42 protein-coding genes are annotated in these 43,396 nt (G+C 57.3%); 29 read left to right on the forward strand and 13 right to left on the reverse strand.

Annotated features, from left to right (window positions below):
• Nucleotides 1-67: 67 nt before the first annotated feature.
• From A3H92_12315 to A3H92_12345, 7 genes are all read right to left on the reverse strand, one after another.
• Nucleotides 68-775, reverse strand: coding sequence for a hypothetical protein (locus tag A3H92_12315; GenBank protein ID OHC73327.1), 708 nt, complete (start codon nucleotides 773-775; stop codon nucleotides 68-70).
• Nucleotides 776-805: 30 nt separating this feature from the next.
• Complete coding sequence (locus A3H92_12320; protein OHC73328.1) at nucleotides 806-1,540, reverse strand: hypothetical protein; 735 nt, start codon at nucleotides 1,538-1,540, stop codon at nucleotides 806-808.
• Between the two features lie 42 nt (nucleotides 1,541-1,582).
• Complete coding sequence (locus A3H92_12325) at nucleotides 1,583-1,975, reverse strand: two-component system response regulator (protein ID OHC73329.1); 393 nt, start codon at nucleotides 1,973-1,975, stop codon at nucleotides 1,583-1,585.
• Nucleotides 1,976-2,103: 128 nt separating this feature from the next.
• Nucleotides 2,104-2,793: a hypothetical protein gene (locus tag A3H92_12330; protein ID OHC73330.1), complete on the reverse strand. Its 690-nt coding sequence runs from the start codon at nucleotides 2,791-2,793 to the stop codon at nucleotides 2,104-2,106.
• Between the two features lie 15 nt (nucleotides 2,794-2,808).
• Nucleotides 2,809-3,297, reverse strand: coding sequence for a hypothetical protein (locus A3H92_12335; GenBank protein ID OHC73331.1), 489 nt, complete (start codon nucleotides 3,295-3,297; stop codon nucleotides 2,809-2,811).
• The gene (locus A3H92_12340; protein OHC73332.1) at nucleotides 3,294-4,454 is read right to left on the reverse strand and encodes a flagellar motor switch protein FliM; all 1,161 of its coding nucleotides are present in this window, start codon (nucleotides 4,452-4,454) and stop codon (nucleotides 3,294-3,296) included. The genes A3H92_12335 and A3H92_12340 overlap by 4 nt, the downstream gene beginning before the upstream one ends.
• Before the next feature lie 58 nt (nucleotides 4,455-4,512).
• Nucleotides 4,513-5,064 carry a flagellar basal body protein FliL gene (locus A3H92_12345; protein OHC73333.1) on the reverse strand — a complete coding sequence of 184 codons (552 nt, stop codon included), beginning with the start codon at nucleotides 5,062-5,064 and terminating at the stop codon, nucleotides 4,513-4,515.
• Nucleotides 5,065-5,402: 338 nt separating this feature from the next.
• On the opposite strand from A3H92_12345, the gene A3H92_12350 reads away from it, so the two are divergent.
• The 15 genes from A3H92_12350 to A3H92_12420 all read left to right on the forward strand — a co-directional run bounded on the left by A3H92_12350 (nucleotide 5,403) and on the right by A3H92_12420 (nucleotide 15,659).
• Complete coding sequence (locus A3H92_12350; GenBank protein ID OHC73334.1) at nucleotides 5,403-6,140, forward strand: flagellar basal-body rod protein FlgF; 738 nt, start codon at nucleotides 5,403-5,405, stop codon at nucleotides 6,138-6,140.
• Between the two features lie 35 nt (nucleotides 6,141-6,175).
• Entirely contained in the window at nucleotides 6,176-6,961 is a 786-nt protein-coding gene (locus A3H92_12355) for a flagellar basal-body rod protein FlgG (GenBank protein OHC73335.1), read from the forward strand.
• Between the two features lie 11 nt (nucleotides 6,962-6,972).
• Nucleotides 6,973-7,974 carry a flagella basal body P-ring formation protein FlgA gene (locus tag A3H92_12360; protein OHC73336.1) on the forward strand — a complete coding sequence of 334 codons (1,002 nt, stop codon included), beginning with the start codon at nucleotides 6,973-6,975 and terminating at the stop codon, nucleotides 7,972-7,974.
• A 10-nt stretch (nucleotides 7,975-7,984) separates the two neighbouring features.
• A complete protein-coding gene (locus A3H92_12365) occupies nucleotides 7,985-8,749 on the forward strand; it encodes a flagellar basal body L-ring protein (GenBank protein OHC73337.1) in 765 nt (254 codons plus the stop codon).
• Between the two features lie 320 nt (nucleotides 8,750-9,069).
• Nucleotides 9,070-9,357, forward strand: coding sequence for a hypothetical protein (locus A3H92_12370; protein ID OHC73385.1), 288 nt, complete (start codon nucleotides 9,070-9,072; stop codon nucleotides 9,355-9,357).
• Nucleotides 9,347-9,688 (forward strand): hypothetical protein, encoded by a 342-nt coding sequence (locus tag A3H92_12375; GenBank protein OHC73338.1) that lies wholly within the window; start codon nucleotides 9,347-9,349, stop codon nucleotides 9,686-9,688. The genes A3H92_12370 and A3H92_12375 overlap by 11 nt, the downstream gene beginning before the upstream one ends.
• A complete protein-coding gene (locus A3H92_12380) occupies nucleotides 9,689-10,300 on the forward strand; it encodes an rRNA methyltransferase (GenBank protein OHC73339.1) in 612 nt (203 codons plus the stop codon).
• An 11-nt stretch (nucleotides 10,301-10,311) separates the two neighbouring features.
• The gene (locus tag A3H92_12385) at nucleotides 10,312-10,815 is read left to right on the forward strand and encodes a hypothetical protein (protein ID OHC73340.1); all 504 of its coding nucleotides are present in this window, start codon (nucleotides 10,312-10,314) and stop codon (nucleotides 10,813-10,815) included.
• Nucleotides 10,816-10,823: 8 nt separating this feature from the next.
• On the forward strand, nucleotides 10,824-11,927 hold the full coding sequence (locus tag A3H92_12390) for a 23S rRNA (adenine(2503)-C(2))-methyltransferase (GenBank protein OHC73341.1): 1,104 nt from the start codon (nucleotides 10,824-10,826) through the stop codon (nucleotides 11,925-11,927).
• 219 nt (nucleotides 11,928-12,146) lie between these two features.
• The gene (locus tag A3H92_12395) at nucleotides 12,147-12,707 is read left to right on the forward strand and encodes a hypothetical protein (protein ID OHC73342.1); all 561 of its coding nucleotides are present in this window, start codon (nucleotides 12,147-12,149) and stop codon (nucleotides 12,705-12,707) included.
• Nucleotides 12,708-12,762: 55 nt separating this feature from the next.
• Nucleotides 12,763-13,572 (forward strand): hypothetical protein, encoded by an 810-nt coding sequence (locus tag A3H92_12400; protein ID OHC73343.1) that lies wholly within the window; start codon nucleotides 12,763-12,765, stop codon nucleotides 13,570-13,572.
• 138 nt (nucleotides 13,573-13,710) lie between these two features.
• Nucleotides 13,711-14,127 carry a hypothetical protein gene (locus tag A3H92_12405; protein OHC73344.1) on the forward strand — a complete coding sequence of 139 codons (417 nt, stop codon included), beginning with the start codon at nucleotides 13,711-13,713 and terminating at the stop codon, nucleotides 14,125-14,127.
• Between the two features lie 149 nt (nucleotides 14,128-14,276).
• Nucleotides 14,277-14,606, forward strand: coding sequence for a hypothetical protein (locus tag A3H92_12410; protein OHC73345.1), 330 nt, complete (start codon nucleotides 14,277-14,279; stop codon nucleotides 14,604-14,606).
• 6 nt (nucleotides 14,607-14,612) lie between these two features.
• Nucleotides 14,613-15,221, forward strand: a complete 609-nt coding sequence (locus tag A3H92_12415) for a hypothetical protein (protein OHC73346.1) — start codon at nucleotides 14,613-14,615, stop codon at nucleotides 15,219-15,221.
• 243 nt (nucleotides 15,222-15,464) lie between these two features.
• Nucleotides 15,465-15,659, forward strand: a complete 195-nt coding sequence (locus A3H92_12420; GenBank protein ID OHC73347.1) for a hypothetical protein — start codon at nucleotides 15,465-15,467, stop codon at nucleotides 15,657-15,659.
• Here the strand turns inward: A3H92_12420 and A3H92_12425 are convergent, their stop codons facing one another.
• Nucleotides 15,660-16,751 carry an S-methyl-5-thioribose-1-phosphate isomerase gene (locus tag A3H92_12425; protein OHC73348.1) on the reverse strand — a complete coding sequence of 364 codons (1,092 nt, stop codon included), beginning with the start codon at nucleotides 16,749-16,751 and terminating at the stop codon, nucleotides 15,660-15,662. It lies immediately after the preceding gene.
• A gap of 3 nt (nucleotides 16,752-16,754) precedes the next feature.
• A complete protein-coding gene (locus A3H92_12430; GenBank protein OHC73349.1) occupies nucleotides 16,755-17,654 on the reverse strand; it encodes a methylthioadenosine phosphorylase in 900 nt (299 codons plus the stop codon).
• Between the two features lie 125 nt (nucleotides 17,655-17,779).
• Here A3H92_12430 and A3H92_12435 point away from each other — a divergent pair, with 125 nt between their 5' ends.
• The 5 genes from A3H92_12435 to A3H92_12455 all read left to right on the forward strand — a co-directional run bounded on the left by A3H92_12435 (nucleotide 17,780) and on the right by A3H92_12455 (nucleotide 25,587).
• Entirely contained in the window at nucleotides 17,780-18,052 is a 273-nt protein-coding gene (locus A3H92_12435) for a hypothetical protein (GenBank protein OHC73350.1), read from the forward strand.
• Nucleotides 18,053-18,131: 79 nt separating this feature from the next.
• Nucleotides 18,132-18,992 (forward strand): glycine--tRNA ligase subunit alpha, encoded by an 861-nt coding sequence (locus A3H92_12440; protein ID OHC73351.1) that lies wholly within the window; start codon nucleotides 18,132-18,134, stop codon nucleotides 18,990-18,992.
• Complete coding sequence (locus tag A3H92_12445; GenBank protein ID OHC73352.1) at nucleotides 18,985-21,066, forward strand: glycine--tRNA ligase subunit beta; 2,082 nt, start codon at nucleotides 18,985-18,987, stop codon at nucleotides 21,064-21,066. The genes A3H92_12440 and A3H92_12445 overlap by 8 nt, the downstream gene beginning before the upstream one ends.
• On the forward strand, nucleotides 21,063-23,744 hold the full coding sequence (locus tag A3H92_12450) for a pyruvate, phosphate dikinase (GenBank protein ID OHC73353.1): 2,682 nt from the start codon (nucleotides 21,063-21,065) through the stop codon (nucleotides 23,742-23,744). The genes A3H92_12445 and A3H92_12450 overlap by 4 nt, the downstream gene beginning before the upstream one ends.
• Before the next feature lie 100 nt (nucleotides 23,745-23,844).
• Nucleotides 23,845-25,587, forward strand: coding sequence for an oxaloacetate decarboxylase subunit alpha (locus A3H92_12455; GenBank protein ID OHC73354.1), 1,743 nt, complete (start codon nucleotides 23,845-23,847; stop codon nucleotides 25,585-25,587).
• A 10-nt stretch (nucleotides 25,588-25,597) separates the two neighbouring features.
• Here A3H92_12455 and A3H92_12460 read toward each other — a convergent pair whose 3' ends face one another.
• Nucleotides 25,598-25,990: a hypothetical protein gene (locus A3H92_12460; GenBank protein ID OHC73355.1), complete on the reverse strand. Its 393-nt coding sequence runs from the start codon at nucleotides 25,988-25,990 to the stop codon at nucleotides 25,598-25,600.
• 485 nt (nucleotides 25,991-26,475) lie between these two features.
• On the opposite strand from A3H92_12460, the gene A3H92_12465 reads away from it, so the two are divergent.
• Both A3H92_12465 and A3H92_12470 read left to right on the forward strand, forming a co-directional pair.
• Entirely contained in the window at nucleotides 26,476-26,715 is a 240-nt protein-coding gene (locus A3H92_12465; GenBank protein OHC73356.1) for a hypothetical protein, read from the forward strand.
• A 56-nt stretch (nucleotides 26,716-26,771) separates the two neighbouring features.
• Nucleotides 26,772-28,025, forward strand: coding sequence for a hypothetical protein (locus A3H92_12470; GenBank protein ID OHC73357.1), 1,254 nt, complete (start codon nucleotides 26,772-26,774; stop codon nucleotides 28,023-28,025).
• A gap of 233 nt (nucleotides 28,026-28,258) precedes the next feature.
• Here the strand turns inward: A3H92_12470 and A3H92_12475 are convergent, their stop codons facing one another.
• On the reverse strand, nucleotides 28,259-29,581 hold the full coding sequence (locus tag A3H92_12475) for a hypothetical protein (GenBank protein OHC73358.1): 1,323 nt from the start codon (nucleotides 29,579-29,581) through the stop codon (nucleotides 28,259-28,261).
• A gap of 122 nt (nucleotides 29,582-29,703) precedes the next feature.
• On the opposite strand from A3H92_12475, the gene A3H92_12480 reads away from it, so the two are divergent.
• Entirely contained in the window at nucleotides 29,704-30,576 is an 873-nt protein-coding gene (locus tag A3H92_12480; GenBank protein ID OHC73359.1) for an ATP phosphoribosyltransferase, read from the forward strand.
• 134 nt (nucleotides 30,577-30,710) lie between these two features.
• Here the strand turns inward: A3H92_12480 and A3H92_12485 are convergent, their stop codons facing one another.
• A complete protein-coding gene (locus tag A3H92_12485) occupies nucleotides 30,711-32,792 on the reverse strand; it encodes a hypothetical protein (protein OHC73360.1) in 2,082 nt (693 codons plus the stop codon).
• A gap of 185 nt (nucleotides 32,793-32,977) precedes the next feature.
• Here A3H92_12485 and A3H92_12490 point away from each other — a divergent pair, with 185 nt between their 5' ends.
• Together A3H92_12490 and A3H92_12495 are read left to right on the forward strand one after the other, a co-directional pair.
• Nucleotides 32,978-34,441: a hypothetical protein gene (locus A3H92_12490; protein ID OHC73361.1), complete on the forward strand. Its 1,464-nt coding sequence runs from the start codon at nucleotides 32,978-32,980 to the stop codon at nucleotides 34,439-34,441.
• On the forward strand, nucleotides 34,438-35,391 hold the full coding sequence (locus tag A3H92_12495) for a hypothetical protein (protein OHC73362.1): 954 nt from the start codon (nucleotides 34,438-34,440) through the stop codon (nucleotides 35,389-35,391). Before A3H92_12490 ends, A3H92_12495 begins: the two co-directional genes overlap by 4 nt.
• 1 nt (nucleotide 35,392) lies before the next feature.
• Here A3H92_12495 and A3H92_12500 read toward each other — a convergent pair whose 3' ends face one another.
• Nucleotides 35,393-38,149 carry a DNA polymerase I gene (locus A3H92_12500; protein OHC73363.1) on the reverse strand — a complete coding sequence of 919 codons (2,757 nt, stop codon included), beginning with the start codon at nucleotides 38,147-38,149 and terminating at the stop codon, nucleotides 35,393-35,395.
• 312 nt (nucleotides 38,150-38,461) lie between these two features.
• On the opposite strand from A3H92_12500, the gene A3H92_12505 reads away from it, so the two are divergent.
• The 4 genes from A3H92_12505 to A3H92_12520 all read left to right on the forward strand — a co-directional run bounded on the left by A3H92_12505 (nucleotide 38,462) and on the right by A3H92_12520 (nucleotide 43,317).
• On the forward strand, nucleotides 38,462-40,123 hold the full coding sequence (locus tag A3H92_12505) for a hypothetical protein (protein OHC73364.1): 1,662 nt from the start codon (nucleotides 38,462-38,464) through the stop codon (nucleotides 40,121-40,123).
• A gap of 70 nt (nucleotides 40,124-40,193) precedes the next feature.
• Nucleotides 40,194-40,475 carry a hypothetical protein gene (locus A3H92_12510; protein ID OHC73386.1) on the forward strand — a complete coding sequence of 94 codons (282 nt, stop codon included), beginning with the start codon at nucleotides 40,194-40,196 and terminating at the stop codon, nucleotides 40,473-40,475.
• The gene (locus tag A3H92_12515; GenBank protein ID OHC73365.1) at nucleotides 40,472-40,981 is read left to right on the forward strand and encodes a hypothetical protein; all 510 of its coding nucleotides are present in this window, start codon (nucleotides 40,472-40,474) and stop codon (nucleotides 40,979-40,981) included. The genes A3H92_12510 and A3H92_12515 overlap by 4 nt, the downstream gene beginning before the upstream one ends.
• A 131-nt stretch (nucleotides 40,982-41,112) precedes the next feature.
• Entirely contained in the window at nucleotides 41,113-43,317 is a 2,205-nt protein-coding gene (locus A3H92_12520; protein ID OHC73387.1) for a cyclic nucleotide-binding protein, read from the forward strand.
• Nucleotides 43,318-43,396 lie beyond the last annotated feature (79 nt).

The following is a 43,396-nucleotide window of genomic DNA, read 5'->3' on the forward strand; positions in this document are numbered from 1 at the left end:
CCTTCGAAAGGGGGAGGATTAATTCTAAACCCGCCGACAATATAATGTTTCCCATCATCAAATGCCGTTAATTACCGACCGTCGGCATCACCACGATTTCTACCCGCCGGCCGAGAGATTGCCGCGTTTCCACAGGCATGTCGGACAGTTGGGAAAAATAACTGTCGGCATAGCCATAGGGAATGATCTCATCGGTATATCCCGAACGGCGTATAGTGTTGGCGACGGAGACGGCGCGGGCCAGCGACAGCTCCCAGTTGGAACTGTAATCTCCGCCGACGGGAGGCAGAGAGTCCGTATGACCGTTGACGCCGACCTGATTGCCGATATTGCGCAGGACGCCGCCGAGATTAAACAAGGCTTCCCGCGCCCCTTCCGAAAGGACGGCGCGACCCGGCTGGAAAAGCATATCGCCGGGCAAAGCGATGATCAGACGATCTTCAAGAAGCATGATATGACTTTTACCGAGAAACGGATCGCCTATAACCGCTTCTTCAAGCACTCCGTCCAGATAATCCAGATTAATCGCCTGTTTGCGGAAAAGTTTGGCGATATTGAACTCGGCCGTAGCCGCCGCCATCGGCCCCGAACCCGAAGGATTGAGGGCCTGGGAGAGGGCATCGGTCAATGATTTCCATTTATCGGGGTTGACGTCGGACATAGAGAACAACATGACGAAAAAGGTCAGCATCAGGGACACCATGTCCGTGAAAATGTACATCCATGCCATGCTGCCGACCGGCGGCTGCAGATAATCGGCGGGTTTTATTTCCATAACCCTTCTCGGCCAACTTTCATCAGGTTGTTACGGTACGCTTTTTCCGCTCTCGCTCTTATTAACGGCGTCGTCCTTGCTTGGAGCCGCCGTTTTGAACTTCAGGCGCGTTTCCTCAATGCTTCGGGTATAGAACCAGATATTTATTTCATCAGGATCGCCGGCCTTGATGCCGATTGAAATGCTGTCGGGGGGAGCGCCGCGCGCCGATAACTCACGGGCGACGACGCCGGCGCGCGCCATTTCAAGGGTTTGTCCGATAGGAAGGCTTTTGTCGCCGACGTAGGGGCTGCCGATTACAAACTCCATATCATGACGGAGGCCCGGCGGTCGTTGATTCAGCGAGGCGACGATCCGATCCAGCAGCGGACTCTGCGCCGGTCTGATCTCGGCTTTGCTGTCAAAGAATACGGCGTCGGTCGGGATTTGAACGTGCATCAACTGTCCCGGCTGAACAATCGCCACCTTGGCGATGCGCAGGGAGGTTGCGAACAAGCCGGTGATTTCTTCCTGAAAAGCCTGGCCCGTCAGTCCGCCGCCTTCTTCCGACGGGGAAGCGGTAATCTCGGTCGCCGGCGGCACTATATTGGCGAAGGTCGCCGTAACGCTGCCGATGGCGGCCTTTTGCTTGCTTTCCTCAAACGTGGAGATGCTTATCAAAAGAAGGAAAAAGGAAAGAATGAGGAGGTAAAGAGACAGATAGAGAAAAACCACGCCTCTGCCGCCTTCGGAGGAGGATTGCGGAGGGGAAACAAAATCTTCCATATCGCGTTAGTCTGAATTTACAGGCGGCGCGCCCCGCGCCATTCAGAAATTACCCAGCACGCTGACAAGCTTTGATTTCAGGGTTTCCGCGTTGAACGGCTTGACGATGTAGTTGGAAACCCCGGCCTCTTTGGCGGCAATGACGTTTTCCGACTTGCTTTCAGCCGTGATCATGATGAAGGGAAGCGACTTCAGCTTCGGATTCGGATCGGCGCGAACCTCCCTGAGGAGCTGAATTCCCGTCATCGGCTCCATGTTCCAATCGGAAATTATCAATCCGAAGTTACCCTGACGCAGCTTTGCCAACGCCATGGAGCCGTCGGTCGCTTCGTCAACGTTATTGAATTTTAACTGACCGAGTAAGTTACGCAGGATTCTCAGCATGGTTTTATAGTCATCCACCACCAAGACATTCATATTCATATCGACTGCCATTTAACGCTCCATATTCGGCTCGTCCCCGACTTAAGCACAGAAACCACGTCCGAGCTTTAAGCCTAATTCCTAAAGAATTAGTTGATATTAGTTAGATCAAGGAAATTATATTAGCAACCGTTTTCAGATTACCCGCCCGCGCTTGGACCGGATTTTGGAAGGTTTCTCAAGCGCGACAGTTCAACGGTAATTTCCGTCGCCCGCGCCGGATTCATCTTGGACATGATCGGCGCCAGCTTGTTTTCCTTCATGCGTTCCGCCACCAGAAGAAGCGTGTCCATGTCCAGTTCCTGGAAAATAAGGGCGGCGTCCTTCGGTTTCATCGCCTCGTAAATTTTTACCAGACTGGCCACCTTGGCGTTTTGTTGCTCGTTATAAGTCTTGATGAGCTTGGAAATAGTGTCCTGGAACAGTTTGAGTTCCTCGACCTTCTTGTCGATTCGCGACTCTGCGGCTTTAAGCAACCCCTGGCGCTGACTGATCTCTGTTTCCCGCCGGTCCAGAAGTTCGCGGCGCTCGGCAAGCTTTTGCAGCAACTCGATCTCTGTCTGCGTCAGCAGCGTCGGGTCTTCCACGGCGGGGGAAGGCGCGGGCGGAGTCGCCTGACCGTCTTGTTTGGCCGGGGCGGCCGGGGCAGCAGGGGGAGCGGCCGGAGGAGCGGCGGCAGCCTGTTGGGCCTTGGCCTCGGATACGGATATCGAGCCGTTCAGAACGCCGTCAAACCCGTCCCAGATATCCCCGACCTTTACCGTAAGCATAAGGGCCGCCGCAAAAATGGTTATCGGCAGGAAGCGCACTCTGGAGAAAAAATTAATCATGGTTGCACCATCATCTCAACGCGCCGCCTGGAGCGCTTTCAGAAGTTCACGCTCCGCTTCGGATCGAAGCTTGGGAGCGTTGTTTTCTTTATCAATGCCGCTTTTTGTTTTTTTCTCTTTATTTTGCGGCGGGGATTCGGCGCCGAGGTGATATTCGGGAACCGGGCGAGGTCCGAATCCGCCTTCATTTCTGGCTTCGCGCACCATTTCCTCCAGCCGGTCGGCGGCGGAACCGCCCCGGTCGATAAGAAACACCAGATCGTCCCGTAACGCCTGGGCCTTGTCGATGCGGTCCTGTAGGCCTCCGGCGGTATTTTTTAATTTGCCGATGCTGTCTCCGGCCCGCTCCATGGCTTCGCCGAATAATTTGGCCAGTTTTTCCAATTCCATTTTTTCATTGCGGAAACGACTGAGCTTCCGATTAAGCACCATGGCGTAACAAATGGTGACGATCAGAAGAACGGCGAGAAATACATCAAGGGCCAACGAAAAAAGCATGATCAGTCACTCCTTCTTTCAATCAGGCGATTCTCTATGCGGATAGCCATGTGATCGCCTTTCCTGCCCATTTTGCCGGAGTACAGCGAAACATCGCCGCACCTTAAATCAACCAGAGAATCAGGCGTAGCATCAAACATTATCCGCGAGCCGACCTTGAGGTTAAAGACCTGGCTGAGACGCATGATCTGTTTGTCAAGCACCGCTTCCAGGGGAACATCGGTCAGCCACAATTCCTCGGCCAGATGGGTTTCCCAGATGGAGTCACGCCCGAACTTTTCGCCCATGAACATTTGCAGGAGCAGTTCGCGAACCGGCTCCAGCGTGGCGTAGGGCAGCAACATCTCCAGACGTCCGCCACGGTCTTCCATGTCGATTCGCAGGCGGACGACGATAGCGGCGTTGCTGGGCCTTGAAATCGTGGCGAAACGCGGGTTGGTTTCCAGCCTTTCAAAGCGGAAAGTCACCGGACTCAAAGGCTCAAAAGCGGCGCTGAGATCATTGAGCATCACATGGATCATGCGTTCCACCAGGCTTCGCTCGATGGTGGTGTAGGGTCGGCCTTCAATCCGCATTGCCGCCGTGCCGCGCCGGCCTCCCAGCAGGACATCGACAATCGAATAAATCAGCGATGAATCAACGGTGATCAAGCCGAAGTTATCCCATTCCTCGGCTTTGAAAACGCTCAGCATGGCAGGCAGCGGAATAGAGTTCAGATAATCGCCGAAACGTGTTGACGCGATGTTATCCAGCGACACTTCGACGTTGTCGGACGTAAAGTTGCGCAGGGAAGTAGACATAAGGCGGACCAGCCGGTCAAACACCACCTCCAGCATCGGCAACCGCTCGTAGGAAACAAGCGCGCTGCTGAGAATGGCCTGGATGCCGGATTCGCCGACGGTGTCGGTGCCTTCGTCATCAAAGCCGAGAAGGCTGTCGATTTCATCCTGGTTGAGAACGCGGGTTGACGTGGCGCCGCCGGCGGCGGGAGCGGCGGCGGCGCCGCCGCCGCCCATTGACGCTTCCCACTCGGCGGCAAGGGCATCTTGTTCGCTGCCGCTGCCGCCGCCGGCGGCGGGAGCGGGAGCGCCGCCGCCGAGCGAAGCTTCCCATTCGGCGGCCAGGGCGTCTTGGTCCTCATCAGCTTCGGCGGAAACAGTCATGGCGCATTGTCTCGTTGATTAAAAACCGGTTCAAGCATAATCCCCGCAATTTCCGGGGCTACTGGACAAGCATTTCCTTGAATAACACATCGTTGACCTTGGCCGGGGCCGCCGCCGCGCTGACTCTCATAAGCAGTTCCTCGCGTAACCGGTACATGCCTTCCGACCCCTTGAGATCCTCAACCCTCAGCTCCCGCAGGTAAACCTGAAAGTTATCAATAACCCTCGGCATTACTCCCTCGATTTTCGGTATATCTTCCGCTTTCTCCAGCTCCAGACTGATGCGAATTTTCAAAAAAACAGATTTGCGTCCGCCCGTATTGAGATTAACCAGAAGTTCCGGCAATTCATGAAAGACGGCGGTTGCCGGGGCCGCCTCTTCCCCGCCATCCGCTTTCTTATGGCCGCCGCCCGCCACCATTTCAATCAACGGGTCCATCAGGCCGGTAAAGTAAGCGGCGGCGGCTCCGCCGACCACCAGGAGCAAGGCGACGCCGATGAGGATAAGGAGTTTCTTTTTGCCGCCTTTAGCGCCGCCTTCGCCTTCTTCTCCTTCTTCGGCGGCCTCTCCTTCGCCGCCTTCCTCCTGTTCATCATCATCATCGGCCATTTTTCACGCACCCGTAATAACGACAGACCCAATTCAATCAGCGCCGAACAGGGACAATATAAATCTTTCAGGTTAATAAGTGGTTGAAATCCGCCCGACTCGAACGGCTCAGCCGATATTACCCCGCCGACCACTATACAGTAACACCAATCTTCAAGCGCTAGGATATGCGGGCAATAAGTGCCGGGCAACCCATACCCGACATCTTGGATAAAATTGCTGATTCTCCGCCAAAAAACCACATAACATATTGTTTCTAAAGGATTCATGCGCTTGGCATGAGGTATGCAAGCCTACCCGTCTAACAGCAAAAACTTAGTTTACGGGAATCTGGTAAAATGGAAAACACATCAAGGGTAGCTCTTTCCAGTCAAGACAGTCTGCGCCGGCAGTTGACCGTTGTCGCCAACAACATCGCCAACATGAACACCACCGGCTTCAAGGGCGAGAAAATGATGTTCGTCCAACATTTGGTGCAAAGCAAGGGCGGAGAAAAGATTTTCGGCGATAAAATCGCCTATGTCCGCGATGTCGCAACCGTGCGCGATCTGTCCGAAGGCCCCATACAGACGACCGGGAATCCGTTAGATGTCGCGATAAGCGGCGAGGGATTCTTCGTTGTCAAAACCGCAGATGGAGAACGCTACACCCGCAACGGCAATTTTAAACTAGACGATACGGGACAACTGGTTACGCAGCGAAATGACCCGGTTCTCTCGGATAGCGGACAGCCGTTTGTCTTCAGCGCCAGGGACACGGAAATCAACATCTCCAGGGACGGCGTCGTCTCCACGGAGAACGGCGAGCTGGGCCGGATGCGCGTCGTTCGTTTTGACAACGAGCAGCAGTTGCGCGCGACCTCGTCCGGTCTTTACTCCGCCGGCGGCGGCGCGCCTCAGAACGTCGCCAAACCGGACATCATGCAGACCATGATCGAAGGCTCCAACGTTCAGCCCATTATCGAAATCACCAGAATGATTGAACTGAACCGGGCCTACGGCGCGGCGCAAAAGTTCATCGACCGTGAAGATGAGCGCATCCAGAAGATGGTTCAGGAATTCGCCAGAGTGGCATAAGAAAAACAAGATTAAGACAAGAAAGGAACGGGAAAATGAGATCTTTAAGCGTAGCGGCAACGGGAATGCTTGCCCAGCAGCGTAACGTGGAAGTTATTTCCAACAACCTCGCCAACATGAATACTACGGCGTTCATGCGTCGCCGGACGGAATTTCATGACCTGTTGTATCAGAACCTGCGCCGCGTCGGCTCCACCTCATCGGATGCCGGCACAATCGTGCCCTCGGGCGTTCAGTTGGGATTGGGAGTCAAGCTGGCGGCGGTTTATCGCATCCATGAACAGGGAAATCTGAGCGCGACCGACAACACGTTCGACATGGCCGTTCAAGGCAAAGGCTTCTTTCAAATCCTGCTGCCCAGCGGCGAGACCGGTTACACGCGGGATGGAACTTTTCAGTTGGACGCCAGCGGAACAATCGTCACTCATGACGGCTACACCCTGCAACCGGGAATCACGGTGCCCAACAACGCCGTCGATGTGACCGTCAACAGCAGCGGCCAGGTCCTGGTCAAAGAACAAGGCAAGGTCAGCCTGAAGAACGTAGGGCAGATCCAGATCGCCGTATTTCCCAACGAAACCGGCCTCCAGGCCATGGGCGATAACCTGTATCAGGAAAGCCCCGCCTCGGGAAAACCGACCACGGGCAATCCCGGCGACACCGGATTCGGCTCCCTGCTTCAGGGGTTCCTGGAAACCTCGAACGTTAATGCCGTCGAGGAGATATCCAACCTGATTTCGGCGCAAAGAGCCTATGAAATGAATTCGAAAGTCATTCAGACCTCAGACGAAATGATGAGCACCCTGAATCAGATGAAATAAGGAGTCTGATCATGAAAATCAGCATCTTGTCCTTTGTTTTCGCCGCCGTATTGCTGGCGGCCCCGGAAGCCCTCGCCGCCAAGGAGTCAAAGACCGTCGCCGAAGACCTGCCGGAGAAGAGCAAACAGGTTCTGCTCCACGAATCGGTAATTGTCGCCGGCAGGATGGTGCGGCTCGGCGACTTTTTCGCCAATGCCGGAGAAAATGCCGATATCCCCGTGGCTTATTCGCCCGAACCCGGAAAGCGGGCCACTTTCGACGCCAACTGGCTGTTTCGCGTGGCGCAGGCTTACAAAGTAAACTGGCGGCCCTTGAGCGTTCACGAAAAGACCGTTGTCGAGCGCGAAAGCATCGTCATCAGGCGCGAGGAAATCGAAGACCATATTCTGGCCGCGCTCGTCGACAAAAACACAGGCGTAACCGCAGACATGGTCGTGGAAGTGAGCAATCGCACGTTACGCCTTTACGTCCCCGGCGACGCCGAAGCCACCTTGTCCGTTGACGACATCGAATACGACCGGCAGTCCAATCGCTTTACGCTCAACATTGCCGCCCCGGCCGGCGACCCCGCCGCCAAGAGCGTTCGGGTCACCGGGAAGGTGTTCAAGGTAAACGACGTGCCTGTCCTTACGCGGCGGGTGCTGACCGGCGAGGTTATCGCCCTGAAGGACATAGAATGGATCAAATCACGCGACGGGCGGTTGCAGAGCGACACCATTCTCAGCGCCGAGGGTCTTGTCGGCAAGGCCCCGGTAAGGAGTCTGCGCCCCGGCGCCCCGGTGCGCGCCTCGGATGTCCGCCGACCGATCATGGTCACCAGGGGCGGCTTGGTAACTATGGTGCTCCGCTTGCCGGATATGGTGCTGACCGCCCAGGGCAAGGCCATGGACGATGGCAGCGACGGCGACGCCGTTCGCGTCACCAACACCCAAAGCAACACCGTGGTCGAAGCGGTGGTGACCGGGGCCGGCACGGTGACGGTCAGGTCCACAAGCTCCGTGGCCATAAACTAGGAGACATGTCATGAACCGCAAAATAATTCGTCATACGCTTCGCCTCGCCGCGACGGCCATGATTGCGTCGGCTCTGGTCGGCTGCAATACGTTGTCCCGTCTCGCCGATGTCAACGGCGGCCCCAAGGTGAGCAATATCACCAATCCCACGGTGCGGCCGGGCTATCAACCGGTCAGCATGCCCATGCCCGCCCCGGCGGTCGTTGAGGAAAACCCGAACTCCCTGTGGCGCGCCGGCGCCAGGGCGTTCTTCAAGGACCATCGCGCCAAAGAGGTGGGGGACATCATAACCGTTTCGCTCTCCCTGTCTGATTCGGCAAAGCTCACCAACGTAACGACGGGCGTGCGCGAAGATACCCAGAATTCGGATCTGACCGCTTTCCTGGGCTGGGAGGCTGAACTCGCCAAGAAGCTCCCCCAGGCCATCAACACCGCAGCCGACATTGTCAACCTCGGCACCAAAGGCAATACCAGCGGCGACGGCGCGATTGATCGAAAAGAAGACATCGCCCTGACTTTTGCCGCCGTGGTCACCCAGGTCCTGCCTAACGGCGCCCTTGTCGTCTTCGGCCGTCAGGAGATCAAGGTAAACAGCGAGATGCGCGAGCTGATGCTCACCGGGGTGATCCGTCCCGAAGATATCGCTTACGACAACACCATTGCTCATACCAAGATTGCCGAGATGCGCGTTACTTACGGCGGTCGCGGATCGCTCAGCGATCTCCAGCAACCGCGCTGGGGCACACAGCTTCTGGACATCATCTTCCCGTTCTAAGTTCAGCGACATAAACTGATCTGGAACAAACTCCAAGGCCGATGCTGAAAAGCATCGGCCTTTTTTTTGGATTGTTGCGAAAACAAAAAAGCAAAATTATGCTTATTGTTAAAACGGCATACTTTATTATATAATATGCCATATATGTTGTTTTGGAGTTTCCGGCGATGCCGACAACAAAACGTATCATCGTTCCTTTCTCCGACGACGACCTTGGAATGATTGAAGCCTTTCGGCGCGCCAACGCCATTTCCACCCGAGCCGGAGCCATCCGCCGCCTGATTCGTGACGGGGCGCGGGGAGGCGGAGCCGCCAGCGGGCTGGCCGGAGTTATTCAGACTCTTAGAGATCATCGTCGGGAACTCTCTGAATTGGGCATTCGCCATGCCGCCGTGTTCGGTTCGGTGGCGCGAGGCGAGGCCGGGCTTGAGTCAGACGTTGATATTCTGATTGAATTTGACAAACGGCGCTTTCCCGACCTTTTCAGCTATGCCGGAATTTGTCGGCGCATCGGCGAAATAATGCCCGGCGCCGATGTGGTGGAGACGGGTTCATTGGCGGAAAGCATCCACAACCGGATTGTCGGCGAGGCCGTCCGTGCCTTCTGAACGCGCCCGTGAGTGGTTGGAGGATATTTCCCGAAACATCCGGCTTATCAAGGACTTCATCGAGGGTCTGGATCAGGCCGGGTTCGCGGCGGACGCCAAAACCCGCTATGCCGTCCTTCATGCCCTGCTGACCATATCGGAAGCTTCACGGCGACTGCCCGACAATATCAAGGGCCGACATCCTGACATCCCCTGGCGGGACATGGCCGATGCCGGTAACATCTATCGTCACGAATACCACAGCCTCAGCGTACCCATTGTTTGGAAGACGGCAAGTGAAAGCCTCGGCCCCATTAAGAAGGTAGTGGAAATGGAACTGGCGAACTCATAAATGGAGACCTCTCTCATGCGCGGCTATTTCGGCATCGGCGTCGAGCGAATATCCAAGGCCGGGAATGTCGGCGCCTTGTTCCGCACGGCCCACGCCTTCGGCGCCGGTTTCGTGTTTACCGTAGCCGCCGTCTATGCGCAAAGCGAGGGGGGCAAAGCCGACACCTCGGATGCGCCTGGGCATGTGCCGTTCTACAGTTTTCCCGATGCGGCCTCGCTGTTGCTGCCCAAGGGCTGTGCGCTGGTCGGCGTCGAGTTGCTGGATGAAGCCGTGGATTTGCCGAGCTTCCGCCATCCCCGATGCGCGGCGTATGTCATGGGACCGGAGCGGGCCTCGCTGTCGGCAGAGATGACGGCGCGCTGCGATCATGTGATCAGGATACCGACCCGCTTTTGCGTCAACGTCGGCATCGCCGGAGCCATCGTCATGTATGACCGGCTTTTAAGCATGGGCAGCTTCGCCCGGCGTCCGGAGCGGTCGGGCGGTCCCGTCGGGCCGGTAAAGGAACATGTCTTCGGACAGCCCGTTTTCCGCAAAAAATCCGTCCTCGGCGAGAACGCCGACAAGTTTCTCGACCGGCCGCCTCTGGACGATAGGGCGAGGGAGGATTAAAACACCGGCCTATGAGACATCTCTTTCCTATTATGCCCCTGGCTATTGCGCTCGGTCTTCCGGCGCCGGCTTTTGCCGAGCTTATCGATAACTTCGGCGACTGGAGCGCCTTCGTCGAAACCGAGGCCGCCGGCACTACATGCTTTATCGCCTCCGAGCCGAAAAAATCCAAGGGCGAGTACGCCAAGCGCGGAGATGTCAATTTTATGGTGACTCACCGCCCGGCGGAAAAATCCCTGAATGTGATCAGCTTTGATTCCGGCTACACCTACCAGAGCGGCAGCGAAGCCGTCGTAGCCGTCGGCAAAAGTGAATTTCGCCTGTTCACCGACGGCGGCGTCGCCTGGGCCTATGACGCCGAGGCCGACAAGGCGTTGGTCGGCGCAATGCGCGCCGGTTCCACGATGACCATCACCGGCACGTCGAATCGCGAAACCCTTACCGTCGATACTTACTCGCTGACCGGCTTTGCCGCCGCCTACGCGGCCGTCAACAAGGCCTGCGGGATTAAATAAGGGACGCCATGACCGGGGAACGAATCAGTCTTTTGGGCCTGAGCCGCGACCAACTGGCGGCGGCGCTGGCGGAAGCGGGCGAGAAGCCGTTTCGCGCCAAGCAGGTCTGGCACTGGATATATCACCACGGCGAGACCGATTTCGCCCGCATGACCACGCTGTCGAAAACGGCGCGCGGCAAGCTGGCCGAGATGTTCACCGTGGAGCGCCCGCAAACGGTTACCCGACAGAACTCGACCGACGGTTCGATCAAGTGGCTGCTCAGGTTCGCCGACGGCAACGAGGTCGAGACCGTATTTTTGCCGGAAGAGGATCGGGGCGCGTTGTGTATCTCCACCCAGGTCGGATGTACGTTGAGGTGCGCTTTCTGCCATACCGGCACCCAGCTTTTGGTCCGCGACCTGACAGCGGGAGAGATCGTCGCCCAGGTTATGGCGGCGCGGGACGCCATTAACGAGTGGCCTCGCGCCAAGAAGGACAGGCTGCTCACCAACATCGTGGTCATGGGCATGGGCGAGCCTCTGTTCAACTATGAGCAGGTGGCGAAAGCGCTGATGATCATCATGGACGGCGAGGGCCTTTCCATCTCCAAGCGGCGCATTACCCTGTCTACGTCGGGCGTGGTTCCCATGTTCCGCCGCCTCGGCGAGGAAACAGGGGTCAATCTGGCGGTCAGCCTGCACGCCCCCAACGACGAGCTGCGCAACAAACTGGTCCCCATCAACAAAAAGTATCCGCTCAAGGAACTTATCGAGGCATGCCGCGAATATCCCGGCGCTCACAACGCCCGGCGCATCACCATTGAATACATCATGTTGAAGGACGTCAACGACACCCCCGAACATGCCCGCGAACTGGTGCGTCTGGTCAAAGGCCTGCCGGTAAAGTTCAACCTGTTGCCTTTTAACGAGTGGCCGGGAGCGCCTTTTAAATGCTCGACGCCTGAAACGATAACAAGCTTCGCCGAATTCCTCAACAATGCCGGCTATTCGGCGCCGATAAGAAACCCTCGCGGCCGCGACATCATGGCCGCCTGCGGCCAGCTTCGCTCCGTCAGCCGACGCGAAAGATTGAGCCGACACAAGGCGCGCCTCGCCGCCGGCATAGAATAGAATTGCGGAATTAAGAAGAATTATACCAATGGCCGTAAAGAATGGCCCTGAAAAATCCTCCCCCTTGCTTCAAGGGGGAGTTAGGGGGTCGTTGCAGCAACCTCCCCTGCCCCTCCTTGGTAAGGAGGGGAAAGCGCGGGAGCCGGCGGTTGATCGGCCAGGCAAGGAAATCTTAATTTTTTGGCGTTAGGATGGTCGTTATGCTATCATATTGACCCATTGGTTCCCCTCGATTTCGGGACCGACCGGCAGAAGCCGGGTCGAAAGGAGGATTTGATGAAGAAAGTCTCCGTCGTTACCTTATCGCTTATGGTCGCCGCCTGCGGCGGCTCCTTGGATGTCGGCGATCTTAAAAACGTGAGCAATGGCGAGGCTCTGGGAGCCGGTTTGGGCGCTATTGTCGGCGGCGTCGCCGGGTATCATTTAGGCAACGGAGTAGGCCAAATGTTATTCACCGCAGCCGGCGTCATCGTCGGCGGCAGTAGCGGGTATCTTGTGGGCCGTCGCCTCGGACCCTCGGATCAGGCGCGCTATAACAACACCGCCAGGAACGCCCTGGCCACCGTTTCCGACGGACAGGCCATGAGCTGGAGTAATCCGAAAACCGGCAGCAGCGGCGTCTTCAGGCCGACCAGCACCTTCCGTCCGGGGAACGACTACGCCGTTTGCCGCGACTACCGCGCCGTAGTCTCCGTCGACAAGGAAATGCTGAGAAACGACGGGACGGCGTGCCAGCTCTCGGACGGACAGTGGGTGGCCTTCGAAAACGGGACGGGCTGACCCCCCCGTTACTCTTCTGTGGCAAGGAGGCGCCGACGTGCGCATCGGGCGCCTTATGAGCGGGTTCATCACCGTTTTGGCGGCCTCCTATTTCTTGATGGTCGCCGCTCTGTTCCTGTTCCAGCGCAGCCTTCTGTACTTTCCCGATACTTCGGTTCCGTCGCCGACGGCGAGCGGCGTTGCCGAAATGCGGCCGGCGATCTTGCGGACTGCGGACGGCATTGACCTTCGCTCCTGGTACAGGGCGGCGCCGCCGGGAAGACCGACGATAATTTTCTTTCACGGCAATGCCGGAAATATCGGGAGTCGCAGCGACAAGGCGCGCCCTTACCTGGACGCCGGGTACGGTCTGCTGTTGCTCGAATATCGAGGGTATGGCGGGAATACGGGAAAACCGACGGAAGAAGGCCTTTACGCCGACGGCCGCGCCGCCCTCGCTTTCCTTGCCGGCGAAGGCGTCAAGCCGGAATTAACGGTGCTTTACGGCGAATCTCTCGGCTCCGGCGTCGCCGTCAGGATGGCCGCCGAGATGGCGCAGGAAACTCCCGCCGCCGCGCTGGCGCTGGAGGCGCCGTTTACCTCCGTCACCGACGTTGCCGCCCATCACTATCCCTATGCTCCGGTTCGTCTGCTGAACAGGGACAAGTTTGATTCCGCATCCCGCATCGCCGGCGTCAGATGTCCGCTGTTAATCATCCATGGCGAAAATGACGGCACGGTCCCCGTAAAATTCGGACAAAAGCTTTTTGCTCTGGCGCAACAACCCAAGGAAAGCCGTTGGCTCGCCGGAGTCGGACACAATGAAATATACGACTTCGGCGGGGCCGACGCCGTGCTTGATTTTTTGAAACGCTCTAATCTTTAGAATCTTGTTGATAAATTTATTAACTCCTTGACTTTCCACGATTTTACTATAGCATGGACGTTGGGTAAGTGTAGGTGTGGATCATTCCGCCTTGCGCTTGCCCGGGCGTGGGTTTTGTTAGTATAAATCGAGGCGCGGATGAGTCAGGTTTCCAACTTATCGACAACATCGGTCGTGCCGGGGAATCGTGCGCCCACCGGGCTGAGTTCCATTGCCTCTTTCGAGCGTCATCCGATAGAAGGGATAAGCGGCGGAGTCGGCGTCAGTTTTAATGACGCCTCGTTCAGATTCGAGAATGAAAAACAAGATGTTGATGACCGCAAGGCGCGGTCGGGCGGCAACTATGCGGGCGGCAGGTTCAACGCTCCCAGCCAAACATTCGCCGCCATGTTCGAGGTCGGCGATGCCTTTAGTCATGGCACCGGTTATGCGGCGGCGGGCGGACGGGGGTTCGTCGGGCATATCGCCAAGGCCGTGCATGTCTACGAAACCACTTCCAGAGTCGTTCACGGCCACAACAACCCCCTCGGCGCGTCCCTGAGCATCAGCCTTTAATGCCGAGTGTGATGATGAGGGGATAGGGGGATAAAAGGGAGATGGAGGGATGAATATCCTCCTTTTCACGTCGGCGTCGTTTTTCATGTAATATCAGAGTGTGATGTGCGTCATTGTCGGATCGATGTAAATCGGGTTAGAATCGCACTATGACTATTTCAGGCATCATGTCCTCGGCGGTTTCCGCCCTCAATGCTGAAAGCAGCAAAGTTGCCGCGACCGCCGACAATATCGCCAATATGTCCACCGAGGGATATGCGGCCAAGGAAGTGCGCGCCACGACCCTGGTCACCAGGCAGACATCCGGCACGGCTTATGCTCCGGGAGGCGTCAACATCGCCGTGCATGAGACCGGACAAGTGGATATAGGAAATGAGTTCGTAAAGTTGATCCAAGCCAGGCTTGCCTACGGCTTTAACGCCCAGACGCTGAAGACCGGCGAAGAGATGGCGCGGTCATTGCTTGATGTCGTTGCCTAAAGCATCATGTCATCCGCCGTTGAATCCGTTTTTGATATCGCTTTCTGGTTTGTCGATACGGCGTTGAGCCAAAACGAATACCTTCAACCGCAAAAACTTCATCGATTGCTGTTCCTGTCACAGGCCTACTACTCGGTAGCGTTCGGCGGGCGGGCGCTGATGCCGGCCGTTTTCATCGCCGGAGACATGGGGCCGGTTGAACCCAATGTTTACCGGGCCTTCGCCAAAGGACGCCCGGATATCGACGCCGATTTATTCCTTTCGGAGGAAATCAAGTCGTTCCTTGAAAGCATCTGGCGGCGGTTCGGCAATCATACGCCTGATCGCCTTGCGACTTTGACCAAGGATACCTTGGCTTACAAGCAGGCCTTTAAAAAAGGCCCGCGAACGGAAATCCCCCTTCAGGCAATGCGCCATTCATTCGCCGTAGGCCGCGAGACGCCTTCCGTTGATCAGGTCGTCAAACCCAAGGTGATGCGCTCGCAAACCGGCGCATCGGTGACGGTTAAGGCCTGGAAACCCAAGGCGACCGCCGCCGAAAGCACCCCGCCGATGGCGACGGCCCGGCCTCCCGTGACAAAGCGGGGCCGCCCGTGGCCGCCGACGATTAAATAAGGCGCCGTTAATAATTCGGTAACGACCGGCGGGGTATCATTTCCTTCTTTACCGGAAGGATTGGGCGTCATGGTTGCTTTAGAAGAGGCAAAATTTTCTCAGGTTCTGGATACTCCGATTACATGGCTGGCCGTCGCTTATGTCGGCCTGACCATAATGGTCTTGTTCTGGGAAGACTTCACGGCGATTTCCGCCTGGATCATCTCATGAACGCCGCGAGAAAGATAAACAGGAGATGCGGCCATGTCTGACCGTGATCGCTTTGCGCTCATCCAGAAGCAATGCCGGCATATTTCCCGATGGATCGAAGAGGCGGAGAGAGCAACCGATATCGCCAAGGCGGAACGGCTCTACCTCAAGGCCAGAGAGCAGATATGCGCCGTCGCGGACGCCGTGAAATCCGGGCTGGCGCACATGGATATCCCCAAGGCCGCCTGATCAGCGCTCCGGGTACAGTTTCTTCAGTCCGGCTTTTGACGCTTCGCATACGCCGCGTTCGGTAATCAGTCCGCTTACCAGCCGGGCCGGGGTTACGTCAAAGGCGTAGTTGGCGACCGGACTGTTTCTTGGGGAAATAAGCACCTTTGTTATCTTGCCGTCTTCGCCCAGGCCGGACATGTGGGTGACTTCCTGCGGGCCGCGTTGCTCAATGGGGATTTCCCTGACGCCGTCACTGATGGTCCAATCGATGGTGGGGCCGGGCAAAGCGACGTAAAAGGGAACATTGTTATCCTTGGCGGCCAACGCCTTGAGATAAGTGCCGATCTTGTTGCAGACGTCTCCCGAGGCGGCAGCGCGGTCAACGCCGGTGATGCACAGATCGACCTCGCCGTGTTGCATCAGATGGCCGCCGACGTTATCGACGATCAGGGTGTGCGGCACGCCGTGCTTGTCCAGTTCCCAGCAGGTGAGACTTGCGCCCTGGTTGCGGGGGCGGGTTTCATCCACCCAGACATGGACCGGAATGCCGGCGTCATGCGACTTGTAGACAGGGGCCAGCGCCGTACCCCAATCAACGGCGGCCAGCCAGCCGGCGTTGCAGTGGGTAAGCACGTTGACGCGCTTCGGCTTGCCCTTGGCCTCCCAGGCCGCCTTGATCAGCGCCATGCCGAAATCGCCGATGGCCGAGCATATTTCCACGTCCTCGTCGGCGATCCCGGCGGCCCGTCGCCAAGCGGCGGCCCGGCGCTTGCCCTCGGCCAGGGGTTTCAGCAGGGAGCGCATATCGTCCAGCGCCCAACGCAGATTGACGGCGGTGGGGCGGGTCGCCAGCAATGTTTCATAGGCAACCGCAAGCCCCCGGTCGGAGGTGTCGTCTTTCATCGCCAGGGCCATGCCGTAGGCGGCGGCGGCGCCGATCAGCGGCGCTCCCCGCACCAGCATGTCGGCGATGGCCGTCGCCGCCTCCTTCATGGCATTAAGCCGCACGGTTGCGAATTCATGGGGCAGCCGCGTCTGGTCGATGATCTCCACCGTCTGCCCGTCCCCGACCGGCCATATGGTGCGATAATGTTTGCCGTTTACCTTCATCCCCTACTCTTTCTTTTTCCCGCCGAGGACACGGCCGGCGATGGCGCCCAGTTTGACGATCATCTTGGGGTCCTGGACTCGCGGATCGGTGATGACGGCGCAACTCAGCGCCGTATGACAGCCGTTAGGGCATGGCACCTTGCGGCCGGTCAATGCGGGCGCCGTCTTTTTCACCAGGGAGCGCCCCTTGTCGGCGTTGTCCAGCAACACCTTTATTATAGAGTCAACGGTGACATGGTCGTGATCGGGATGCCAGCAATCATAGTCGGTGACCATGGCGACGGTGGCGTAGCACATCTCGGCCTCGCGGGCGAGTTTGGCCTCCGGCATGTTGGTCATGCCGATAACGTCGCAACCCCAACTGCGATAGAGTCGGGATTCGGCCAGGGTCGAGAACTGGGGGCCTTCCATGGCCAGATAGGTTCCGCCGCGCTGAAAGGGAATGTCCAGATCGACCAACGCCGCCTCGACGGCGTCGCCGAGTCTGGAACATACCGGATGGCCCATGCCGACATGGGCGACCAGACCGGCGCCGAAGAAGCTCTTGGGCCGCGCAAAGGTGCGATCAATAAACTGGTCAACGATGACGAAAGTCCCCGGCGGAAGCTCTTCTTTTAATGAGCCGCAGGCGCTGACGGACAGTATCTCGGTGACGCCGGAGCGCTTGAGGGCGTCGATGTTGGCGCGGTAATTAAGATCGCTCGGCGAAAAGCGGTGGCCGCGACCGTGGCGGGGCAGAAAAACCATCGGCTGCCCGTCCAGATCGCCGAACAGCAGCTCGTCCGACGGCTCGCCGAAGGGCGACTCGACCTTTTCCCAGCGGGTGTTTGAAAGCCCGTCAATTTCATAAACGCCGCTGCCGCCGATGACCCCGATCACCGGAGGCGTGCCTAATTTCGCCATGCCTGCTTCCCCCCTTGTCTGTCTTGCCCGGAAACGGCGCACAGTCTTTCAGGTTCGCCCGGCGCCTTCAACTGTTAACAAGCGGAACTATTGCCTTAACAACTACCACCCCTTAAAACTTCCTCATGTTCGGATTCAGCCTGACCAAACTTATTTTTACCGTCCTGGCGGCAATGGCCGTGTGGTACGGCTTCAAGTTGTTCATTCGCATACAGGAAATGCGCGAGGACAAAATCAGGGCGAGTGTGCGCTCGGGCGGCGGCCCGGTCTCCGGGGCCAAACGGGATAAATCGTCCGCCGGCAAAATAAAGGACATGGTTAATTGCAAGGTCTGCGACGCCTATGTCATCGCCGACAGCCCCGCATCCTGCGGCCGCGACGACTGTCCTTATGCGTGACCCCGCCTTGACCCCGCCTTGACCACGCCGTAATCTCCCGTCGCACCGTCAAACATCAACAACCGACTGCCCCGGCGCCATGGCCAAAACCGATTTTCAATCGCTGATTCTGGCGCTGCAATCCTTCTGGGCGGCCAAGGGATGCGTTATCCTTCAGCCCTATGACATGGAGGTGGGGGCCGGCACTTTCCACCCCGCCACCACCTTGCGGGCGCTGGGGAAAAAGCCGTGGAAGTGCGCCTTCGTTCAGCCGTCGCGCCGTCCGTCCGACGGGCGCTACGGCGAAAACCCCAACCGCCTTCAGCACTACTACCAGTTCCAGGTGCTGCTCAAGCCCTCGCCCGAGGACTCCCAGGAGCTTTACCTGGAGAGCCTGCGCCATCTCGGCATCGACCCCATAAAACACGATATCCGCTTCGTCGAGGATGACTGGGAGAGTCCGACGCTGGGGGCCTGGGGGCTGGGCTGGGAAGTGTGGTGCGACGGCATGGAGATCACCCAGTTCACCTACTTCCAGCAAGTGGGCGGCATCGAATGTGATCCGGTATCCGTCGAACTGACCTACGGCCTGGAGCGTCTGACCATGTATATCCAGGGAGTGGAGAACGTCTACGACCTGGACTGGAACGGCGCCGGAGTTACCTACGGCGATGTTTTCCTGCGTAACGAGCGCGAGCACTCGGCTTATAATTTTGAACATGCCGATGTAGAAATGCTGATGCGCCGTTTCGGCGACGCGGAAAAGGAATGTGATTCGGCGCTTAAGGCCGGGCTGGCGCTGCCCGCCTATGACCAATGCCTTAAAGCCAGCCACTTGTTCAATCTCCTCGATGCGCGGGGCGCCATCTCGGTCGCCGAGCGCGCCGCCTATATCGGTCGCGTGCGGGCGCTGGCGAAGTCGTGCTGCGAGACGTGGCTGAAGGGGGGCGGCGATGCCTGAACTGCTTCTTGAAATCCGCAGCGAGGAAATCCCGGCGCGGATGCAGGCCGCCGCCGCCGATGATCTGAAACGGCTGGTAACCGACGGCCTCAAGACCGCCGGCCTGACTTTTAGCGCCGCCCACGCCTATGTGACGCCGCGCCGATTGGCGCTGGCGGTCGAAGGCCTGCCCCTCGCCCAGCCGGACGTTAAGGAAGAAAAGCGCGGCCCCCGCGCCGACGCGCCGCAAGCCGCTATCGACGGCTTCCTGAAAGCCGCCGGCGTGACGCTTGACCGCTGCGAGAAACGCGAGACGGCCAAAGGCGCCTTCCTGTTCGCCGTCGTCGAAAAGAAAGGCCGGCCGACGCCCGGCGTTTTCTCGGACATCCTCGGCCCCGTTATCTTGTCATTCCCGTGGCCAAAGTCCATGCGCTGGGGGAGTTTGCCGAACAGATGGGTTCGCCCGCTGCAATCCATTGTCATCCTGTTCAACGGAAAGCCGGTTAACCTGACTGTCGGCTCTTTGGAATTCAGCAATACGATATGCGGCCACCGCTTCCACGCCCCCAAGCCGTTCACGGTCAAGGATTTCGCCGACTACAAGTCCAAGCTGGCGCACGCCAAGGTGATGCTGGACGCCGCCGAGCGCCGCCGGGTGATCCATGACCAGGCCGAGCGTCTGGCCTCTGCGGAAGGCCTTAAACTCAAAGCCGATCAGGGATTGCTCAACGAAGTCGCCGGTCTGGTCGAATGGCCGGTGGCGCTGATGGGGCGCATCGACGACCGCTTCATGACCCTGCCCCCGGAAGTGTTGAGCACCGCCATGCGCTCGCACCAGAAGTATTTCTCGTTATTGAACGCCGACGGCTCGCCGGCCCCTCGCTTCATCGCCGTCGCCAACATAGAGGCGACGGACGGCGGCAAGGCCATCATCGCCGGCAACGAGCGGGTGCTGCGCGCCCGTTTATCCGACGCCGAATTTTTCTGGAATCAGGATCGCAAAAAAAGGCTGGAGGACAGGTTGCCGGCGCTCGCCGGGCGGGTCTTCTACAAAGGCCTGGGGTCCATGTTCGACAAGGCCGAGCGCATCGCCGAACTGGCCGGTAAACTGGCCGTCTATACCGGCGTCGATCCCGTCTCGGCGGAACGCGCCGCCCGGCTGGCCAAAGCCGACCTGTCGTGCGGGATGGTCGGCGAGTTCCCGGAATTGCAGGGGATCATGGGCGGCTACTACGCCCGCGCCGACGGCGAAGACGAAGACGCAGCGGAGGCCGTTGCCCGGCACTATGCGCCCCAAGGCCCGAATGACGCCTGCCCGAACCGGCCGTTGGCGGTCACCGTGGCGCTGGCCGACAAGATCGACACCCTGGTCGGCTTCTTCGGCATTAACGAGAAACCTACCGGCTCCAAGGACCCGTTCGCCTTGCGCCGCGCCGCGCTGGGAGTGATCCGGCTGATCATCGAGAATGATCTTAAAATGCCCCTGCTCAATGTTTTCAAAACAGCTCATGAAGTCTTCGGCAACGATGCCTTCAAGACGGCCCCCGATAAATCGGCCGGCGAGTTGCTGTCGTTCTTCGCCGACCGCCTCAAGGCGCATCTCAAGGAAAAGGGCGTGCGCCACGACCTGATCTCCGCCGTCTTCGCGGTTGACTCCGGCGAGGACGATCTGGTGCGCCTGCTGGCCCGCGTTGGCGCGCTGCAAGGCTTCCTTGACGCCGACGACGGCGCCAACCTGCTGGTCGCCTACCGGCGAGCCGCCAACATCCTGCGCATTGAGGAGAAAAAAGACGGCCTGTCCTATAACGGCGTCGCCGACGAAAAGCTTTTCGCCGAAGACGCCGAACGCATCCTGTTTGATTGCCTCGCCACGGTCGGCGCCAAGAGTCAGGAAGCCCTGAAGGACGAGAGGTTTACCGACGCCATGACCGAACTGGCCGGGTTAAGGACGCCGGTTGACGCATTCTTTGATAAAGTTACGGTGAATTGTGAAAATCCCGGCTTACGCGGGAATCGTCTCAAGCTATTATCGCAGATCCGTTCAGCCCTCGAAGGGATAGCGGACTTTTCCAGGATCGAAGGAACTGAAAAATGACGACTAAATGGGTTTACACTTTCGGCGACGGCAAGGCCGAGGGCCGATCCGGCATGAAACAACTGCTCGGCGGCAAGGGCGCCAATCTGGCCGAGATGAGCAGCATCGGGCTTCCGGTCCCGCCGGGCTTCACCATCACCACCGAGGTCTGCACCCATTACACCCAAAACGACCGAACCTACCCCGCCGACATGGAACAGCAGGTCGCGGCGGCGCTGGCCGGGATTGAAAAGATCATCGGCTTCAGGTTCGGCGACGCTTCGGGCATGCCCTTGCTGGTGTCGGTGCGCTCCGGCGCCCGCGCCTCCATGCCCGGCATGATGGATACGGTGCTGAACCTCGGCCTCAACGATGAGACTGTTGAAGGACTGGCCGGACGCAGCAATGACCCGCGCTTCGCTTATGACAGCTACCGCCGGTTCATCCAGATGTATTCAAACGTGGTGCTGGGCATCGACAGCTACAATTTCGAGGAACTGCTGGATGAGCATAAAGAAACGCACGATCTTGTCCTGGATACGGACCTGACTGCGAACGACTGGAAGGAAGTCGTAAAAAAATACAAGGGCAAGGTTCTGGAAGAACTGGGCGACTCATTCCCTCAGGACCCCAATATACAGCTATGGGGCGCCATCGGCGCCGTCTTTGAAAGCTGGATGAACAAACGCGCCGTCACCTACCGCAAGCTCCACGATATCCCCGAAAACTGGGGGACGGCGGTGAATGTCCAGGCAATGGTCTTCGGCAACATGGGCAATGACTGCGCCACCGGCGTATGCTTCACCCGCAACCCGTCCACCGGCGACAACTATTTTTACGGCGAGTACCTGATTAACGCGCAAGGCGAGGACGTGGTCGCCGGCATCCGCACCCCCCAATGCCTGACTGAACACGAAAGAAAGCTGGCCGGCTCGGCCCTGCCTTCGATGGAAGCCGTCATGCCCGACACCTTCAAGGAACTGGCCGCCATCCGCGCCAAGCTGGAAAAGCATTACGCCGACATGCAGGATATGGAATTCACCATCCAGCAGAACAAGTTATGGATGTTGCAGACCCGCACCGGCAAGCGGGCCGCCGAAGCGGCGCTGAAGATAGCCGTCGATATGTGCGAAGAGGGACTGATCGACAGCGACGAGGCCGTGCGCCGCGTCGACCCCGCCCAACTTGACCAGTTGCTCCATCCTCAACTCGATCCCGATGCCGAAAAGGTCATGCTCGGCAAGGGCCTGCCGGCGTCTCCGGGCGCCGCCTGCGGCAGGGTGGTGTTCAACGCCGGGGACGCCGTGATCTGGCACAACAAGGGCGAAAAGGTGATCCTGGTGCGCATCGAGACCAGCCCCGAAGACATCGGCGGCATGCATGTGGCCCAAGGCATTCTCACCACTCGTGGCGGCATGACCAGCCACGCCGCCGTGGTGGCGCGCGGCATGGGAACGCCCTGCGTCGCCGGCGCCGGCAATCTCAGCGTCAATTACGCCGCCAAGACCATTTCCGCCGGCGGCGCGGTGATCAAAGAAGGCGAGATGATCACCCTCAACGGCTCCACCGGCGAGATCATGGTGGGCGAGGTGGCGACCATCCAGCCCGAACTTACCGGCGATTTCGGCAAACTCATGACGTGGGTTGACCGACTGCGCACCATGAAGGTGCGCGCCAATGCCGAGACGCCGGCCGACGCCAGGACGGCGCGCAAATTCGGGGCCGAGGGCATCGGCCTTTGCCGCACCGAGCACATGTTCTTCGAGCCTGATCGCATCATCCACATGCGCGAGATGATCCTGGCCAAAGACGAAACCAGGCGCCGCATCGCCCTGGACAAGTTGTTGCCTCACCAGCGCCAAGACTTCATCAATCTGTTCGAGATCATGGAAGGGCTGCCGGTGACCATCCGTCTGCTCGACCCGCCGCTGCATGAGTTTCTTCCCCATACCGAGGCCGATATGGAGATGGTGGCCAAGTCTTCCGGCGCCGATATTGAAACCATCAGAAAATATGCCGATCAGCTTTACGAATACAATCCGATGCTGGGCCATCGCGGTTGCCGCCTCGGCGTCACCTATCCCGAGATCACCGAGATGCAGGCCCGCGCCATCATCGAAGCGGCCTGCGAGGTCAAGAGCAACGGCAAGACGGTTCTGCCGGAAATTATGATCCCGCTGGTCGGCATCAAGGCCGAGCTGGACAAGCTGACCGCAGTGGTCAGGCGAATCGCCGCCAAGGTGATGGAAGAAAAAAAGGTCAAGGTTGACTATCTGGTCGGCACCATGATTGAACTGCCGCGCGCCGCCTTACGCGCCGGGGAACTCGCCGAGACCGCCGAGTTCTTCAGCTTCGGCACCAACGACCTGACGCAGACCACCTACGGCCTGTCGCGCGACGACGCCGGCAACTTCCTTACCGCCTATCAGGACATGGGAGTTATCGCTTTTGATCCGTTCGTCACCATCGACACGGACGGCGTCGGCGAGTTGGTTAAAATCGGCTGTGAGCGCGGCCGCGCCGTCCGCCCGAATATCAAGCTCGGCATTTGCGGCGAACACGGCGGCGACCCGGCCTCGATCCATTTCTGTCAGTCGGTGGGCCTGAACTATGTGTCGTGCTCGCCTTTCCGGGTGCCTATCGCCCGACTGGCGGCGGCGCAGGCGGCGCTCGGCGTCAAAGGCGAAACCAACGCCTAGCCCTTGCCGCTGAAAAAGGTGAAGCGCGGAAATTTCAAATGTAATATACAGCCCTGCTGACTCCATGCCGCCCTGCAAGCTCCAAGGATGCCGACCGATTATGACGAAGCCTCTCAGAATTACGGAATTAGTGCTGCGCGACGCTCACCAGTCCCTGCTGGCGACCCGTATGCGCATCGAAGACATGCTCCCTATTTGCCCCAAGCTGGACGATGTAGGGTTCTGGTCGCTGGAAATGTGGGGCGGCGCCGTCTTTGATTCATGCATCCGTTTTCTCGGAGAAGACCCGTGGGAGCGTCTCAGGCGCCTCAAGGCGGCGCTCCCCAAGACGCCGTTGCAGATGCTGTTTCGGGGTCAGAACATTCTCGGCTACCGCAATTACGGCGACGATGTGGTGGACAAGTTCGTCGAGCGTTGCGCCGCCAACGGCATAGATGTCTTCCGCATCTTCGACGCCATGAACGACATCCGCAACATGGAGCGGGCGATCAAGGCGACGATATCCGCCGGCAAGCACGCCCAGGGGTGCGTCTCCTATACCTTAAGCCCGGTCCACGACCTGAACTACTGGCTGGACCTGGCCAAGAGGCTGGAGGACATGGGGTCTCACTCCATCTGCATCAAGGACATGGCCGGGCTGATAACTCCTTACGCCGCCGAGGAGTTGGTGAGTCGCCTGAAGGAAACCGTGGCGCCGCCTATCGTCCTGCACAGTCACGCCACCACGGGGATGAGCACGGCGGCCATTGTCAAGGCTTCCGAAGCCGGCGTCGATATTGTGGATACCGCCATCTCGACGATGAGCATGACCACCAGCCATTCCGCCACCGAGTCGGTGGTCAAGATCATGGAAGGAACCGGGCGCGACACCGGCCTTGATCTGGCGCTACTGGAAGAGATCGCTCATTACTTTCGTCCGATCCGCAAGAAATACGCCCGCTTCGAGGGATCGATCAAAGGCGTCGATTCCCGCATCATTCTGGCGCAGGTGCCGGGCGGCATGTTGACCAACATGGAAAGCCAGCTCAAGGAACAAGGCGCGCTCGACAAGATGGACGCCGTCCTGGAGGAGATTCCCAAAGTCAGGAAGGAGCTGGGCTATCTGGCGCTGGTGACGCCGACCTCGCAGATCGTCGGCACCCAGGCGGTTTTCAACGTAATGATGGGCGAGCGTTACAAAACCATCACCAAGGAGACCGGCGCCGTCCTTAGGGGGGAATACGGCTCCACCCCGGCGCCGGTGGATAAGGCGTTACAGGCCAAGGTCCTGAAAAAGGGCGAAAAACCCATGACTTGCCGTCCGGCGGACATGATAAAGCCGGAGATCGACAGGCTCACCGTCGAACTTGGAAAGATCGCCGAGGAAAAGAACCTCAGGCTCGCCGATGAGATGATCGAAGACGTGCTGACCTACGCTCTTTTCCCGCAGGTTGGTCTTAAATTCATGGAGAACCGGGGCAACCCCGCCGCTTTTGAACCGATGCCCACGGGAGAAGAGCCGACGGCCGCCGCCGCTCCGGCAACGACAGGCGGCGTCGAGAGCTATCGGGTGGTGGTCAACAGTGTCGAATATGAAGTGGAAATAGGCCCGAGCGGCGAGGTGGCTTCCGCCCGGCCGACGGCGGCGGGAGACAAGATTCTCCGCTCGCCCATGGCCGGCATCGTCTGGAAGATAGCGGTCGGCGACGGCCAGACGGTGAAGTCCGGCGACGTGATCGTCATCCTGGAAGCCATGAAAATGGAAACTGAAGTGCGCGCCGCCAGGGATGGCGTAATCACCGACATCAAGGTTAAGGAAGGCGACGCCGTACAGGCCGGGGACACCCTCCTCACCATAGAATAGCTTTGCCTGGTTATCCGACCAGAGCTTGCAATCGCTCTTCGGAGATGTTCAGCGCCGCAGCCATTTCCGTCAGCAACGCCGTTTCCTTGATATCCAGTTCGTCGGCGCCGGCGATGTGCAATGCGGCGAGGATCAATTCATCCTTTATTTTGTCGCCGAGTCTGCCCGCGAGTCCGGCCAAATAAGCGGGCAAAGGAACATCGTCAACATGGTCGGACAGGGCGATCTCGTCGATTTCCCATTGTTTGAGGGGTCTGCCCGCATGGCGTTCAAATACGGCATTGATGCCGTCGATCTCGCTGAATTTGAGCTTGCCGTCAACCATGGCCATGGCGGTCACCACCTTCAGGAAAATCGGCTGAATCTGCTCTGCCGATTCCAGCATTCCTCCATCGTCGGTCATGTCTGTCCTCCCCGTTTATCCATACGGATTAAAGAAGTTATTTGAAGATTTGGCAAGAAAAAGGCGGGGCCGCCGGCAAGCGGGAGGACTTTCCGGGCTGTGGCCCCGCCTTTAAGCCGCCGCCCCACGGGGAGAGTTGGGGGGAGTCTGGAACGGCTGCATTGCCTAACATTTTAAGGCTAACAACCTGATCCTTAACCTTCACTGAAGCGCGTATTCAGCCGACGTTCATGATTGTGCCGCCCTATCGGCATGGCTATAACCTTTGGCCTACTTTACTTTAATTCTAAAATAATACACCATTCGGGCCGGTTGTTGCTGTCGGAAAGGAGCAATAAGAGATGCATTCCGCCGGATGTGACCTCGATGTCGGCATACCCGAGATAGACCGTGAGCATGAGGCTATCTTCGAGTTGAGCCGGGAACTCGAACGATCCGTTGTTCTGGATCAACCACGGGAAGAAGTGCGACCGTTGTTATCGGCTGTGGCGGCGGCCACCAAAACCCATTTTGAAAATGAAGAACGCATCATGGCCCCGCTCCACCTTAAAAATGAAGACAGACACAAGGCCGAACATCGCCGTCTGCTGCAATACCTGGGCGACATTTACGAAAAAATGAATAATCCGCAAGAGAACTGGCGCCACCAACTCTCCGACATAAATGATCTCCTGTTCCGTCATATCATCGTATTTGACATGGAATGCAAGAATCATCACCCCTGAAACATCGCCGGATGTACAATAGGGGCATCTTTTATTCCCGCTGCGGTGACCCTGATATGGACAAGCCCTCGCCCGCTATTGCCGATCACGCCAATCCTTTCGTTGATTGGCTGTTGTCCGACGGCCTGAACATTACCGGCTCAAAAGAGCTGGTGGGGCGGCTGGCCGAACGGCTGGTGAAAGCGGGGATGCCGTTGTTCAGGATGCGGGTTCTTATCCGCACCCTGCACCCTCTGACCTTCGCCACCCATTACACATGGCGGAGCGACACCGGCAAGACCGAAGTCTTCTCGCCTTCAAACGAAGCGCTGCAAAAGCCCATCTATCTGCAAAGCCCGATCGCCGCCGTCCTCGAAGGCTCAGGCGCCATCCGCCGCCGGCTGGAAGATAAAACGCAGGAACTCGAATTCCCCTATTTCAAGGAGCTACAGGCCGAAGGCGGCACCGATTATGTGGCGATGCCGATGGTCTTTCATGACGGAAAAATCAACGCCGTTACCCTGGCTTCCGCCGCGCCCGGCGGTTTTAATGATGAAGACCTGAAATTGGTATCAGGCATGTTGCCGCTGCTGTCGCGTATGCTGGAAGTTTTCGCCGTCCGCCAAACCGCCAAGACCCTGATTGAAACCTACATCGGCAGACATACGGGAAAGCGCGTTCTTGACGGCTTGGTCAAGCGCGGCGACGGAGAAATGATTCACGCCGTTATCTGGTTCTGCGATCTCAGGGACTCATCAAAGCTGGCCGAGTCATTGCCCCTTGAGAGCTTTCTTGCCGTGCTCAACGATTTTTTTGACTGCATGGCGGGGGCGATTCTCAAGCACGGCGGCGAGGTGCTGCGCTTCATCGGCGATGCGGCGCTGGCCATCTTTCCCTTCGATGAAAAATCCAAGATGTTCGAGGACGTCTGTCATTCGTCCAGAAGCGCCTGCGCCCGCGCCCTGTCGGCGGCGCATGAGGCGCGTAAAAGCATAAAGGAACTCAACATTGATCGCCAAGGCAAGGGCCTGGCTCCGCTGCGTTACGGAGTGGCTCTGCATGTCGGCGATGTCATGTACGTCAATATCGGAACGCCGCAACGCCTTGAGTTCACGGTTATCGGCAGGGCCGCCAACGAGGCGGCGCGTCTTGAGGAGTTGTGCAAAAACCTGGATCACCAGATCCTGATCTCGCCCGATTTTCCCCGCTGCAACTCAAAACAGATGGTTCCCTTAGGCCCCCACCGCCTGCGCGGCCAGACCGAAGACTGGAATGTCTATACCCTCGCCGAGGAGATGGATAAGGCATGCGCAACTTGCTACGACAAGTAATCTGTCCCCTTGGTTATTAACCACGGATGCACGCGGATAAACACAGATAGAAGATTTTCATAGGACGAAACCTGTTTGAATTGATATCCATGGCCCAAAATGACTTCGCGCCTTTGCGCCTTCGCATGACCGACCATGTTTCACGCAAAGACGCGAAGACGCGAAGTCATGATGAAGGATAAGCCGCCGCGCGGATTGAAAAAACAGTCTTGATATCTGCGTTTATGCGTTCATCAGTGTTCATCCGTGGCTATTTTTATAGGAAAGGCAGGCGGCGCCGATTTGATGTGAACGTCCATCTTGGGACTGGGGATAGAGATGCCGTGCTCCTGAAACCTGTCCCAGATGCCGAGCATAATCTCGCTCTTGACGTTGGCGATGCCGTTCTGGGGATCGTCGATCCAGCACCTGACCTCGATATTGACGGAACTGTCGCCGAATCCGATCAGAAGGCATTCCGGGCGCGGAGTCTTGAGTATCCGCGCCGCGTTGTCGGCGGCGTCCAGGCATAGCTTCATGGCGCGGCGGATGTCACAATCATAGGCGACGCCGACCGGCGCCCTCAGGCGCAGCAGCGAGTTGGTGTGGGACCAGTTCTCGACGCGCTGGGTGATCAGTTCTTCATTGGGAATCAAATGTTCGGCGCCGTCCTGGGTAAGCACCGAGACATAACGCGCCCCCAGCGCATTGATCGAGCCGTAGGTATCGCCGATAGCGATGATGTCGCCGGGCTTTACCGACTTGTCCATCAATAAAATCAGGCCGCTGATCAGGTTTGACACCACCTTTTGCAGGCCGAAGCCGATGCCGACGCCGACGGCGCCGCCGAACACGGTGAAGGCGGTCATGTCGATGCCGACGTTGCTCAATGCCGCCATGACGGCGATGGCGATCAGCGATATGCTGAGGAACTTGCTGAACAGCACCTTGACCGAAGGCGTCAGGTTGGGAGAACTCCTGATGCGTTGCTCCAAAACATCGGACAGGGTGGTGGCGATCCACAAAAAGACGGCCAGCGTCAATGCCCCTTTGATCACCGTCAGCGCCGACAGCCTAAGCTCGCCCAGCATGATGTACATGCTGTCCAGGAACCCGATGGCCGGGTCGAGGAGGTTGACTATGTTCAGTGCGGCGATGGTCCAGGCGGTGACGGCGATGAACTTGGACCAGACAGGATCGCGGACCAGCCCCGAAGTCAGGCGGATGACTATCCAGGCGGCGAGAAGACTGACCGTGATGGTCATCAGATGGTGGGGCCGGCCGGCGCCGGCGGCGATGGCCGTCAACAGCCATTGCGCGGCCAGCCAGGTAAGCGGTAGGCTGAGCAATTCGGCATGGTTGACAACCGGATCGAAACGCTTGTTAAACCAGGGCTGTGTCTTGAGCCTGCCGAACAGGCCGGTCACCCTGGACTCGGCCTTGCGGGCAATCAGAAAAACAGCGGCGATGACCAGTATCTGGACCAGATTGCCGACGACCAGGACATTCCCCAGGAACCATGTCCTGGCTTCTGTCAGGAGAGCTTGCAAGGCTTGCCAGTCAAAGAACGTATCCATAGGTCGATTGTATACCGTTTTTGCTTTACAATGACAAAAGAATGGCGGGCTATGCTTGACATGAGCATACCGTAGACGTATTCACCCGCGTATCCTCATACCCGCACATGACAGAGAAGCAAATGCCTAACCTGAGATTTGGAATTCCCAAGGGTAGCCTCGAAAACGCCACCATCGAGCTGTTTTCCCACGCCGGCTGGAACATATCGACCAGTTCGCGCAACTATTTCCCGACCGTCGATGACGATGAGATGACGTGCGCCTTGGTGCGCGCCCAGGAAATGGGACCGTATGTGGCCGGCGGCACGCTGGACGTGGGGCTTACCGGACAGGACTGGGTGAAAGAGACCAACGCCGATGTGGAGACGGTCTGCGATCTGGTCTATTCCAAGGCCTCCGACAAACCGGCGCGCTGGGTGCTGGTGGTGCGGCAGGACTCGCCCGTTAAATCGGTCAAGGACCTTGAGGGCAAAAAGGTCTCTACCGAACTGGTCGGCTATACCAGGCGTTGGCTGAAGGAAAACAACGTCAACGCCGAGGTGGAATTTTCGTGGGGCGCCACCGAGGCCAAGGTAGTCGAAGGGCTGGTGGACGCGGTGGTGGAAATCACCGAGACCGGCAGCACCATCAAGGCCCATGGCCTTCGCATCGTCTGCGATGTGTTGCGCACCCACACCGTCATGATCGCCAACAAGACGGCAATGGCCGATCCGTGGAAGAAACAAAAAATAGAGCAGATCGCCCTGCTGCTGAAAAGCGCCCTTGCCGCCCACGAGAAGGTGTTGATCAAGCTTAACGCCCCCAAGGACAAGATCGATGCGATCATAAAGCTCCTTCCCAGCCTCAACGGCCCCACCGTCAGTCACCTGTACAACAGCGACTGGCTGGCCGTGGAGACGGTGGTCAGCCGCAATCAGGTGCGCGATTTGATTCCCAGGCTGAAACTCGCCGGCGCCGAGGGAATCCTGGAACTGCCGCTGCACAAGGTCAGTTAACGGTTTGCAATCGAATGGAATCATCCCCCCTCACCCAGCTTCGGGTAAGGCGCATCGTGCCGACGCGCCAACCCTGCGCAACCCTCTCCCCCCCGCAAATCGCGGGGGGAGAGGGAAGGGTGAGGGGGGTGGCGTTATTTAAAAATGTCTTTGGCGACTCTGCCGAACAGCCGCAAGGTCAACGGCCGATTGAAAAGCACATTGGTCGACATGGCGCACTCGTAGGTGCACATACATCTCGAGTCTTTGATCCGTTTGCGTAGTTTTTGCGCTTCCGGAGATTTGATTATATCTTTGAAAGACGGCGACGATTCTGCTTCCGACAGCGCGCCGATGGAGTCGTCAAGCACCTCGCAGGGCTGAACCCGACCATCCTCGAAGATGATATAGCTCAGGGTTCCGGCGGTGCACGGCGTTACGAACTCATTATTCTTCGCCACCCGGTAGATGAGTTCTTTTTGCATTATTTCCTTGGCCTTTAACAGTTTTCCGGCAAAAAATCCGTAATTTTTTGAGAGGGAATCTTTTAATATTTTCTCATAGGCCTTAACCGTCAGGTAATACCCGTCGATGACTTCCTCGGGAACCGGAGGATGATCGAAAGAGTGATAACGGAAAAGATTTATGGAGATGGCGCTGGGCCGGAAATCATCGGCGATCTCCTTGATGAAGGCCGGTGAAACCTTGTAATTATCAGGCGTTACCGTAGTGGTTACATTCAGGTACAGATTCGGATAAAACTTTTGGAGAGGACGAAGCCGCTCCATTGTTTGCCTTGCGCGCCCGAATGAGCCTTCGCCCCGTATGGAATCATGAACTTGCCGGGGGCCGTCGAGGGAAAGAAACACCAGGAGGTTCATTCGCTCATGGCGTTGAAGAATTTCCTGAACCGCCCTGAAAGTCTTTTCCACATACCAGCCGTTGGTCGGAAGGCTGAATATGTGGGGGCGGCAATTGCGCTGTATAATCCCCGTTAATTCCACCAAATCATTTCTCAGAACAGGCTCTCCACCGGCCAGGGAATACCAGAGAACGGGACCGATCTCGCGGGTTGCCTTATCCACTGCGTTCAGACTCATCTCGCCGGGGTCTTTAGCGTCCAATTCCTCCTTATAGAAACAGTGCCTGCACCTGAGGTTACAGCGGGCCGTGACAAAATGAATGATTTGGATGGGAGACCCCGTTCGCGCTACCACGCACGCAAAAGCCATGAATAAATCCGATAACGAACGAGCCTCTTCCAGCGCACGTTTTGAGTACCAGACTGCGGCTGAACTCGCTATGGCCGCCGTCACGGACATGCCGAGAAACGGCCACACCGCCAGGGCGCGCAGTTTCCAGGCCGGCGGCAGGCCTTTAAGCATGACGGGCCAAAGGGCCACAGGGCAGGCAAGCAGCAGCAACAAGATTCCGGCAATCGCCGGCGTCAACGACGCAGGAACAACCGCCGACAATACCGCCCAGAACGGAACAAGCGCCCCGGCAAGCCAGGTAAGAACAATTGCCGGGCCGAGCTTCGCTGACGATCCCTTGAAAACATGCGGGTAACGCCGGCGGACCTGAAACGAATTGAATGCCTTGTGATAGTAGTCGGCAAGAAAGCCCTTGAAGTCGTAATTTTTGTAGTGGACCGCTTCGAAATCATGGGTAATCTCGAATTTAATTCCAAGATTTCGACAACGTGAAAAGAACTCTACATCTTCATAGGTTTCAATCGAGTTGTTGAATCCCCCGACCTCTTCAAAAAAATTTCGCAGCATAAGAAAATGCGAGGAAGCCCACCAGTCATCGGAATCCGACGATGGTTTTCTGGTCATCCGATAGTCCAGAATCAGGTTTTGCAACAGGGGAAAGAACGGATCATTTTCCCGGTCGGCTATATAATGCCCGCAAATAACGCTTTGAGTTTTTCTTCGTACCGCCTCGATAACGGCGCTCCGTGATCTTTCCGTAAAAACTACGTCGGAATCCACAAAGATCAGATACTCCCCCTTTGCCCTGGCGGCGCCTATATTTCTTGCCGCGCCGGCCGGAGTGCGCCTTTGCAGCCAAACCAGCGTTACGTCTTCATCGACAACATCCGGCTTTTCGGGCGATGAATCGACGACAATGATTTCAAGCGCCCCGATGCCCCGCAATGAATTGATCACCGTGGACAGATGGGGGCTTTTGTAGGACGGAATTATTATTGATAGAGAAAGATTCGTCATCGCCATGCTTGTCTATGCAACCCGGAAGTTTGCTATAATCCGCCATTTACCGGATATTGTCAGGTTGTTTGTGCATGACAAAAGAACACCCCCGGCGATGATCGGCAAAAGACCTATGTAGAGCGCGTTGAACTGAAAGGCGCCGAATGCGATTATTTACAAATTTAGCCGTAGCGGGAGCGGCGTTGTGTTTGACGCTTTTTGCCGTAAGATTTTCTTCGGCGATCTCATTAACCGAGCCTTTGCAGCTTCACACCACCGGAGATGAATTCACAAATATATTTTATGTATGGAAGTATACCCAAGGTCAGCCGATCTACAACGACCCTTATGAGAGTCCTTACAGCCTGTTTGTCTACAACCGGCTCTTTCCCGCCGTCTATGGGACGTTTTCCAAGGCGATAATGTGGGTTTTCTCGTTAGAGGACGCTTGGCTGCCGACCGTCTCCCGCCTCTTGACCCTGATCGCCGCCTTTGCAGGCGCGGCGGCATCATACATTTCATTCGTCCGGGCATCGGAAGCCCATGATAATTCACGAAAGGCGTTATGCCTGGGGTTTGCGATTTTCATTATGTTCGGTCCCCTGATCGGCTTCTGGGCGCTGACGGTCAGGGCCGATCTTTGGGCCATGTTTTTTGAAATTATCGGCATTACGCTGTTTTTGGCTTATTACCCCCGCAAGCGCATTTCTGCCGTCTTGTTCGTGGTCGTCGCCGTGTATCTGGCCTGGTCCTTCAAGCAGGGCAATATTTTCTCGGCCGGAGGCGTCGGCCTGCTTTTGCTGGCGCGGCGCGACTGGAAGCCGTTGCTTGTTCTGGCGACGTTGCTTCCGACCGCCTGGGCCGTCACCTTTTACATCGGGGATGAACTTTGGCTCCGCTCCATCACGTTGAATGACTACCCGCTCCTGCCTACCGTCGAACGGATGGTCCGAAACATGGCGAACTTCGGCGTTAAGTCCGGTCCCCTTTTATTTTTTCTCGCGGCCTTGGCGGCGGTCGCCTTCAAGTCACGCGACCGCCTGATGTCCCTGTGGCGGAACGATGCGTTCATGCTCACTTCGGGAGCGGCGGCCTGCGCCCTGACCCTGTCCATCCCGGCAAGCGCCCAGCACGGCGGGGCGGAAAACTACTTTTTTACCCTGTCCTATTTTCTCGGTTTAATGATCATGGCGAGTCTTCCCATGCTGGTTCGGGAAGGAGGGGCGGCGTTAAAGTGGCCCATATTGGCCGGAAGCGTCGGCTGGGGAACCTTGCTCGTTGCCGTTATTCTGGTTTTATCCGGCGTTGCCGGAGTTACCGACATACGCCCGCAACACGAGGCTTATACGCGCATGAAACAATGCGCCGACACCCTTCCCCGTCCGCTGTTTATTAACACCCCATACATGGGCCTGCCCTGGATGACGCCGGGAAATACCCCCTATGTCTTTTCATTCGTTTATTATAAGGAGCGGGCGCTGGGGAAAAAATTCCAGGACGGCGGCATCGGCGGCCTTATCGCCAAAGGCGCTTTCAACGCCGTCGTCGCCTTCGATTCAGAAGGAGTCGTCGATGGAGCGTCGCTGGACGGCTATACCCTGACGGAGCGCCCTCAGTGTCCCGATTTATACGTTTATCTGCGCAATCCTTCCGCTGAACAGGGCCGGAAATGAGCATCAATCTCTACGACTATAACAAAAATATTTACAGCCAGAACGGCGAGGATGGAATCATCGAAAAATTGCTGTCCGTTTTAAATATGACCGGCGGTTATTTCGTTGAATTCGGCGCATGGGACGGAAAGCATTGGAGCAACGCCTATCATCTTTATGAAAAAGGCTGGAAAGGCTGTTTTATTGAAGGAGATCAAAAACGCTTCACGCGGCTTTGCGCCAACATTCCCGATGAGACCGTGCTGAAAATCAATGCCCTTGTTGAAGAAGACGGCGACAATTCACTCGACAGCCTGCTACAAAAACGCGGCGTTAAGGACATTGATTTCCTGTCTGTGGATATTGATTCCGATGACTTGCGGGTTTGGGAGGGAATAAAGCATTTCAACCCGAAAATAGTCATCGTTGAATATAATCCGGTTATTCCGTTCGACACCAGATACATAAATCCGAAGGGAAAAATGAATGGAAACTCGGCGCTTTCAATCCATGAATCCGCTAGGTCGCGCGGCTATGTCCTGATCGAAGGAACCAACACAAACCTGATATTCGTAAAGCCGGATATCATCAAGAACACAAAAATACGCGAAAAAACCTTGCAGGAAATAAAGGATCAGACCTTCCAGTTGAGATATTTTTTCAGTCAGGACGGAACCCTTCTGCACAATTACGAAAAAATAAATAATGAAGGCATCACTGAGTTATTCCCCATTCCGTGGTCGCTTTCATTCGGCATACAGCCTGTGCCTAAAATATTCCGGAAATACTATGACCGCGTTAATTACGGCAGCGTTTTGTTTTCATTCACGGCGGCAATTTTTCGATGCCCAATTCAGATGTTCAAGCTGGTGAGTTTGTTCATAAAGACTATTTTTCATGGCAGAACCCTCAAGAAATCCCTTTCGCTGCTCATGAACAAGGCGGCCCTGACAAAAAGTCTCAAAGAATAATCTAATGCGCCTCGTCCCAGTTGGCGCCGGTTTTGGCGTCAACCACCAGGGGAACATCCAGAACGGCGGCTGATTCCATGGCCTCCTTGACCAGGGCGACGGTTTCTTTGACCTTGGCCTCGGGAACCTCGAACACCAGTTCGTCGTGGACTTGCAGCAGCATGCGGACGTCGCGCAGACCCGCTTTGTCAAGGGCGCCGGGCAGGCGGATCATGGCGCGCTTGATGATGTCGGCGGCGCCTCCCTGGATGGGAGCGTTGATGGCGGCGCGTTCGGCGAAGCCGCGTATCTGCGGGTTCTTGTCGTTGATGCCTTTGGCGTAGCATTTACGCCCGAACAGGGTGGTGACGAAGCCTTTGCTTCCGGCTTCCGCTTTAGTGCGCTCCATGTAGGCGTTGATGCCGGGATAGCGTTCAAAATAGGCCTTGATGTAGTCGGCGGCCTGGCCGTTGGAAATGCCCAGTTGGCGGGCCAGTCCGAAAGCGGAAATGCCGTAGATGATGCCGAAGTTGATGGCCTTGGCCTGACGGCGCACCATCGGGTCCATGCCCTCGACGGGAACTCCGAACACCTGCGAGGCGGTGATGGCGTGGATGTCCCGGCCGTCGCGGAAGGCTTCCTTCAGCGACTCGATGCCGGCGACATGGGCCAGCAGCCTCAATTCGATCTGGGAATAGTCGGCGGACAGCAGCACATATCCCGCTTCGGGGATGAAGGCCCGGCGAATCTTGCGGCCCTCGGCGGTGCGGACAGGGATGTTTTGCAGGTTGGGGTCTGATGACGCCAGCCGCCCGGTGGAGGTGGCGGCCATCGAGAACGAGGTATGGACCCGCCCCGTGCGCGGATTGATCTGGTTGACCAAAGCGTCGGCATAGGTGCTCTTGAGCTTGGCGATCTGCCGCTGGTCCAGGACGCGGGCCGGCAGATCATGGCCCTGGGCCGCCAGCCCCTCCAGCACGTCGTGGTCGGTTGAATAGGCCCCGGCCTTGCCCTTCCTGCCGCCGGGCAGCCCCATCTCGTCAAACAGGATTTCACCCAGTTGCTTGGGCGAGTTGACGTTGAAATCACGACCGGCCAGCCTGTGAATTTCCGTTTCCATTTCGGCAAGACGGCCTGCGAAATCGTTGCTGAGGGCCTTCAGTCCGGCGGCGTCGACCTTGATGCCGTTCTTTTCCATGTCCGCCAGCACGCCGATCAGCGGGCGCTCGATGGTCTCATAGACCGCCGTCATGCGCTCGCTTATCAGGCGCGGCTTTAACAAGCGGTGCAGGGCCAGGGTGACCTCGGCGTCTTCGGCGGCGTAGTTCACCGCCTTGTCCAGCGGAACCTGATCAAAGGTAATCTTGCTCTTGCCGGAACCGGCCACGTCCTTGTACCTGATGGTCCGGCGGTCAAGGTGGAGCAGGGCCAGTTCGTCCATGCCGTGGCCGTGCAGTCCGCTTTCCAGCACATAGGACAACACCATGGTGTCATCGACCGGGGTGATATTGATGCCGTGCTGTGACAGCACCAGCATATCGTACTTGATGTTTTGCCCGATCTTGAGCACCGAAGGGTCTTCCAGCAGAGGCTTGAGCAGGGCCAGGGCCGCGTCCATGGGAATCTGCTCGGGAGCCTTGCCACCGCCGCTGCCGTGGCCGTCGCCTAAATCGAAGGCTCCCTGCGCCGCCGGCGTCTTGTGGCCGAGGGGGATGTAGCAGGCGCGCCCCGGTTTGACGGACATCGACACCCCGACCAGATCGGCGGTCATGGCGTCCAGCGATGTGGTTTCCGTATCGACGGCGAAGGCGCCGGCCTCGACCGCCTCGGCGATCCACCGCTTCAGGCCGTCTATCGTCTGAACCGATTGATAGTCGGGTTTGGTTACAGGCGGCGGCGCGTTTTCCGCCGGAGTCGCAGCGCCATGACGGTTCTGAACCCGCCTGATAAGCGACTTGAACTCCTGCTCCCTGAGAAACGTCAGCAACATCTCGGTATCGGACGGCCTGACCGCCAATTCCGCAAGCGGTGTTTCCAGCGGAACATCGTCCTTGAGAGTCACCAGCTTCTTTGACAAGCGGGCGAGATCGGCAAATTCGATCAGGCTTTGGCGGCGCTTGGGTTGGGCGATTTCACCGGCGCGGGCGAGCAGGGTTTCCAGGTCGCCGTATTCCGTAATCAATTGCGCCGCCGTCTTGATCCCGATGCCGGGGACGCCCGGCACGTTATCCGATGAATCTCCGGCCAAAGCCTGAACGTCGATTACCTTATCGGGGCCGACGCCGAATTTTTCCTCCACCTGCCGGGGGCCGATCACGCGGTTCGTCATGGCGTCCAGCATGTTGACGCGCCCGCCGACCAGTTGCATCAGGTCCTTGTCCGAGGAGACGATGGTCACTTCGGCGCCGGCCTTTGCGGCCCGGCAGGCATAGGTGGCGATCAGGTCGTCGGCCTCGAAGCCCGGCATTTCGATACATGTCACGTTGAGGGCGCGGGTGGCGGCGCGCACCAGATCGAATTGGGGGATCAGGTCATCGGGCGGCGGCGGACGATGGGTCTTGTATTCGGGATAGATGTCGTTGCGGAAAGTCTTGCGCGCCGCATCGAAGATAACGGCGATGTGATCGGCGTCGGTTTCTTCAAGCAGCTTCATCAGCATCGAGGTAAAGCCGTAGACCGCGTTCACCGAAACGCCGTCGGAACGGATCATCCGCTCCTTGATGCCGAAATAGGCGCGAAAAATGAACCCCGATCCGTCGATCAGGAAAACGTGCTTCATGGGAGTTCTTTCTATATCGGCAATTACTTAAAGAGCTTGTGACAACACAGCATTTAACCCCTCCTAGGAGGAATTTTTCCCCTCCTTACGAAGGAGGGGGCAGGGGAGGTTAACTCCCCGATCTTCAGGCTTAAGCCGTTAAATCGGCTTAACTATGTAACTATATCATCACATACCGCCCGCCTGAGTAAATGCTGTTCCGCCGATAGTGAAATGGTAGTATGGTTTTCTCGAATTCGCAAACTATCTGTGGGATGCCGTTTGTGGGCAAGTATCGGGTTATCTTTCAGTAATCATCAGCCTACTGGAAAAATGATGGTAAGCCGCCTAATTAACAATCGAGGTAGCCTTGCGGATCAACCAAGGCCAGTGGCCGAGCAAATTCGGGGCAACACACCAACAATCCGCCAAGTTATCAATGTCACCGCTTCTATTGCCGGTAAAGACAAACCGGCAGCTATTAAGATGGCAAAACAACAGTCTCTTATGTGGGTACAAAAGAGAGTAGGTAAACTTACAGAAACTGCTTGGTCATTCGAAGATTTTGAGCACCTAATACCTGGATGTTCCGCAGCCGCAGTCACCATTAAGAGAGAAAATATCGATTACTGGGTTGTTCGATGTGATGATCCAGACAAAAAGGTCGCGGGGAGAACATGGACGACAGAGATTACGGTTGCGCTGAAAGACAATCAGGCCACTTTCGGCTTGAGGCTTATGGCTACCGGCAGGGGAGATTTGTCGGATTTCATTCCGTCTGTCCCGGGGATTGTAAGGCAAGTCAGCGAAAATCCCGGTCTTGTCCGCATTGGGCGAACTATCAGCGATCTGCCATGGATTATTAAAGATAATGACTCATTAAATGAGATGCTCGATTTAATTGAGGACTCGAAGAGGAAAAATCCAGTCTATGTTGTTTCATTGAATGAATACGAGGATGATCCCAAGACAGCCTCAATCGACGTTTTTGATATTGCCAAACGGTGTATCGGTATTGCACATATTGTCGTCGTTCCCGGCGAATTGACTTATGGAATATCTGATCGTTTCGGGAAGATGTTTTCGGTTTATCGCGGTGCTGTACGAACCTATAAAACGGGGTTCAATCTTGATGAGGATACACCGTTTACTCACCCAATAGCTTTGCCAGAGACTATAAAACAGTGGGAAGGTGGTGGGGCTGATGGTTTTGTTGCCATGTTGGCAAGAAATGCGGCATCCGAAAGTTTGGCTCGCATCGATCATGAGAAAGACCTTCCAAGCTTTTCAAAAGTCAAACAACATGCAATCGAAATGCGCCGTGAGACGGCTGTTGATGATGAACTGCTAAATCTAGCATATCAGGAAATTGAGGAGAAGGGTAAGCAATCAGCCGAATGGGAGGGGATGGCTTTAGAGGAAGAAGAAAAGCGGAAAGACGTAGAACATACAAAAAAAGAGTTGGAAAGCCGCTTATACTGGCTTCAGAAGCGCAATGATGACCTTGAAACAAAAATTAAGGAAATCACCAATAAATCAACTGATCACGACACCCCCATTCCCGAATCCCTTGATGAACTTGGCGATTGGACAAATAAATACCTCGCAGGCCGCATAATAATGGCAGGGAGGGCTTTGCGGTCTGCTAAAGGGGCAGTTTTTGACGATGTTGGCCTTGTTTACAAGGCATTATTGCTGCTCGCCAATGAATACCGAGAAAAGATGCTCGGAAAAGGGCAAGAAGCATTTGATAAAAAGCTTGAAGAACTTGGCCTTGGATGTTCGGCCACATTCGCAGGCGGTTTGGCCGGTGAACAAGGCGATACTTACTTTCTTAAACATGAAGGTCGTAAGCGTGAGCTAAATATGCACCTGAAATATGGCAACGCCCACAATGAGTCTCGCTGTATGCGGGTTTACTTCTTTTGGGATGAGGAACGGAGCCTAGCTGTCGTTGGTTCCCTGCCGGCGCATTTGCGAACAAGAGCGACTTAAACATCATATAACCATCTTGAAATGTATGCCTTGCGGGCGTACACTGGGGTTCGGGTTTCGGAGAATGGATATGCCCAGAACAGCCCAACGCCAAGACCGCATCAGCCTGCGCCTAAGCCCACAGTCAAAACATAAGCTGGAGCGCGCCGCCGCCTATTCCGACAAGACGCTGACCGACTTCGTGGTTGATGTGGCCATGCAGAAGGCGGAGACCATTGTTCGCGAGCATGAGGTCATCACGCTGACGCCTGAGGAGTGGGAACGGTTCAGGGAGTCGCTTCTCAACCCGCCCGAGCCTAACGACAACCTCAAGAAAGCCTTTGCCTGGTACGGACGGGTAACCGGGGGATGACCGATTTTCGCGTTCCGAGCGTCCTGCCGCTCGGCCCGCATCATGATCGCGGCACCTTTTCCTGCGGGGAGAAAGCGCTGGACGATTACCTTCAAAACCATGCCGGTCAGGACATGCGACGAAACGTCAGCAGCGTGTTCGTGGCCGTCGGCGAGCCGTCGGCGACGATCATCGGATACTATACATTGAGCGCCACCAGTTTCAGCCGTAACGATCTTCCTGAAGCCTTGGCCCGCAAGCTGCCGCACTACCCTATTCCCGCCGCTCTGATCGGACGGTTGGCGGTAGATCGGCGTTTTCAGGGGCGGAATTACGGCAAGTTTCTGCTTATCAACGCCTTCGAGCGGGTCATGCGGGCCAATGAGTCTTTGGCAATTCATGCCTTGGTGGTTGAGGCGAAGAACGAGAAAGCAATATCATTCTACGAAAGGTACGGCTTCGAGCTGTTCTCCGGACATTCGCAGCGCCTCTTTCTTCCATTGGCTAAACTTATGCCCCGCTTTTAATCGTCTCCGAACTTTTTCCGCCTGAGTAAATGCTGTTCCGCCGATAGTGAAATGGTAGTATGGTTTTCTCGAATTCGGAGGTTGTCTGCAAGATGCCGGTCAATGGCCCGTCACTGTCCGCGTCGTCGCCGATGAAATTACTGAAGCCGGAAGACCCGGCCGGCGATTTTTGGGGCGGCCTCGCCGCCATGCTGGTCGCCCTGCCCGCCGCCATCGCTTTCGGCGTCACGATCTACGCGACGCTGGGCGGCGCCAACGCCGCGCTGGGCGCGTTGGCCGGGATTTTGGGAACCACCGCGCTCGGGCTTGTCGCCCCGGCGCTGGGCGGCACCAACCGGCTTATCACGGCGCCGTGCGCCCCGGCGGCGGCGGTGCTGTCGGCATTCGCCATTGAAGCCGTGCGCTCCGGCAGTCCGGTTGAAACCGTCTTGCTGCTGCTGGTTCTGCTCGGCCTTCTGGCCGGCGCGTTGCAAGTGCTGTTCGGCGTTCTGCGGCTGGGCCGCCTGATCAAGTACATGCCCTATACCGTGGTCAGCGGCTATCTGTCCGGCGTCGGCCTGATCATCATCGCAAGCCAGACGCCGAAATTTCTCGGCGCGCCCAAAGGGATGACGTTTTGGGAGGCGCTGGCGTCCCCCGATGTCTGGAGCCGGCAGGGGATAATCATCGGCGCCGTGACGATTGCCGTGATGCTCGGCGCTCCGCGTTTGATCAAGGCGGTTCCGGCGGCGATCCTCGGCCTGGGGGCCGGCGTAGCCGCCTACTTCATTCTCGCCGCGTTCGATCCGGCGCTGCTCACCCTTGACGCCAATCCCCTGGTCGTCGGCGCCCTCGGCGGCGGCGGCGGCATGGGCAGCTTTGCCGACGCTTTCAACAGCCGATGGGACTCGATTGCAAAAGTAGGCTTTGAGCAGTTAAAGACGTTGGCGATACCGGCCCTTACGCTGGCCGTTCTGCTGTCCATCGACACGCTGAAAACATGCGTGGTGCTTGATGCCTTGACCCGCTCGCGTCACGATTCCAACCGTGAACTGATCGGCCAGGGTTTCGGCAATATCGCCGCCGGGATGATCGGCGGCATTCCCGGAGCAGGCACCATGGGGGCGACGTTGGTGAACATCTCCAGCGGCGCCCGCAGCCGCTTGTCCGGCATAATCGAGGGCGTGCTTGCGCTGCTGGCCTTTCTGCTGCTGACGAATCTGATTTCCTGGGTTCCGGTGGCGGCGTTGGCCGGCATTCTGATCGTTATCGGCGTACGCATGATCGACCGCAACAGCTTCCAGTTCCTCAAATCGCGCTCGACCATTCTCGACTTTGCGGTGATCGTCGCCGTGATCGGCTCCGCGCTGACGATAAGCCTGATCGTCGCCTCGGGAGTAGGCGTCGCGCTGGCCGTTGTTTTATTTATCCGCGAACAAATTCGCGGCTCGATCATTCGCCGCAAGGTGCTGGGAAACCAGATTTTCTCCAAGCGCATCCGCACCAGCGATGAAATGGAGATTCTTATCTCTCGCGGCGACCGCGCCGCGATCATCGAGTTGCAGGGCAGCCTTTTTTTCGGCACCGCCGATCAGCTTTATTTGTGCCTTGAGCCGGAGATAAAAACCCGCGAGTTTGTAATCCTCGACATGCGGCGGATTCAGACCGTGGACATCACGGCGGCGCATCTGCTTGAGCAGATCAAGGATATGATGATCGAGCGCGGAGGCTTTTTGATCTTTAGTAATATTCCTCAGGACCTGCCGTCGGGGCGCGACATGGAGAAGTATTTTTCCAAGGTCGGCCTTATGCGGTCGAAAAGTCCGGTGCGGGTGTTTCCCACCCTGGACGAAGCGCTGGAGTGGGTCGAAAATCGCATCATCGAAGAAGCCGCCCTGGCAAGAGACGATGAAGTTTTGTTGGAGCTGGATCAGGTCGAACTGTTCAGCGGCCGCAAGGAAAAGACTCTGGCGGCGCTTGAATCGTGCATGGAAAAGCGCAGCGTCGCCGCAGGCGGGCGCATCTTCACGCGGGGCGAAGAGGGTGACGAGCTTTTCCTGATTCGTCGCGGCGCGGTCCGCATCCAGCTTCCGCTTAACGACCGGCAATCGCACCATCTCGGCACCTTCGGTCGCGGCGCTTTTTTCGGCGAAATGGCCTTCCTTGACGACGACGCCCGCTCGGCGGACGCGGTGGCGGTCGCCGATACGGAACTCTTTGTGATTTCACGCAAGACCTTCGACAAATTTGCCGAGGAACACAAAAAGGTGGCCATCAAGATGATGGAAGGCTTGGCCAGCGTGCTCGCCAACAGACTGCGCTACACCAACGCCGAACTGCGGGTGCTGCAATCGTAGGATTGCCTTAAATAGTCGACCGTTAATAAGCCGGGTTGAGTGCTGATTGAGGCATTATTACGACCCATATGGCGGCGAT

It is taken from the genome of Rhodospirillales bacterium RIFCSPLOWO2_02_FULL_58_16 (assembly GCA_001830425.1).
Classification (GTDB): Bacteria; Pseudomonadota; Alphaproteobacteria; order Rhodospirillales; family 2-02-FULL-58-16; genus 2-02-FULL-58-16.

Bases quoted from the DNA above. Each gene is read 5' to 3' on its own strand.
- A3H92_12315 (OHC73327.1), bottom strand. From the start codon at position 775: ATGGAAATAAAACCCGCCGATTATCTGCAGCCGCCGGTCGGCAGCATG.
- A3H92_12320 (OHC73328.1), bottom strand. From the start codon at position 1,540: ATGGAAGATTTTGTTTCCCCTCCGCAATCCTCCTCCGAAGGCGGCAGA.
- A3H92_12325 (OHC73329.1), bottom strand. From the start codon at position 1,975: ATGGCAGTCGATATGAATATGAATGTCTTGGTGGTGGATGACTATAAA.
- A3H92_12330 (OHC73330.1), bottom strand. From the start codon at position 2,793: ATGATTAATTTTTTCTCCAGAGTGCGCTTCCTGCCGATAACCATTTTT.
- A3H92_12340 (OHC73332.1), bottom strand. From the start codon at position 4,454: ATGACTGTTTCCGCCGAAGCTGATGAGGACCAAGACGCCCTGGCCGCC.
- A3H92_12345 (OHC73333.1), bottom strand. From the start codon at position 5,064: ATGGCCGATGATGATGATGAACAGGAGGAAGGCGGCGAAGGAGAGGCC.
- A3H92_12350 (OHC73334.1), top strand. From the start codon at position 5,403: ATGGAAAACACATCAAGGGTAGCTCTTTCCAGTCAAGACAGTCTGCGC.
- A3H92_12355 (OHC73335.1), top strand. From the start codon at position 6,176: ATGAGATCTTTAAGCGTAGCGGCAACGGGAATGCTTGCCCAGCAGCGT.
- A3H92_12360 (OHC73336.1), top strand. From the start codon at position 6,973: ATGAAAATCAGCATCTTGTCCTTTGTTTTCGCCGCCGTATTGCTGGCG.
- A3H92_12365 (OHC73337.1), top strand. From the start codon at position 7,985: ATGAACCGCAAAATAATTCGTCATACGCTTCGCCTCGCCGCGACGGCC.
- A3H92_12380 (OHC73339.1), top strand. From the start codon at position 9,689: ATGGAGACCTCTCTCATGCGCGGCTATTTCGGCATCGGCGTCGAGCGA.
- A3H92_12385 (OHC73340.1), top strand. From the start codon at position 10,312: ATGAGACATCTCTTTCCTATTATGCCCCTGGCTATTGCGCTCGGTCTT.
- A3H92_12390 (OHC73341.1), top strand. From the start codon at position 10,824: ATGACCGGGGAACGAATCAGTCTTTTGGGCCTGAGCCGCGACCAACTG.
- A3H92_12400 (OHC73343.1), top strand. From the start codon at position 12,763: ATGAGCGGGTTCATCACCGTTTTGGCGGCCTCCTATTTCTTGATGGTC.
- A3H92_12405 (OHC73344.1), top strand. From the start codon at position 13,711: ATGAGTCAGGTTTCCAACTTATCGACAACATCGGTCGTGCCGGGGAAT.
- A3H92_12410 (OHC73345.1), top strand. From the start codon at position 14,277: ATGACTATTTCAGGCATCATGTCCTCGGCGGTTTCCGCCCTCAATGCT.
- A3H92_12415 (OHC73346.1), top strand. From the start codon at position 14,613: ATGTCATCCGCCGTTGAATCCGTTTTTGATATCGCTTTCTGGTTTGTC.
- A3H92_12420 (OHC73347.1), top strand. From the start codon at position 15,465: ATGTCTGACCGTGATCGCTTTGCGCTCATCCAGAAGCAATGCCGGCAT.
- A3H92_12425 (OHC73348.1), bottom strand. From the start codon at position 16,751: ATGAAGGTAAACGGCAAACATTATCGCACCATATGGCCGGTCGGGGAC.
- A3H92_12430 (OHC73349.1), bottom strand. From the start codon at position 17,654: ATGGCGAAATTAGGCACGCCTCCGGTGATCGGGGTCATCGGCGGCAGC.
- A3H92_12435 (OHC73350.1), top strand. From the start codon at position 17,780: ATGTTCGGATTCAGCCTGACCAAACTTATTTTTACCGTCCTGGCGGCA.
- A3H92_12440 (OHC73351.1), top strand. From the start codon at position 18,132: ATGGCCAAAACCGATTTTCAATCGCTGATTCTGGCGCTGCAATCCTTC.
- A3H92_12445 (OHC73352.1), top strand. From the start codon at position 18,985: ATGCCTGAACTGCTTCTTGAAATCCGCAGCGAGGAAATCCCGGCGCGG.
- A3H92_12450 (OHC73353.1), top strand. From the start codon at position 21,063: ATGACGACTAAATGGGTTTACACTTTCGGCGACGGCAAGGCCGAGGGC.
- A3H92_12455 (OHC73354.1), top strand. From the start codon at position 23,845: ATGACGAAGCCTCTCAGAATTACGGAATTAGTGCTGCGCGACGCTCAC.
- A3H92_12460 (OHC73355.1), bottom strand. From the start codon at position 25,990: ATGACCGACGATGGAGGAATGCTGGAATCGGCAGAGCAGATTCAGCCG.
- A3H92_12470 (OHC73357.1), top strand. From the start codon at position 26,772: ATGGACAAGCCCTCGCCCGCTATTGCCGATCACGCCAATCCTTTCGTT.
- A3H92_12475 (OHC73358.1), bottom strand. From the start codon at position 29,581: ATGGATACGTTCTTTGACTGGCAAGCCTTGCAAGCTCTCCTGACAGAA.
- A3H92_12480 (OHC73359.1), top strand. From the start codon at position 29,704: ATGCCTAACCTGAGATTTGGAATTCCCAAGGGTAGCCTCGAAAACGCC.
- A3H92_12485 (OHC73360.1), bottom strand. From the start codon at position 32,792: ATGGCGATGACGAATCTTTCTCTATCAATAATAATTCCGTCCTACAAA.
- A3H92_12495 (OHC73362.1), top strand. From the start codon at position 34,438: ATGAGCATCAATCTCTACGACTATAACAAAAATATTTACAGCCAGAAC.
- A3H92_12500 (OHC73363.1), bottom strand. From the start codon at position 38,149: ATGAAGCACGTTTTCCTGATCGACGGATCGGGGTTCATTTTTCGCGCC.
- A3H92_12505 (OHC73364.1), top strand. From the start codon at position 38,462: ATGATGGTAAGCCGCCTAATTAACAATCGAGGTAGCCTTGCGGATCAA.
- A3H92_12510 (OHC73386.1), top strand. From the start codon at position 40,194: ATGCCCAGAACAGCCCAACGCCAAGACCGCATCAGCCTGCGCCTAAGC.
- A3H92_12515 (OHC73365.1), top strand. From the start codon at position 40,472: ATGACCGATTTTCGCGTTCCGAGCGTCCTGCCGCTCGGCCCGCATCAT.
- A3H92_12520 (OHC73387.1), top strand. From the start codon at position 41,113: ATGAAATTACTGAAGCCGGAAGACCCGGCCGGCGATTTTTGGGGCGGC.